The organism is Paraburkholderia megapolitana (assembly GCF_007556815.1).
GTDB lineage: Bacteria > Pseudomonadota > Gammaproteobacteria > Burkholderiales > Burkholderiaceae > Paraburkholderia > Paraburkholderia megapolitana.
The window spans coordinates 3,815,447-3,873,117 of record NZ_CP041745.1 but is presented as its reverse complement, the minus strand read 5'-3'; the positions used below and the strand labels follow the sequence as shown (position 1 = coordinate 3,873,117).

Annotated in this window: 50 protein-coding genes and 1 riboswitch (1 of these 51 cut by a window edge); of the genes, 30 read left to right on the top strand and 20 right to left on the bottom strand. The window is 63.1% G+C overall.

The genetic code is table 11. From position 1 onward, the window contains the following. Positions 1–459: 459 nt before the first annotated feature. From FNZ07_RS30600 to FNZ07_RS30515, 18 genes are all read left to right on the top strand, one after another. Positions 460–4,566 carry a DUF3683 domain-containing protein gene (locus tag FNZ07_RS30600; RefSeq protein WP_091011014.1) on the top strand — a complete coding sequence of 1,369 codons (4,107 nt, stop codon included), beginning with the start codon at positions 460–462 and terminating at the stop codon, positions 4,564–4,566. Between the two features lie 33 nt (positions 4,567–4,599). Then, a complete protein-coding gene (locus tag FNZ07_RS30595) occupies positions 4,600–5,028 on the top strand; it encodes an HIT family protein (protein ID WP_091011015.1) in 429 nt (142 codons plus the stop codon). 97 nt (positions 5,029–5,125) lie between these two features. Then, complete coding sequence (locus FNZ07_RS30590) at positions 5,126–5,539, top strand: gamma-butyrobetaine hydroxylase family protein (protein WP_091011016.1); 414 nt, start codon at positions 5,126–5,128, stop codon at positions 5,537–5,539. A gap of 68 nt (positions 5,540–5,607) precedes the next feature. Beyond that, positions 5,608–6,339 carry a bifunctional demethylmenaquinone methyltransferase/2-methoxy-6-polyprenyl-1,4-benzoquinol methylase UbiE gene (gene ubiE, locus FNZ07_RS30585; RefSeq protein ID WP_091011017.1) on the top strand — a complete coding sequence of 244 codons (732 nt, stop codon included), beginning with the start codon at positions 5,608–5,610 and terminating at the stop codon, positions 6,337–6,339. A gap of 35 nt (positions 6,340–6,374) precedes the next feature. Beyond that, positions 6,375–7,364 (top strand): Tim44 domain-containing protein, encoded by a 990-nt coding sequence (locus FNZ07_RS30580; RefSeq protein ID WP_091011018.1) that lies wholly within the window; start codon positions 6,375–6,377, stop codon positions 7,362–7,364. Positions 7,365–7,486: 122 nt separating this feature from the next. Further along, complete coding sequence (locus FNZ07_RS30575) at positions 7,487–8,131, top strand: ubiquinone biosynthesis accessory factor UbiJ (RefSeq protein WP_091011019.1); 645 nt, start codon at positions 7,487–7,489, stop codon at positions 8,129–8,131. A 14-nt stretch (positions 8,132–8,145) separates the two neighbouring features. Beyond that, on the top strand, positions 8,146–9,723 hold the full coding sequence (ubiB, locus tag FNZ07_RS30570) for a ubiquinone biosynthesis regulatory protein kinase UbiB (protein ID WP_091011020.1): 1,578 nt from the start codon (positions 8,146–8,148) through the stop codon (positions 9,721–9,723). A gap of 30 nt (positions 9,724–9,753) precedes the next feature. Continuing rightward, positions 9,754–10,395: a methyltransferase domain-containing protein gene (locus FNZ07_RS30565; RefSeq protein ID WP_091011021.1), complete on the top strand. Its 642-nt coding sequence runs from the start codon at positions 9,754–9,756 to the stop codon at positions 10,393–10,395. A gap of 154 nt (positions 10,396–10,549) precedes the next feature. Continuing rightward, positions 10,550–10,951: an FmdB family zinc ribbon protein gene (locus tag FNZ07_RS30560; protein WP_091011022.1), complete on the top strand. Its 402-nt coding sequence runs from the start codon at positions 10,550–10,552 to the stop codon at positions 10,949–10,951. A gap of 69 nt (positions 10,952–11,020) precedes the next feature. After that, entirely contained in the window at positions 11,021–11,680 is a 660-nt protein-coding gene (locus FNZ07_RS30555; protein WP_091011023.1) for a DUF502 domain-containing protein, read from the top strand. A 63-nt stretch (positions 11,681–11,743) separates the two neighbouring features. Beyond that, positions 11,744–13,546: an aspartate--tRNA ligase gene (gene aspS / locus FNZ07_RS30550; protein WP_091011024.1), complete on the top strand. Its 1,803-nt coding sequence runs from the start codon at positions 11,744–11,746 to the stop codon at positions 13,544–13,546. A gap of 124 nt (positions 13,547–13,670) precedes the next feature. Further along, a complete protein-coding gene (gene nudB, locus FNZ07_RS30545; RefSeq protein ID WP_170275863.1) occupies positions 13,671–14,195 on the top strand; it encodes a dihydroneopterin triphosphate diphosphatase in 525 nt (174 codons plus the stop codon). Further along, a complete protein-coding gene (clsB, locus tag FNZ07_RS30540) occupies positions 14,192–15,463 on the top strand; it encodes a cardiolipin synthase ClsB (RefSeq protein WP_091011026.1) in 1,272 nt (423 codons plus the stop codon). Before nudB ends, clsB begins: the two co-directional genes overlap by 4 nt. A 207-nt stretch (positions 15,464–15,670) precedes the next feature. After that, positions 15,671–16,270: a TetR/AcrR family transcriptional regulator gene (locus FNZ07_RS30535; RefSeq protein ID WP_091011027.1), complete on the top strand. Its 600-nt coding sequence runs from the start codon at positions 15,671–15,673 to the stop codon at positions 16,268–16,270. Positions 16,271–16,373: 103 nt separating this feature from the next. After that, complete coding sequence (locus FNZ07_RS30530; RefSeq protein WP_091011028.1) at positions 16,374–18,161, top strand: acyl-CoA dehydrogenase C-terminal domain-containing protein; 1,788 nt, start codon at positions 16,374–16,376, stop codon at positions 18,159–18,161. A gap of 207 nt (positions 18,162–18,368) precedes the next feature. Next, positions 18,369–20,804: a 3-hydroxyacyl-CoA dehydrogenase/enoyl-CoA hydratase family protein gene (locus FNZ07_RS30525; protein ID WP_091011029.1), complete on the top strand. Its 2,436-nt coding sequence runs from the start codon at positions 18,369–18,371 to the stop codon at positions 20,802–20,804. 89 nt (positions 20,805–20,893) lie between these two features. Beyond that, the gene (locus tag FNZ07_RS30520) at positions 20,894–22,096 is read left to right on the top strand and encodes an acetyl-CoA C-acyltransferase (protein ID WP_091011030.1); all 1,203 of its coding nucleotides are present in this window, start codon (positions 20,894–20,896) and stop codon (positions 22,094–22,096) included. A 433-nt stretch (positions 22,097–22,529) separates the two neighbouring features. After that, positions 22,530–23,261: an enoyl-CoA hydratase gene (locus FNZ07_RS30515; RefSeq protein ID WP_245811465.1), complete on the top strand. Its 732-nt coding sequence runs from the start codon at positions 22,530–22,532 to the stop codon at positions 23,259–23,261. A gap of 48 nt (positions 23,262–23,309) precedes the next feature. Here the strand turns inward: FNZ07_RS30515 and fdhD are convergent, their stop codons facing one another. Continuing rightward, positions 23,310–24,131, bottom strand: a complete 822-nt coding sequence (gene fdhD, locus FNZ07_RS30510) for a formate dehydrogenase accessory sulfurtransferase FdhD (RefSeq protein ID WP_091011032.1) — start codon at positions 24,129–24,131, stop codon at positions 23,310–23,312. 149 nt (positions 24,132–24,280) lie between these two features. On the opposite strand from fdhD, the gene FNZ07_RS30505 reads away from it, so the two are divergent. After that, positions 24,281–24,760, top strand: a complete 480-nt coding sequence (locus FNZ07_RS30505; protein ID WP_091011033.1) for a nitrate reductase associated protein — start codon at positions 24,281–24,283, stop codon at positions 24,758–24,760. Between the two features lie 25 nt (positions 24,761–24,785). Here FNZ07_RS30505 and FNZ07_RS30500 read toward each other — a convergent pair whose 3' ends face one another. Continuing rightward, positions 24,786–25,190 carry an acyl-CoA thioesterase gene (locus FNZ07_RS30500; RefSeq protein ID WP_091011034.1) on the bottom strand — a complete coding sequence of 135 codons (405 nt, stop codon included), beginning with the start codon at positions 25,188–25,190 and terminating at the stop codon, positions 24,786–24,788. A 278-nt stretch (positions 25,191–25,468) separates the two neighbouring features. Here FNZ07_RS30500 and FNZ07_RS30495 point away from each other — a divergent pair, with 278 nt between their 5' ends. After that, entirely contained in the window at positions 25,469–27,361 is a 1,893-nt protein-coding gene (locus FNZ07_RS30495; protein WP_091011035.1) for an ABCB family ABC transporter ATP-binding protein/permease, read from the top strand. Between the two features lie 49 nt (positions 27,362–27,410). Here FNZ07_RS30495 and murU read toward each other — a convergent pair whose 3' ends face one another. Both murU and FNZ07_RS30485 read right to left on the bottom strand, forming a co-directional pair. Further along, the gene (gene murU / locus FNZ07_RS30490) at positions 27,411–28,130 is read right to left on the bottom strand and encodes an N-acetylmuramate alpha-1-phosphate uridylyltransferase MurU (protein WP_091011036.1); all 720 of its coding nucleotides are present in this window, start codon (positions 28,128–28,130) and stop codon (positions 27,411–27,413) included. 15 nt (positions 28,131–28,145) lie between these two features. Next, positions 28,146–29,201 (bottom strand): aminoglycoside phosphotransferase family protein, encoded by a 1,056-nt coding sequence (locus tag FNZ07_RS30485; protein ID WP_091011037.1) that lies wholly within the window; start codon positions 29,199–29,201, stop codon positions 28,146–28,148. 219 nt (positions 29,202–29,420) lie between these two features. On the opposite strand from FNZ07_RS30485, the gene FNZ07_RS30480 reads away from it, so the two are divergent. The 4 genes from FNZ07_RS30480 to rsmA all read left to right on the top strand — a co-directional run bounded on the left by FNZ07_RS30480 (position 29,421) and on the right by rsmA (position 35,118). Continuing rightward, the gene (locus FNZ07_RS30480) at positions 29,421–31,802 is read left to right on the top strand and encodes an LPS-assembly protein LptD (protein WP_091011038.1); all 2,382 of its coding nucleotides are present in this window, start codon (positions 29,421–29,423) and stop codon (positions 31,800–31,802) included. A 67-nt stretch (positions 31,803–31,869) separates the two neighbouring features. After that, a complete protein-coding gene (locus FNZ07_RS30475; protein ID WP_091011039.1) occupies positions 31,870–33,249 on the top strand; it encodes a peptidylprolyl isomerase in 1,380 nt (459 codons plus the stop codon). A gap of 10 nt (positions 33,250–33,259) precedes the next feature. Continuing rightward, positions 33,260–34,264, top strand: coding sequence for a 4-hydroxythreonine-4-phosphate dehydrogenase PdxA (gene pdxA, locus FNZ07_RS30470; protein WP_091011040.1), 1,005 nt, complete (start codon positions 33,260–33,262; stop codon positions 34,262–34,264). A gap of 29 nt (positions 34,265–34,293) precedes the next feature. Beyond that, positions 34,294–35,118: a 16S rRNA (adenine(1518)-N(6)/adenine(1519)-N(6))-dimethyltransferase RsmA gene (rsmA, locus tag FNZ07_RS30465; protein ID WP_091011041.1), complete on the top strand. Its 825-nt coding sequence runs from the start codon at positions 34,294–34,296 to the stop codon at positions 35,116–35,118. Positions 35,119–35,121: 3 nt separating this feature from the next. Here rsmA and FNZ07_RS30460 read toward each other — a convergent pair whose 3' ends face one another. Further along, the gene (locus FNZ07_RS30460; protein WP_091011042.1) at positions 35,122–36,069 is read right to left on the bottom strand and encodes a DMT family transporter; all 948 of its coding nucleotides are present in this window, start codon (positions 36,067–36,069) and stop codon (positions 35,122–35,124) included. A gap of 323 nt (positions 36,070–36,392) precedes the next feature. On the opposite strand from FNZ07_RS30460, the gene gloA reads away from it, so the two are divergent. Next, complete coding sequence (gene gloA / locus FNZ07_RS30455) at positions 36,393–36,782, top strand: lactoylglutathione lyase (RefSeq protein ID WP_091011043.1); 390 nt, start codon at positions 36,393–36,395, stop codon at positions 36,780–36,782. Next, on the top strand, positions 36,779–37,195 hold the full coding sequence (locus FNZ07_RS30450) for a DUF4440 domain-containing protein (protein WP_091011044.1): 417 nt from the start codon (positions 36,779–36,781) through the stop codon (positions 37,193–37,195). Before gloA ends, FNZ07_RS30450 begins: the two co-directional genes overlap by 4 nt. A gap of 111 nt (positions 37,196–37,306) precedes the next feature. On the opposite strand, the gene FNZ07_RS30445 is transcribed toward FNZ07_RS30450, so the two are convergent. From FNZ07_RS30445 to FNZ07_RS30390, 12 genes are all read right to left on the bottom strand, one after another. Further along, positions 37,307–38,158, bottom strand: coding sequence for a M48 family metallopeptidase (locus FNZ07_RS30445; RefSeq protein WP_091011045.1), 852 nt, complete (start codon positions 38,156–38,158; stop codon positions 37,307–37,309). A 44-nt stretch (positions 38,159–38,202) separates the two neighbouring features. Continuing rightward, on the bottom strand, positions 38,203–38,961 hold the full coding sequence (locus tag FNZ07_RS30440) for a lysophospholipid acyltransferase family protein (RefSeq protein WP_091011046.1): 759 nt from the start codon (positions 38,959–38,961) through the stop codon (positions 38,203–38,205). A gap of 40 nt (positions 38,962–39,001) precedes the next feature. Continuing rightward, the gene (gene gmhB / locus FNZ07_RS30435) at positions 39,002–39,562 is read right to left on the bottom strand and encodes a D-glycero-beta-D-manno-heptose 1,7-bisphosphate 7-phosphatase (protein WP_091011047.1); all 561 of its coding nucleotides are present in this window, start codon (positions 39,560–39,562) and stop codon (positions 39,002–39,004) included. Between the two features lie 9 nt (positions 39,563–39,571). Next, positions 39,572–41,677, bottom strand: coding sequence for a glycine--tRNA ligase subunit beta (glyS, locus tag FNZ07_RS30430; RefSeq protein WP_091011048.1), 2,106 nt, complete (start codon positions 41,675–41,677; stop codon positions 39,572–39,574). Between the two features lie 15 nt (positions 41,678–41,692). Further along, entirely contained in the window at positions 41,693–42,700 is a 1,008-nt protein-coding gene (gene glyQ, locus FNZ07_RS30425) for a glycine--tRNA ligase subunit alpha (protein ID WP_091011049.1), read from the bottom strand. Positions 42,701–42,840: 140 nt separating this feature from the next. Next, positions 42,841–44,607, bottom strand: coding sequence for an apolipoprotein N-acyltransferase (gene lnt / locus FNZ07_RS30420; protein WP_091011050.1), 1,767 nt, complete (start codon positions 44,605–44,607; stop codon positions 42,841–42,843). A gap of 42 nt (positions 44,608–44,649) precedes the next feature. Continuing rightward, entirely contained in the window at positions 44,650–45,543 is an 894-nt protein-coding gene (locus FNZ07_RS30415; RefSeq protein WP_091011617.1) for an HlyC/CorC family transporter, read from the bottom strand. A 180-nt stretch (positions 45,544–45,723) separates the two neighbouring features. Continuing rightward, on the bottom strand, positions 45,724–46,317 hold the full coding sequence (locus FNZ07_RS30410; protein WP_091011618.1) for a gamma-glutamylcyclotransferase: 594 nt from the start codon (positions 46,315–46,317) through the stop codon (positions 45,724–45,726). 89 nt (positions 46,318–46,406) lie between these two features. Continuing rightward, entirely contained in the window at positions 46,407–46,871 is a 465-nt protein-coding gene (gene ybeY, locus FNZ07_RS30405; protein WP_091011051.1) for an rRNA maturation RNase YbeY, read from the bottom strand. 14 nt (positions 46,872–46,885) lie between these two features. Further along, the gene (locus FNZ07_RS30400; protein WP_091011052.1) at positions 46,886–47,968 is read right to left on the bottom strand and encodes a PhoH family protein; all 1,083 of its coding nucleotides are present in this window, start codon (positions 47,966–47,968) and stop codon (positions 46,886–46,888) included. Between the two features lie 36 nt (positions 47,969–48,004). After that, complete coding sequence (gene miaB, locus FNZ07_RS30395; RefSeq protein WP_091011053.1) at positions 48,005–49,378, bottom strand: tRNA (N6-isopentenyl adenosine(37)-C2)-methylthiotransferase MiaB; 1,374 nt, start codon at positions 49,376–49,378, stop codon at positions 48,005–48,007. A 151-nt stretch (positions 49,379–49,529) separates the two neighbouring features. Beyond that, the gene (locus FNZ07_RS30390) at positions 49,530–50,477 is read right to left on the bottom strand and encodes a LysR family transcriptional regulator (RefSeq protein WP_091011054.1); all 948 of its coding nucleotides are present in this window, start codon (positions 50,475–50,477) and stop codon (positions 49,530–49,532) included. Positions 50,478–50,591: 114 nt separating this feature from the next. On the opposite strand from FNZ07_RS30390, the gene FNZ07_RS30385 reads away from it, so the two are divergent. The 4 genes from FNZ07_RS30385 to ribB all read left to right on the top strand — a co-directional run bounded on the left by FNZ07_RS30385 (position 50,592) and on the right by ribB (position 54,366). Further along, the gene (locus tag FNZ07_RS30385) at positions 50,592–50,987 is read left to right on the top strand and encodes a VOC family protein (RefSeq protein ID WP_091011055.1); all 396 of its coding nucleotides are present in this window, start codon (positions 50,592–50,594) and stop codon (positions 50,985–50,987) included. Between the two features lie 17 nt (positions 50,988–51,004). Next, positions 51,005–52,168: an MFS transporter gene (locus FNZ07_RS30380; protein WP_091011056.1), complete on the top strand. Its 1,164-nt coding sequence runs from the start codon at positions 51,005–51,007 to the stop codon at positions 52,166–52,168. 198 nt (positions 52,169–52,366) lie between these two features. Beyond that, on the top strand, positions 52,367–53,104 hold the full coding sequence (locus tag FNZ07_RS30375; RefSeq protein WP_091011057.1) for a helix-turn-helix domain-containing protein: 738 nt from the start codon (positions 52,367–52,369) through the stop codon (positions 53,102–53,104). A gap of 148 nt (positions 53,105–53,252) precedes the next feature. Then, a riboswitch (FMN riboswitch) is annotated at positions 53,253–53,451 on the top strand. Positions 53,452–53,607: 156 nt separating this feature from the next. Further along, positions 53,608–54,366 carry a 3,4-dihydroxy-2-butanone-4-phosphate synthase gene (gene ribB, locus FNZ07_RS30370; protein WP_091011058.1) on the top strand — a complete coding sequence of 253 codons (759 nt, stop codon included), beginning with the start codon at positions 53,608–53,610 and terminating at the stop codon, positions 54,364–54,366. 87 nt (positions 54,367–54,453) lie between these two features. Here ribB and FNZ07_RS30365 read toward each other — a convergent pair whose 3' ends face one another. From FNZ07_RS30365 to glpK, 3 genes are all read right to left on the bottom strand, one after another. Next, positions 54,454–55,140: an HAD family hydrolase gene (locus tag FNZ07_RS30365; RefSeq protein ID WP_091011059.1), complete on the bottom strand. Its 687-nt coding sequence runs from the start codon at positions 55,138–55,140 to the stop codon at positions 54,454–54,456. Positions 55,141–55,265: 125 nt separating this feature from the next. Then, positions 55,266–56,120, bottom strand: a complete 855-nt coding sequence (locus tag FNZ07_RS30360; protein WP_091011060.1) for an MIP/aquaporin family protein — start codon at positions 56,118–56,120, stop codon at positions 55,266–55,268. Positions 56,121–56,191: 71 nt separating this feature from the next. Further along, on the bottom strand, positions 56,192–57,671 hold the 3' portion of the coding sequence (glpK, locus tag FNZ07_RS30355; protein WP_091011061.1) for a glycerol kinase GlpK. It continues 20 nt past the right edge of the window; only the last 1,480 of its 1,500 coding nucleotides appear in the window; its start codon lies off the right edge, out of view; its stop codon occupies positions 56,192–56,194.

Sequence of the window (57,671 nt, the reverse complement as noted above, 5' to 3'; positions counted from 1 at the left end):
TTGCCGCCCGGGTTGGGCGAATGCGTTTGCCTTGTGCTGGCCATTCACAGGTTCGCCGATACGTCGACCGCATAGCCGACCGACCGGTCGCCGAATCGCCCGGTCAGCGGGCTCCGGCGGTGCCTGCGAATGCCTGCTGCAGCGCGATACAGGCTCCGACGTGGGCGCCGATCATGCGGTAGAATCCGGTTTTGGAACAAGGATCGGAAGATGCACTGGCAGCCTCAGATCGCCCATTTAATGCCCGCACCGCGTGAGTCCCGTCCCGCGGCGCAGCGGCATGTGCGGCACGCACGATCGTGTAGCGGTATCTGAGCGCCGCGAAGCGGCCAGCGTGTGTCATCCGCTGGCAGGGCTTCGCACTCCAGAGAAGAAGATTTTCAAGCATTGCGCCCCACGCGCATCGTCAGCGGGCCTCTCGTCGAGAGGTACGCCGCTGACCTACCGAGTCGTCCGAACATGAACGCACCTCAAGTTTTCGATCCCAACGGGGCCGCTGCCGCGGTGGCCGCCGATCCGGAACCGCGCTTGCGCGAAATCCCCTACAACTACACGTCGTTCTCCGATCGCGAAATCGTCATCCGTTTGTTGGGCGATGAAGCGTGGAATGCCCTCGCCGAACTGCGTGCCGAACGCCGCACCGGTCGCTCGGCACGGATGCTGTACGAAGTGCTCGGCGACATCTGGGTCGTGCGTCGCAATCCGTATCTGCAGGACGATCTGCTCGACAACCCGAAGCGCCGCGCGCTGCTGATCGAAGCACTCAATCACCGTCTCAACGAAATCGAAAAACGTCGTCGTGCCGATCTGACCGCGCATGGCGACGAGGCCGGTGTGGGTCGTGCCGCTCGAGTGGAAACGCTGGTCGTCGCCGCGCGCCGTGCGATCGATGCGTTCGCCGGCGAATTCGACAAGATGGCAGAACTGCGCCGTCGCGCGACCAAAGTGCTGGGCCGCCGGACGCAGAAGGACAACATCAAGTTCGATGGCCTGTCGCGCGTCTCGCACGTCACCGATGCCACCGACTGGCGCGTCGAGTACCCGTTCGTCGTGCTGACACCGGACACAGAGGAAGAGATCGCCGGTCTCATCAAGGCCTGCTTCGAACTCGGACTCACCGTGATTCCGCGTGGCGGCGGTACCGGCTATACGGGCGGCGCGCTGCCGCTCACACCGTTCTCCGCCGTGATCAACACCGAAAAGCTCGAACAGCTCGGCGCCGTCGAACTGACGGATCTGCCCGGCGTCGCGCGCAAGGTGCCGACCATTTATTCCGGCGCGGGCGTCGTCACGCGTCGCGTGACCGAAGCCGCCGAGCAGGCGGGCTATGTGTTCGCGGTCGATCCGACATCGCTCGATGCATCGTGTATCGGCGGCAATGTCGCGATGAATGCGGGTGGCAAGAAGGCCGTGCTGTGGGGCACCGCGCTCGACAATCTCGCGTGGTGGCGGATGGTCGATCCCGAAGGCAACTGGCTCGAAATCACCCGGCTCGATCACAACCTCGGCAAGATTCACGACATCGCAGTGGCGCGCTTCGAACTGAAGTGGTTCGACGGCGAATATGCGCCGGGCGAGAAGCTGTTGCGTACCGAAGCGCTCGATATCGAAGGGCGCCGGTTCCGCAAGGAAGGGCTCGGTAAGGACGTTACCGATAAATTCCTCGCCGGTTTGCCTGGCGTGCAGAAAGAAGGCTGCGACGGGCTCATCACATCCGCGCGCTGGGTGCTGCACAAGATGCCCGCGAATATACGCACGGTCTGCCTCGAATTCTTCGGTCAGGCGCGCGAGGCGATTCCGAGCATCGTCGAGATCAAGGACTACCTGTTCGAAACCTCGAAGCAGGGCGGCGCGATACTCGCGGGTCTCGAGCATCTCGACGAGCGCTATCTGCGCGCGGTCGGCTATGCGACCAAGTCGAAGCGCAATGCGTTTCCGAAGATGGTGCTGATCGGCGATATCGTCGGTGACGATGCGGATGCGGTGGCTGCCGCGACCTCGGAAGTCGTGCGCATGGCCAACGGCAAGAGCGGCGAAGGGTTCGTCGCGGTGAACGCGGAAGCGCGCAAGCGCTTCTGGCTCGACCGCAGCCGCACGGCCGCGATCGCGAAGCATACCAACGCGTTCAAGATCAACGAAGACGTCGTGATCCCGCTGAACCGGATGGGCGAATACACCGACGGTATCGAGCGGATCAACATCGAGCTGTCGATCAAGAACAAGCTACAACTGCTCGACGCGCTCGAGGTGTTCTTTAAGTCGGGCAAGCTGCCGCTCGGCAAGAGCGACGACGCGAACGAGATTCCGAGCGCCGAACTGCTTGAAGACCGTGTGCAGCAGGCGCTCGATCTGCTCAAAGCCGTGCGGGCGCGTTGGGAGTTTCTGCGCGACCGGCTCGATATGTCGTTGCGCGAGGCGCAGCACTACATGGTGCAACTCGGCTATGCGGGGCTCGCGGAGAAATTCGCCGATCGCGTCGACGAGCAACCGGGCGTGACGGTGTTTGACATCACCCAGGACCGCACGGTACGTGTGTCGTGGAAGCAGGAGATTCGCGCGGAACTGCGGCAGATTTTCAACGGCGGCGAGTTCAAGCCGATCCTCGAAGAAGCTCAGGCGATCCACAAGCAGGTGCTGCGCGGCCGTGTGTTCGTCGCGCTGCACATGCACGCCGGCGACGGCAACGTGCACACCAACCTGCCGGTCAACTCCGACAACTACGAGATGCTGCAGGACGCCCACACGGCAGTCGCACGCATCATGAAGCTTGCGCGTTCGCTGGATGGGGTGATTTCCGGCGAGCACGGCATCGGTATTACGAAGCTGGAGTTCCTGACCGAAGAAGAGATCAGCGAATTCCGCGCGTACAAGCAGCGCGTCGATCCGCACGGGCGCTTCAATGCGGGCAAGCTGCTCGCCGGCGCGGATCTGCGCAACGCCTACACGCCGAGCTTCGGGCTGATGGGCTATGAATCGCTAATCATGCAGCAGTCCGACATCGGCGCGATCGCCGATTCGGTGAAGAACTGCCTGCGCTGCGGCAAGTGCAAGCCGGTGTGCGCGACCCACGTGCCGCGCGCGAACCTGCTGTATAGCCCGCGCAACAAGATTCTCGCTACCTCGCTGCTGATCGAGGCGTTCCTGTATGAAGAGCAGACGCGCCGCGGCGTGTCGATCAAGCACTGGGACGAGTTCAACGATGTCGCCGATCACTGCACCGTCTGCCACAAGTGCGTGACGCCGTGCCCGGTGAAGATCGACTTCGGCGACGTGACGATGAACATGCGCAACCTGCTGCGCAAGATGGGCAAGAAGAAGTTCAACGCGGGCAATGCGGCCGGCATGTTCTTCCTGAACGCGACGAATCCGCAGACCATCAATCTCGCGCGCACTGCGATGATGGGCATCGGTTACAAGGCGCAGCGCCTGGGCAACGACGTGCTGAAGAAGTTCACGAAGAAGCAGACCGCGCATCCTCCCGCGACGGTCGGCAAACCCGCGGTCACGCAGCAGGTGATCCATTTCATGAACAAGAAGATGCCGGGCAACCTGCCGAAGAAGACGGCGCGGGCGCTGCTCGACATCGAAGACAACAAGGTTGTGCCGATCATCCGCAATCCAGGAACGACTACCGTTGACTCCGAAGCGGTGTTCTACTTCCCTGGTTGCGGATCGGAGCGGCTCTTCTCGCAGGTTGGTCTCGCGACCCAGGCGATGCTCTGGGAAGCGGGCGTGCAGACCGTGCTGCCGCCAGGCTATCTGTGCTGCGGTTATCCGCAGCGCGGTTCGGGCCAGTTCGACAAGGCCGAGAAGATCGTCACCGATAACCGCGTGCTGTTTCATCGCGTCGCGAATACGCTGAACTATCTCGACATCAAGACGGTGGTGGTGTCGTGCGGGACCTGCTACGACCAGCTCGCCGGTTACGAATTCGAGAAGATCTTCCCGGGCTGCCGGATCATCGATATTCACGAGTTCCTGCTCGAGAAGGGCATCAAGCTCGATGGCGTGTCGGGTACGCGCTACATGTATCACGACCCGTGCCACACGCCGATCAAGACGATGGACCCGATCAAGCTTGTGAACGAGCTGATGGGCTCCGCCAACGACGGCTACACGATCGAGAAGAACGATCGCTGCTGTGGTGAGTCGGGCACGCTCGCGGTCACGCGGCCGGACGTTTCGACGCAGGTGCGGTTCCGCAAGGAAGAGGAAATCCGCAAGGGCGCGGCGAAACTGCGGGATATTCCGGTGCTGTCGGCGGCTGGCGGAAACGGCGCGAATGGTGTGGGCAGCGCGGGTGCTGTGCCGCAGACGGTGGATGCGGTTCAGCAGAACGGCGCGAATGGTACGAACGGTGCGAGCGGCGCCAAGGGCCAGCCCGACGTAAAAATCCTCACGAGCTGCCCGTCCTGCCTGCAAGGGTTATCGCGCTACAACGAGGACGCGAACATCGAAGCCGATTACATCGTCGTCGAAATTGCGCGTCACGTGCTGGGCGAAAACTGGATGGCGGACTACGTGCAACGGGCGAACAATGGCGGAATCGAGCGCGTGCTGGTCTAATTGCACGCATTACGTATCCGTCCGAGGACGACCATGGACTGTATATTCTGCCGCGAAGATGGCGGCGATGTGCTGTGGAAGGACGACACGCTGCGTGTCGTCCTGGCCGACGAGCAGGACTATCCGGGCTTTTGCCGGGTGATCTGGGGTGCGCACGTCGCCGAGTTTTCCGATCTTTCCGCCGCCGAGCGCGACCGTGTGATGCGCGCGGTCTATGCGGTCGAACGGGCGATGCGGCGTGTGCTGCAACCGGTCAAGGTGAATCTCGCGAGCCTCGGCAACCAGGTACCGCACGTGCACTGGCATGTCATTCCGCGCTTTTCCAACGACGCCCACTTCCCGCTGCCGATCTGGGCGCCGCGCCAGCGCACGGTGTCGGAGGCGCTGCTGGCGTCGCGCCGCGCGCAGGCCACACTGCTGCGCGACGCGGTACGCAGCGAAATCGAACTTGCTCTAGCGTGAGCGGATTGAGCGCTCCCCAAACCTGTCGCTTCGCGCCAGCCCCCCGAGGGAGTGAGAAAACCCCGGGGCGGCCCGGCGTTTTTCTTACGAGGCCAATATGAGTGGATTGACTCCCGACACGCCGGTGCCAACCGGCGTCGTCGTGCATGCGGTATCGCGCGTGCTCGAATTGCAGTACGCGGACGGCGCGAGCTACCGGGTCCCGTTCGAACTGTTGCGCGTGTATTCTCCGTCCGCCGAGGTACGCGGCCACGGTCCCGGCCAGGAAACACTGCAGACGGGCAAGCGCGACGTCACGATCACCTCGCTCGAGGGCGTCGGCAACTACGCTTTGCAACCGACTTTCTCCGACGGGCATTCGACGGGGCTTTATTCGTGGGATCTGCTGTACGACCTTGCAGTTCGTCAGGATGAACTCTGGGCCGAATACATCGCCAAACTGGCAGCGGCCGGTGTCGACCGCGACGCACCGATGGCCGCGCCGGCCGCAGCGCACGGCCACCGTCACTGATACGATCCAGCCTGACTGCCGCAACGATGCGGCGCAACAATCGAGAATACGCGAAAGGAACGAGCGCGATGAGCAAAACCCACTTCGGCTTCCAGACAGTCGACGAACAGGACAAGGCGAAGAAGGTGGCGGGCGTGTTCCACTCCGTTGCCTCCAACTACGACCTGATGAACGACCTGATGTCGGGCGGACTGCACCGGGCGTGGAAGGCTTTCACGATCTCGCAGGCGGCGGTACGGCCGGGTTTCCGGGTACTCGACATTGCCGGCGGTACGGGCGATCTGTCGAAGGCGTTCGCAAAACAGGCCGGCCCGACCGGCGAGGTCTGGCTCACCGATATCAATGAGTCGATGCTGCGCGTTGGCCGCGACCGGTTGCTCGACAAGGGCGTGATCACACCGGCGCTGTTGTGCGACGCGGAAAAAATTCCGTTCCCGGACAACTACTTCGACGTGGTCACCGTGGCGTTCGGGTTGCGCAACATGACGCATAAAGACGGCGCGCTCGCGGAAATGCAGCGCGTGCTGAAGCCGGCTGGCCGCCTGCTGGTGCTGGAATTCTCGAAAGTGTGGGACCCGCTCAAGAAGGCTTACGACGTCTATTCGTTCAAGGTGCTGCCGTGGCTCGGCGAGCGCTTCGCGAAGGACGCCGAGAGCTACCGCTATCTGGCGGAATCGATCCGGATGCACCCGGACCAGGAAACTTTGAAGACGATGATGGAACAAGCTGGCCTCGATGGCGTCAAATATTACAATTTGTCAGCTGGCGTGGTAGCCTTACACGTGGGGACAAAGTATTAGCACCCATATCCCATTGTCTTAAAAGGATTTTTATCATGTCTGACGCGCGTTCGTTACCTTCCAAAAAGCTTTCATCATCTTGGGCGAAGCGAATTGGCACGTTCGCGATGGTCGGTCTGATCGTCGCTGGAACGTTTGCTTCGCTCGATGCCGAGGCACGTCGCATGGGCGGCAGCCGTAGCATCGGCCGCCAGTCGTCGACGGTTACGCAGCGTCAGGCGACACCGCCCGCGCAGCCCGGCCAGCCGATGCAGCAGTCGGGGCAAGCCGCCCAGGCACAGCGCGGTGCCCAACCCACACCGGCCGCAGCGCCTAACCGTTCGCGCTGGCTCGGACCGATCGCCGGTCTCGCCGCAGGTCTCGGGATTGCCGCGTTGCTGTCCCATTTCGGTCTGGGCGAAGCATTCGCCGGCGCCATGGCGAATTTCCTCGTAATCGCCGCCATCGCGATGCTCGCTATCTGGCTGATCCGCCGCTTCATGAACCGCAAGCGCGACACCGCAACGCCGGCCTACGCAGGCGGCGCGCCGTCGTTGAATGCGGGCGGTACCGGCTATACGCAGGAACCGCGCTATAACGCGCCGGTGCAACAGATCGGCTCGTTCGGGACGCAGTCCGCCCCCAGCATTGCAACGACCGCGGCCGTGCCGGTGGATTTCGATTCCGAGACGTTCCTGCGCAATGCCAAGGTCTACTTCGTGCGGCTGCAGGCCGCATGGGATAGCGGCAACATGGCCGACATCCGCGAATTCACCACGCCCGAAATGTTCGCCGAAGTGAAGGTGGACCTGGATTCGCGCGGCTCGCAGGCAAACCAGACCGATGTGGTCCAGTTGAACGCCGATCTGCTCGGCGTCGAAGAGCGCAGCGACGAATATTTCGCCAGCGTGCGTTTCTCGGGGCTGATTCGCGAGACGGCGGGTGCCGCCGCCGAACCGTTCGTCGAAGTGTGGAACCTGTCGAAGTCGACGCGTTCCGGCGAAGGCTGGCTGCTCGCGGGTATCCAGCAAGTCGCCGAGCATTGATGCAGGCCCGCTGAAGCGGGCCTCGTCCGGCCGTTCGGCATAGCAAGGCTGAAAGCGAACGGACGTTACAATAGGAACCCGCGCTGGCACATCGCTGGCGCGGGTTTTTCTTTCCACTGCCGATGACCCTCGCCGCCAAGCCCTTCGCTGCTGCCGTCAACCATCTGCTCGCCCGTGAATCGTGGGCTCGCGAGCGCCTCGCTCCTTACGCCGGCAAGACTGCCCGGCTGTCCTGTCCGCCCGTCTCGATGATCCTGCTGGTGCAGCCGGACGGATATCTCGTCGCGGTCGACGAGAGCGAAGCGCAACAGTTCGACGTCTCGGTGACGGTAGCCGGCGATGCATTGCCGGCGTTTGTCCAGGGCGGTCAGGCCGCGGTGATGAAGCACGTGAAGATCGAGGGCGACGCGGAGTTTGCTACGGCGATCGCGAAGCTGGCCGAGCATCTGCGCTGGGAGCCGGAAGAGGATCTGGCGCGGTTGATCGGCGATGGCCCGGCGTGGCGTGTGGCGACGCTTGCGCGCTCGGTTGGCGATCATGCGCTGCGTACGGGGCGCAACCTCGTCGATTCGGTGGCGGAGTATCTGCTCGATGAGCAGCCGCAACTGGTCCGGCGCGCGGCGCTCGACGATTTCAACGCCGAACTCGCGCGCACCCGCGACACGCTGGCAAGAGCCGAGAAGCGTGTCGAGCGTCTGGAACAGCAGGTCGAAGCCCACGGCGCGTCTGCGCCGGGCGGCGCCGCCAAGTCGCGCGGCACGCGCTAGTCATCGGGCTCACCATGCGTTTTCTGCGTTTCCTCAAGATATTTTTTACGGTCATCCGCTTCGGTCTCGACGAGATGATGCTGAGCCGCGTCAACGACCGCCGCGTGCGGTTGCTGCTGCGGGTGACGACGATCGGCCGGCATTTCGACGAGCCACGCGGTGTGCGGCTGCGTCTGGCGCTTGAAAGTCTCGGGCCGATTTTCGTGAAGTTCGGGCAGGTGCTGTCGACACGGCGCGACCTGCTGCCCGTCGATGTCGCCAACGAACTCGCCAAGCTGCAGGACCAGGTACCGCCGTTCGATTCCGATGTGGCGATCGGTCTGGTCGAGAAATCGCTGGGCGCACCGGTCAGCGTGCTATTCGACGAATTCGAGCGGACGCCGGTGGCGAGCGCGTCGATCGCGCAGGTCCATTTCGCAAAGGTCAAAGCGGGCCAGCACGCGGGCAAACCGGTCGCGGTGAAAGTGCTGCGCCCGAACATGCTTCCGGTGATCGATTCCGACCTCGCGCTGCTGCGTGACATCGCGATCTGGGCCGAGCGTCTGTGGGCCGACGGCAAGCGGCTCAAGCCGCGCGAAGTCGTCGCGGAGTTCGACAAGTACCTGCACGACGAACTCGACCTGATGCGTGAGGCGGCCAACGGCAGCCAGTTGCGGCGCAACTTCGCGGGGCTCGATCTGCTGCTCGTGCCTGAGATGTACTGGGAGTTCTGCACGCCCACCGTGCTCGTGATGGAGCGCATGGTCGGTGTGCCGATCAGCCAGGTCGAGACGCTGCGTGCGGCGGGTGTCGACATTCCGAAGCTCGCGCGCGAAGGCGTCGAGATCTTCTTCACGCAGGTGTTCCGCGACGGTTTTTTCCATGCGGATATGCACCCCGGCAACATCCAGGTCAGTCTCGACCCTGCGCATTTCGGGCGTTATATCGCGCTTGATTTCGGCATCATCGGTGCGCTGTCGGACTTCGACAAGAACTACCTCGCGCAGAACTTCCTCGCGTTCTTCAAGCGCGACTATCACCGGGTTGCCACGCTGCATCTGGAATCCGGCTGGGTGCCGCCTACCACACGCGTCGAAGAGCTGGAAAGCGCGATCCGCGCCGTTTGCGAGCCGTACTTCGACCGTGCGTTGAAGGACATCTCGCTGGGACAGGTGCTGATGCGGCTCTTCTCGACGTCGCGCCGCTTCAACGTCGAGATCCAGCCGCAACTCGTGCTGCTGCAGAAGACCATGCTCAACGTCGAAGGACTCGGCCGCTCGCTCGACCCCGAGCTCGACTTGTGGAAGACCGCGAAGCCGTATCTCGAACGCTGGATGAACGAGCAGATCGGTCTGCGAGGCTGGTACGAACGTCTGAAGATCGAAGCGCCGCAATGGAGCAAGACGCTGCCGCAGTTGCCGCGCCTGATCCACCACATGCTGGCCGAACGCCACGAAGCCCAGCGCGGCCCGAACGACGACATGGTCCGGCAGATCCTGCTCGAGCAGAAGCGCACGAACCGGTTGCTGCAAGGCCTGCTGATCTTCGGTATTGCGGTGGGTGTCGGCGCGGTGCTCGCGCGCACCTGGATTGCATTGGCCTACGGCGGTTGATGTGATCGCCGGATTCGACGGAGTTTCTTCATGACCGAACCATCTCGCCCCGACGTGCCAGCCGTGCCCACCTTTGCGACCCGCGATCCCAATTCGCCCGATTTCTGGGACGAACGCTTCGAGCACGGCTTCACGCCCTGGGACCAGGCGGGGGTGCCGGCCGCATTTCAGTCGTTTGCCACCCGGCACACCGACACGGCGGTGCTGATTCCCGGCTGCGGCAGTGCCTGGGAAGCGCTATGGCTCGCGAACCGCGGCCAACAGGTACGCGCCATCGATTTCGCGCCGGCCGCCGTCGATACGGCGCGCGCGCAGCTTGGCTTACACGGCAACGTCGTCGAACAGGCCGATTTCTTCGCTTACCAGCCGCCGTTTACGCCCGGCTGGATTTACGAGCGCGCATTTCTATGCGCCTTACCGGTCGCGCGCCGCGCCGACTATGCGCAACAGATGGCCCGTCTGCTCCCACCGGGCGGCTTTCTGGCAGGGTTCTTTTTCTTCGGTATGGAGCCTAAAGGGCCGCCGTTCGGCATTGACCGGGCCGAACTAGACGCATTGCTCGCGCAGCACTTCGAGCTGATCGAAGACGAACCGGTTGCCGATTCGATCCCCTTCTTCGCGGGCCGTGAGCGCTGGCTGACGTGGCGTCGCCGCGATTCTCGCCAGGTTTGATTGAATTTCCCTGTCGTCGCCCGCACTTGAGGCGGCAAGCGCCGCGCTGGCCGCGTATTGACCGACCGTTCCCGAAAACCGGAGGCGGGAAACCTTTTGCGGCTATAATTCAAGGCTTTGCAAGCGTTTTCAAGAATTCCGCAGGGAAAGAAACATGCCGATCTACGCTTATCGTTGCGAGTCATGCGGCTTCGCGAAGGATGTCCTTCAGAAGATGAGCGACGCGCCGCTGACTGACTGTCCCGAGTGCGGGAAATCCACCTTCCGCAAGCAGGTGACTGCCGCCGGCTTCCAGCTGAAAGGCTCGGGCTGGTACGTCACGGATTTCCGTGGCGGTAACACGGCGAAGACAAACGGAACGGCCACCGGTGCGAATGCCGCATCGGACGGCGATGCAGCCGCCGCGAAAGGCACCAGCGACAAGGCCGATACGGGCACTTCATCGGGTGCTTCCGAGACATCGGGCGCATCCGCGAATACGGCAGCGGCGCCTGCTGCAGCACCGGCCGCCGCTGCAGCAAGCAGTGCGGGCAGCAAGGGCAGTGGCAGTACATAAGGCTTGCCGCCTGCGCGGCGGCATACATGCCGAACCCGGCCTCGCCGGGCAGGCTCTCTGGCGGTACACATGACGACGAAGAAAACGACGCTCAAATCGGTGTTCCTGACCGGCCTGCTGGTGCTGGTACCTCTCGCCATCACGCTGTGGGTGCTCGGCCTCATCATCGGTACGATGGACCAGACGCTGTTGCTGCTGCCCGAAGCGTGGCAGCCGGAGCGCGCGCTCGGCTTCCGTCTGCCCGGTCTCGGCGCGTTGCTGACGCTGGCGTTCATCTTCATCGTCGGGCTGTTCACGCAGAACTTCATCGGCCAGAAGCTCGTGAAGTGGTGGGAACTGCTGGTGCGCCACATTCCGGTGGTCGGGCCGATCTACACGAGCGTCAAGCAGGTATCGGACACGCTGCTGTCGAGCAACGGCAATGCATTCCGCAAGGCGCTGCTGATCGAATATCCGCGCAAAGGCTCGTACACGATCGCGTTTCTGACCGGTATCCCGGGCGGCGACGTCGTCAATCACCTGAAGGAAGATCACGTCAGCGTGTATGTGCCGACTACGCCGAATCCGACGTCTGGTTTCTTCCTGATGTTGCCGAAGAGCGAAGTCGTCGAACTCGATATGACGGTCGACGCGGCATTGAAGTACATCGTTTCGATGGGCGTGGTCGCGCCGTCCGCGCCGCAGCCGGCGCAGCCGCGTCGCAGCAGCGTCATCGAGCCTCCGCTGTAATGCCGGCGCGCGCCGTTCGCGGATGCGCGCCGTTCAACTAATGCAAAACGAAAGACGAACATCATGTCGATGAGATCTGAATACTGCGGTCTGGTGACCGAACACCTGCTGGGCCAAACCGTGTCGCTGTGCGGCTGGGTGCAACGCCGGCGCGATCATGGCGGCGTCATCTTCATCGATCTGCGCGATCGCGAAGGTCTCGTCCAGGTCGTGTGCGATCCGGATCGTGCCGACATGTTCAAGACCGCCGAAGGCGTGCGCAACGAATTCTGCGTGCAAGTGAAGGGTCTGGTGCGCAACCGCCCGGAAGGCACCGCTAACGCGGGTCTCACGAGCGGCAAGATCGAAGTGCTGTGTCACGAGCTGACCGTGCTGAACGCATCGGTTACGCCGCCGTTCCAGCTCGACGACGATAACCTGTCGGAAACCACGCGTCTTACGCACCGCGTGCTCGATCTGCGCCGTCCGCAGATGCAGCACAACCTGCGTCTGCGCTATCGCGTCGCGATGGAAGTGCGCAAGTATCTCGACGCACGCGGTTTCATCGATATCGAAACACCGATGCTCACGAAGAGCACGCCGGAAGGCGCACGCGATTACCTCGTGCCGTCGCGTACCAACCCGGGTCAGTTCTTCGCATTGCCGCAGTCGCCGCAGCTCTTCAAGCAGCTGCTGATGGTCGCGAACTTCGATCGCTACTACCAGATCGTCAAGTGCTTCCGCGACGAAGACCTGCGCGCCGACCGTCAGCCGGAATTCACGCAGATCGATTGCGAAACGTCGTTCCTCGGCGAGCAGGAGATTCGCGACCTGTTCGAGGACATGACACGCCACGTGTTCAAGGAAACGATCGGTGTCGAACTCGCGTCGACGTTCCCGGTGATGAAGTACTCGGAAGCGATGCAACGCTTCGGTTCGGACAAGCCGGACCTGCGCGTGAAGCTCGAATTCACCGAACTGACCGACGTCATGAAAGACGTCGACTTCAAGGTGTTCAGCACGCCGGCCAACACGAAGGACGGTCGCGTCGCGGCGCTGCGCGTGCCGAAGGGCAGCGAGCTTTCGCGCGGCGACATCGACAGCTACACGGAATTCGTGCGCATCTACGGTGCGAAGGGTCTCGCGTGGATCAAGGTCAACGAAGTCGCGAAGGGCCGTGATGGCCTGCAAAGCCCGATCGTGAAGAACCTGCACGACGCATCGATCGCTGCGATTCTCGAGCGTACCGGTGCAGAAGACGGCGACATCGTGTTCTTCGCCGCTGACCGCGCGAAGGTCGTCAACGACAGCCTCGGCGCACTGCGCCTGAAGATCGGTCATTCGGAATTCGGCAAGGCGAACGGTCTCGTCGAAAGCGGCTGGCAGCCGCTGTGGGTGATCGACTTCCCGATGTTCGAATACGACGAAGAGGACAACCGCTACGTCGCCGCGCACCATCCGTTCACGTCGCCGAAGGACGAGCACCTCGAGTATCTCGAGACCGACCCGGCGCGTTGCCTCGCGAAGGCTTACGACATCGTGCTGAACGGCTGGGAAATCGGCGGCGGCTCGGTACGGATTCACCGCGAGGAAGTGCAGAGCAAGGTGTTCCGTGCGTTGAAGATCGGTCCGGATGAAGCGCGTGCGAAGTTCGGCTTCCTGCTCGACGCGTTGCAATACGGCGCGCCGCCGCACGGTGGGATCGCATTCGGCCTCGACCGCATCGTCACGATGATGGCCGGCGCCGATTCGATTCGCGACGTAATCGCCTTCCCGAAGACGCAACGTGCGCAGGACCTGCTCACGCAGGCGCCGAGCGAAGTCGACGAGCGCCAGCTGCGCGAGTTGCACATCCGTCTGCGTCAGCCGGAGCAAAAGGCGCAATAGGTGCAGTAGGCTTGGCGGCCGCGATCGAATACGGCCAGCACTGCTTGCTCGATGGAATGAAAAGGCGCGTCACGCGCCTTTTCTGCTTTTTGCGTTACAGTCGCCGTAGCGTCCGCTGCCCGACATGCATCGTGCGTCCCACGTGTCCCGTCCGATCACCATGCCGAAACCGCCGAAGATTCCAGAATCCGTTCTTGTCGTCATCTACACGCCCGAGCTCGATGTGCTGATCATCGAACGGGCGGACCATGGGGCCTTCTGGCAATCGGTGACCGGTTCCAAAGACAGCCAGGATGAACCGCTCGCGCAGACGGCCGTGCGCGAAGTCGCAGAAGAGACCGGCATCGTGATCGGTAGCGACGAGGTGCCGCGCGGCGCGCTGCTCGACTGGCAGCATCAGATCGAATACGACATCTATCCGGTGTGGCGTCATCGCTATGCGGAGGGTGTCACGCGTAACACCGAGCACTGGTTCAGCCTGCGGGTGCCGTATTGCATGGACGTCAAGCTCGCACCTCGCGAACACACGGCCTACGAGTGGCTGCCGTATCAGGAAGCAGCAGCGCGCTGCTTCTCGCCATCGAACCGTGAAGCGATCCTGCAACTGCCCTGGCGGCTCTACGCGCGCCGCGACGAGCGTCAGCGATGAGCGCAGGCGGCGTACGGCGTTTCGCGCGGCTTCGGCAGAGCCTGTTCAAGCGGCGCTACTGGTCGAAATACCGCTTTACCGCCGGCAACGATGTGCGGCTGTTCTGCTCCGGGGACGACTTCTTCGGTGCGTTGATCGCCCGTATCGACGCGGCAACTCACGACGTCGCGCTCGAAACCTACATCTTCAGCGACGACGAAGCCGGTCTTGCCGTCGCGGATGCATTAAAGCGCGCTGCTTCGCGTGGCGTGCGGGTACGTGTCATTACCGACGGCATCGGTACTGCGCGCCTGCCAATGTTCAACGACTGGCCGCAAGCCGGCATCGAACACCGGATCTACAATCCGCATCTGTTCGGCCGCTTCGGTTTTTCGCGCACGCATCGCAAGCTGGCGGCCGTCGACGATACCTACGCGTTCTGCGGTGGCATCAACATCGTCGACGACTTCGACCAGAACGGCACGCGTCTGCCGTATTCGCGCTGGGACTTCGCGGTCGAACTGCATGGGCCGGTGGTCGCCGATGTGCGCGACGCATTCGAACAGCAGTGGCAGCGGATTCGCAGCGGACATCGCACCGCGGAATCGCTGCGTCCCGACCTCACGCCTTCACCCGACGATCACCGCAGCCTGCGCCGCGCGCGCCTGCGCACCAGTAGTCATGCGCGGCGTCCGGATCTGCGCAGCGCGGCTGAACCCTACGTGGCATTCATCGCACGCGATAACCTGATCAATCGTCGGGCGATCGAAAAGGCCTACCTCACCGCAATCGGCCAGGCACGCACCGAAGTGCTGCTCGCCAATCCGTACTTCATGCCCGGTCGCAAGCTGCGTCGTGCGTTAGTGTTTGCGGCGCGGCGCGGTATCGATGTGCGGCTCGTAATCGGTCGCAAGGAATTCGCTGCACTCGATTACGCGGTGCCCTTCCTGTATCGCTCGCTGCTGAAAGCCGGCGTGAAGATCGCCGAATATGAAAAGACCATGCTGCACGGCAAGGTCGCGGTGGTCGATTCGAACTGGGCGACGGTCGGGTCGTCGAATCTCGACGCATTGAGTCTCGTGCTCAACAACGAAGCGAATGTGATGCTGGTGCAACATAGGGAAATCGACGAATTGCGCAATGCAATTCTTTTAGCCTTCCGCGACGCGCGCCGTATCGACCTTGCGCGCTACGAGGCCCGTCCGGCGGGCGAGCGGCTCATCAACTGGCTCGCTTACACAGCGTATCGGGCAGTCATGAAACTGCTTACCGTAGGTGGTTACGATTAGCGCTGCGCACTGCTACATCGGCACAGGGCCAGCAAAGAAGGCAAACGGCTCTAAAAAATCGCTCAGTCCCCAGTGGGCGTATGCCGCAGAATTGGAGTCCGGTTAGAAACCGGTTTCTAATAAAGTCCTTGTTTCGCGGGCGGTCGCACCCAATAATAGTACGGCCGTTCGATTTTATTTTGGTCATACCGGAACGGTAAAAGAGCTATGCGAAAAGGCGAACAAACGCGAGTAGCGATTCTCGATGCAGCACTCGATCTGGCAAGCCGCGACGGACTAGAAGGTCTGACGATTGGGTTGCTGGCCGAGCGCATGCAGATGAGCAAGAGCGGCGTGTTCGCGCATTTCGGGTCGCGTGAGGATCTGCAGGTTGAGGTCGTGCGCGAATATCACCGTCGTTTCGAAGACGAGGTGTTTTTCCCGAGTCTGCGCGAGCCGCGCGGGCTGCCGCGTCTACGCGCGATGCTGTCGCGCTGGATCGAAAAACGCATTCAGGAAGTCACGACTGGCTGCATCTATATCAGCGGTGCAGTCGAGTACGACGACCGCGCGGACAGCCAGGTGCGCGAGCAACTGGTGTTGAGCGTCACGATGTGGCGTGCCGCGATGATGCGGGCCATTTCGCAATCGATGGAAGAAGGACATCTGCGCGCGGATACCGATCCGCAACTGATGCTCTTCGAACTGTACAGCTTCTCGCTCGGTCTACATCACGACGCGCGTTTCCTGCATCTGCCGGATGCGGTGCGTCTCACGTGGGCCGCGCTGGAAAAACTGATTGTTTCGTATCAAAGCGAAAGTCGTTAGCGTAGCCGGCCCGGTCCATCGGGTTCGACGACGCCGGCAACCCCACACCCGGGGCTGCGCTGACAGCCGAGCTTAAGTCAACACCTTTGGATTGGAGAGAGTCATGGGACAGTACGCCGCGCCGCTGCGCGACATGCAATTCGTGTTGCACGAGCTGCTCAACGTCGAAGCCGAGATCAAGCAGATGCCGAAGCACGCGGATCTCGACGCGGACACGATCAACCAGGTACTCGAAGAGGCTGGCAAGTTCTGCTCCGAGGTGCTGTTCCCGCTCAACCAGAGCGGCGATCGCGAAGGCTGCACCTACCTGGGCGACGGCGTCGTCACCACGCCGAAGGGCTTCAAGGAAGCGTATCAGCAGTACGTCGAGGCCGGCTGGCCTGCGCTCGGTTGCGATCCGGAATACGGCGGCCAGGGGCTGCCCGCGTTCGTCAACAACGCGCTGTATGAAATGCTGAACTCGGCGAATCAGGCGTGGACGATGTACCCCGGCCTCTCGCATGGCGCGTACGAATGTCTGCACGAGCACGGCACGCCCGACCAGCAGAAGGTCTATCTGCCGAAGCTCGTATCGGGTGTCTGGACCGGCACGATGTGCCTGACCGAACCGCATTGCGGCACCGATCTCGGCATCCTGCGTACCAAGGCCGAACCGAACGGCGACGGCTCGTACGCGATCAGCGGCACGAAAATCTTTATCTCGAGCGGCGAACACGATCTCGCGGAGAACATCGTTCACCTCGTGCTCGCGCGACTGCCGGATGCACCGCAAGGCACGAAGGGCATCTCGCTCTTCATCGTGCCGAAGTTCGTTCCGGATGCAAGCGGCGAACCGGGCGAGCGTAACGGTGTGAAGTGCGGTTCGATCGAACACAAGATGGGCATTCACGCCAACGCAACCTGCGTGATCAATCTCGACAATGCGAAGGGCTGGCTCGTCGGTGAGCCGAACAAAGGCCTGAACGCGATGTTCGTGATGATGAATGCCGCGCGTCTGGGTGTCGGCATGCAAAGTCTCGGCCTCACCGAGATCGCGTATCAGAACTCGCTCGTGTACGCGAAGGAACGTCTGCAGATGCGTTCGCTGACCGGCCCGAAAGCGCCCGAAAAGGCAGCGGATCCGATCATCGTGCATCCGGACGTGCGTCGTATGCTGCTCACGCAAAAGGCCTACGCAGAAGGCGCACGCGCATTCTCGTACTGGTCCGCGCTGCACATCGACAAAGAGTTCTCGCATAGCGACGAAGCGGTCCGCAAGGAAGCCGCCGATCTCGTCGCGCTGCTCACGCCGATCCTGAAAGCGTTCCTGTCGGACAACGCGTTCGAAGGCACGAATCACGCGATGCAGATCTACGGCGGTCACGGCTTCATCACCGAATGGGGCATGGAGCAATACGTGCGCGACGCGCGGATCAACATGATCTACGAAGGCACGAACTCGATTCAATCGCTCGACCTGCTGGGCCGCAAGGTGCTCGGCGACATGGGCGCGAAGCTGAAGCGCTTCGGCAAGCTCGTCACCGATTTCGTCGAAGCCGAAGGCGTGAATCCGGCGATGCAGGAATTCATCAATCCGCTCGCGGATATCGGCGACAAGGTGCAGAAGCTGACGATGGAAATCGGCATGAAGGCGATGCAGAACCAGGATGAAGTCGGCGCTGCCGCTGTGCCGTATCTGCGCACCGTTGGCCACCTGGTGTTCTCGTACTTCTGGGCACGCATGGCGCGCATCGCGCTCGACAAGCAGGCATCTGGCGATCCGTTCTACAAGGCGAAGCTTGCTACGGCGCGCTTCTATTTCGCCCGGTTGTTGCCTGAAACGGCATCGACGATCCGTGCGGCGCGCGCGGGTTCGAAGACGCTGATGGAAGTCGACGAAGCGCTGTTTTAAGCGAGCAGTGCGGGTGCCGTGCGTAGGCCGCGCGGCGCCCGCTACAACTGCTAACGGTACTCGCTCGCGGCGCAACGCCGCGACGGCATCGCGAAACAACGACACATCGTAACGAACCACAGATAGTCCGCTTCGACGCTCATCCGTAGCAGCAGCCGACCCGACCACCCAATCCGCTCCATTTGCAAATTCCGCTGGAGGAACGACGTGAGCAATCTGATCATTCGCAAGGTAGCCGTGCTCGGCGCCGGCGTGATGGGCGCGCAGATCGCTGCGCACCTGATCAACGCCAAGGTGCCGGTGCTCCTTTTCGATCTGCCGGCCAAAGAAGGCCCGAAGAACGCGATCGCGCTGAAGGCGATCGAGAATCTGAAGAAGCTGTCGCCGGCGCCGTTCGGCGTCAAGGACGACGCGCAGTACATCCAGCCCGCGAACTACGACGACGACATCGAGAAGCTCGCGGAATGCGACGTCGTGATCGAAGCGATCGCCGAACGGATGGACTGGAAGCACGACCTGTACAAGAAAGTGTCGCCGCATCTCGCGCCGAACGCGATCTTCGCGAGCAACACGTCGGGTCTGTCGATCACCGAACTGTCGCAAGGCTTTTCGGACGAACTGAAAGCGCGTTTTTGCGGCGTGCACTTCTTCAATCCGCCGCGCTACATGCATCTGGTCGAACTGATCCCGACCACCCACACACGGCCCGAGATTCTCGATCAGCTCGAAACCTTCCTGACGAGCGTCGTCGGCAAGGGCGTCGTGCGAGCGAAAGACACGCCGAACTTCATCGCTAACCGCGTCGGTATCTTCTCGATCCTCGCGGTGATCACCGAGGCCGCGAAGTTCGGTCTGCGCTTCGACGAAGTCGACGATCTGACGGGCAGCCGTCTCGGTCGCGCGAAATCGGCAACGTTCCGCACCGCCGATGTGGTCGGTCTCGACACGATGGCTCACGTCATCAAGACGATGCAGGACAACCTCACCGACGATCCGTTCTTCCCGGTCTACGAGACGCCTGCCGTACTCGCCGAACTCGTGAAGAAGGGCGCGCTTGGTCAGAAGACCGGCGGCGGCTTCTACAAGAAGGAAGGCAAAGCCATCAAGGTGCTCGATCCGAAGACCGGCACCTATGTCGACGGCGGCGCGAAGGCGGATGAGCTGGTCGGCCGGATTCTCAAGCGTCCGGCGGCCGAGCGGCTGAAGCTGCTGCGCGAGTCGGAGCATCCGCAGGCGCAGTTCCTGTGGTCGATCTTCCGCGACGTGTATCACTACATCGCCGTGCATCTCGAGTCGATCGCCGACAACGCACGTGATGTCGATCTCGCTATCCGCTGGGGCTTCGGCTGGAACGAAGGTCCGTTCGAAGGCTGGCAGACCGCCGGCTGGAAGCAGGTTGCCGAGTGGGTGCAGGAAGACATCTCGGCGGGTAAGGCGCTCGCAAATGTGCCGCTGCCTGCGTGGGTGCTCGAAGGCGCGGTTGCGGAGAAGGGCGGCGTGCATACCGCCGAAGGTTCGTGGTCGCCGGCTGCGAAGTCGTTCGTGCCGCGTTCGTCGCTGTCGATCTACGACCGCCAGGTGTTCCGCGCGCCGCTCGTCGGCGAGACGGGTGCCGATCCGAAGACCTACGGCAAGACTCAGTTCGAAACCGATCATGTGCGTGCATGGGTCGATGATCGTGCTGGCGAAGACGATGTGCTGATCGTCTCGTTCAAGAGCAAGATGAACACGATTGGCCCGGGTGTGATCGATGGCCTCACGCAGGCGATCGAACTCGCGGAGAAGGAGTTCAAGGGTCTTGTTGTGTGGCAACCGACTTCGCTGAAGCTCGGCACGCCGGGCGGTCCGTTCTCGGCCGGTGCGAACCTCGAAGAAGCGATGCCCGCGTTCATGATGGGCGGCGCGAAAGGCATCGACCCGTTCGTGAAGAAATTCCAGCACGGCATGCTGCGCGTGAAATACGCGAATGTGCCGGTTATTGCCGCGGTGTCAGGCATTGCGCTCGGCGGTGGTTGCGAACTGGCGCTGCATAGCGCGAAGCGTGTTGCGCACATCGAGAGTTATTTCGGCCTCGTCGAAGTCGGTGTCGGTCTCGTGCCGGCCGGCGGCGGTCTGAAGGAAGCAGCGCTGCGTGCAGCCGAGGCGGCGAGCGCGGCCGGTGCGACGAACGATCTGCTGAAGTTCGTACAGAAGTCGTTTGAAAACGCGGCGATGGCGAAGGTTTCGTCGTCGGCACTCGATGCGCGTGCGATGGGTTATCTGAAGCCCACCGACACGATCGTCTTCAACGTGTTCGAACTGCTCGACATCGCGAAGAAGGAAGCGCGTGCGTTGTCCGCCGCGGGTTACCGTGCGCCGCTGCGTGTCACGCAGGTGCCGGTGGCCGGACGCTCGGCGATCTCGACGATCAAGGCATCGCTCGTCAACATGCGCGACGGCCGCTTCATCAGCGATCACGATTTCCTGATCGCGAGCCGCATCGCGGAAGCGGTGTGCGGCGGCGATGTCGAAGCGGGCAGCCTCGTCGACGAAGAGTGGTTGCTGACTCTTGAGCGCCGCGCCTTCGTGGATCTGCTCGGTACGCAGAAGACACAGGAACGGATCATGGGCATGCTGCAGACCGGTAAGCCGGTTCGCAACTGACCTGACTGAGCGAGCGAACAAAGCAACCCTACGCATGAGGTAGGAGTAAGTGCCAAGGCGCGAACTCCTGCTGACAAGGAGCTGATGACATGAGTAACAAACAAGTGCAGGACGCGTACATCGTCGCCGCCAGTCGCACGCCGATCGGCAAGGCGCCGCGCGGCATCTTCAAGAACACGCGCCCGGACGAACTGCTGGTGCACGCGATCCGCTCGGCGGTCGCGCAGGTGCCGGGTCTCGATACGAAGCTGATCGAAGACGCGATCATCGGTTGCGCGATTCCCGAAGCCGAGCAGGGGCTGAACGTCGCACGGATCGGTGCGCTGCTGGCCGGCCTGCCGAACTCGGTGGGTGGCGTGACAGTGAACCGCTTCTGCGCGTCGGGTGTAACGGCGCTTGCGATGGCGGCGGACCGTATCCGCGTCGGCGAATCGGATGTGATGATCGCGGGCGGTTGCGAATCGATGAGCATGGTGCCGATGATGGGCAACAAGCCGTCGCTGTCGCCGCATATCTTCGAGCGCGATGAGAACGTCGGTATTGCCTACGGCATGGGTTTGACCGCCGAGCGCGTGGCCGAGCGCTGGAAAGTAAGCCGTGAGGCGCAGGACCAGTTCGCCGTCGAGTCGCATCGCAAGGCGCTGGCTGCGCAGCAGTCCGGTGAATTCAACGACGAGATCGCTGCGTTCACGCTGACCGAACGTTTCCCGGATCTCGCCAGCGGCGAAGTGAAGGTGAAGACGCGTGAGATCGGACTCGATGAAGGTCCGCGTCAGGATACGTCGCTCGAAGGTCTGGCGAAGCTGCGGCCGGTGTTTGCGAACAAGGGCTCGGTGACGGCGGGTAACAGCTCGCAGACGTCGGACGGTGCTGGTGCGTTGATCGTCGTGTCCGAGAAGATTCTCAAGCAATTCAATTTGACGCCGCTTGCCCGGTTTGTGAGTTTTGCTGTGCGCGGTGTGCCTCCTGAAATTATGGGGATTGGGCCTAAAGAGGCTATTCCTGCGGCGCTGAAGGCGGCTGGGTTGAAGCAGGATGATATCGACTGGTTCGAGCTTAATGAGGCGTTTGCTGCGCAGGCGTTGGCCGTGATTCAGGATCTGGGGCTTGATGTTTCCAAGGTTAATCCGCTTGGTGGGGCGATTGCTTTGGGGCATCCGCTGGGGGCTACTGGGGCGATTCGGGCTTCTACTGTTGTGCATGGCTTGCGGCGGCGCAATTTGAAGTATGGGATGGTGACGATGTGTGTTGGGACTGGGATGGGGGCTGCGGGGATTATCGAGAGGATGTAGGTTTTTGCCTTGGGCAGCGGCCTTCCTTTGCCTCGGCCGGCGGCTCTTTGTTAGCGCCTCGCGGCGCAGGCGTTGCCCCTGTGCGGGGCGGCACTTACTTTCTTTGCCGCGGCAAAGAAAGTAAGCAAAGAAAGCCGCTCGAAACGTTACCTAGTCCTTTCCGTGTGTAGCCTTCGTGGTCCGCACCTAAGTGTCGCCATCGCACTGACGCGGTAGTGGTTCGAGACGAGATCGTCCCTCGCATCTTCAGCGCTAGTGACAAGGCCGTCATTCATTCCGCTCGCACTACGTGCTCGCGGTTGGGTGACCACTTCGGAAGGCCGCGGGCGGGTCGAGATCCAATAACTAGTCTGCTGCTGCGAAATGAATCAGCAAGTGCGAAGCGAATAGGAGATGCAACGTGGAAATCAAGACTGAACGCACGAACGGTGTGATGACTATCACGCTCAACCGCCCGGAAAAGAAAAACGCAATCACGGCGGCGATGTACCAGACCATGGCCGATGCTCTCGTCGACGCGCAAGCCGATACATCGGTGCGAGCCATCCTGTTTCGCGGTAGCCCCGGCATCTTCAGCGCCGGCAACGATCTCGAAGATTTCATGAAGGCGCCGCCAGTCGGTGAAGAAGCGCCTGTGTTCCAGTTCCTGCGCGCAATCAGCTCGGCGGAAAAGCCGATCGTCGCATCTGTTGCCGGCACCGCAGTCGGGATCGGTACGACGCTGCTGCTCCATTGCGATCTCGTCTATGCGGCCGACTCCGCAAATTTCTCGCTGCCGTTCGCGCAACTCGGTCTGTGTCCGGAAGCTGCGTCGACGTTGCTCCTGCAACGCGTCGCCGGTTATCAGGGTGCAGCCGAAAAGCTGCTGCTCGGTGAGCCCTTTGATGCGCACGAAGCGCAACGTATGGGCTTTGTCAACCGGCTGTTGCCCGCCGCCGAAGTCGATGCGTTTGCTTTCGCTCAAGCGGAAAAGCTGGCAGCACTACCGGCATCATCGCTGCGTGTGACGAAGTCGCTGATGAAGCGCGCGAGTCAACACGAACTGCGCACGCAGATGTCCGAAGAAGGCATGCACTTCAGCAAGATGTTGCTCGCTCCCGAAGCGCGCGAAGCGTTCAAGGCGTTCTTCGAAAAGCGTAAACCGGATTTTCGTCAGTTCGATTGACGGATGCAGCGGGTGGGCACGATTGATGTACCCACCCGACGAAATTCATCAAACCGTCCCGTAGTCGACGTAACTCGTCTCGCGACAAAAACTCACCAGCCGCACCCCGGCCCGCTGCGCAATCGTGATCGCCAGCGAAGACGGTGCCGAAATCGTTGCCACCATCGGTATGCCGACACGCGCCGCCTTGCGCACCAGTTCGTAACTCGCCCGGCTCGACAGAAAAACGAAACCGTCCTGTGTGTCGGCGCGGTCCAGGACGAGCTGACCGATCAGCTTATCGAGCGCATTGTGGCGGCCGACATCTTCGAAGGCATAGCGGATCGCACCTGATGCGTCGCACCACGCGGCCGCGTGCAGGCCACCCGTCAAACGTGTCAGCGCCTGGTGCGCAGGCAGATCGCGTGCGGCACGGGCGATCGCGTCCGGTGCAAGTCGTTGCAGGAAGCCTGTGTCGGGCACGCGTTCGGGTTGTAGATCGAGCAGGTCGATGCTCTCGACCCCGCACACGCCGCAGCCCGTGCGTCCCGCGAGCGCGCGCCGTCGTTCCTTCAGTGCGGCGAACGCCTGCTGCACGACAGTCAGCTGGATCTCGGCATGCGGCAGATCGCCATCATGCAATTCCACCTCGATGTCCTGAATGTCGCTGCTGCGCGCGACGATCCCTTCCGAAATCGAAAAGCCGACCGCGAACGCTTCGAGGTCGCGCGGCGTGCACATCATCACCGCATGCGAAATGCCGTTGAACACCAGCGCGACCGGCCATTCCTGACCGACCTGATCGGTCAGCGCTTCGCTCGTGTCGCCTCGCTGCCGGCGCACCTGCTGCGCGACGGCGCCCGGTTGTTCGGCGCCTTCCAGTGGGTTCAAGCGTGTTCTCCTTACGTCCTTGATTCGACGCCCTGACGCGCGCCACCGTGTTGCGGCGCGGTCGTGTTGCATGAATCAGGATCAAAATAAGGTTCTAAAATACCTCAAGCGGGCATCGCGCGTCGTCCGCCGCCAACGAGGGTACTGCCATGGGACTCAACGAAGCACCTCTTCTGTTCGACTTCGAAACGCAATCGTCGGAGAACCTCACCTTCATTCCAATGGTCGTGCGCTTCAATCTCGACCGCTTCGGGCTGCGTATCTCGCTCGCTCAATGGCAGATGCTGCCGCACGAGGACCGTAAGCTGCTGGCGCGTTTTCCGGTCAACGACGACACCTCGATCGAGCCGAATTTCGATCATGCGCTGTTCGAAATGCTGCGCACGCACGCGAATGTCGAGCCCGAGTGGTTCACACCTGAAGATGCGCCCGGCTGGACCCGCACGGACGCCGTGCCGGACGGCGTCGCAAGGCAGGCAGGTCTCGCCGGGCTACCCGCGCCGACGCCTGAGCAGTGGGCACAACTCGATCCGTTCAGACGTTATGTGCTTGCCAAGCTGTCGCGCAAGCCGGAGAGCAATCACGATTTCGTGCCCGCGATGAGGGAGTTCGGTCTTGCGGGTCGATAGCGCTGGTTTCTAGCGTTTGTCTGGGTCACTCAAGCGCAGGCAAAAGACGCGGGCGCCGGTCGCTGCCGGTGGCGACATACGTCAGCGTCGCTTCGGTCACCTTGACGACTTCCTGCGCGAGGCTCAAACGCTGTGCGTACACTTCGACTTCGACGGTGATCGAGGTCTTGCCGGTCTTCACGATGTCGGCGTAAAAACTCAGCAGATCGCCGACGAACACCGGTTGCTTGAACACAAACGAATTCACCGCGATCGTTGCGACACGGCCGTTCGCGCGGCGGCTGGAGGGAATCGATCCGGCGATGTCGACCTGCGCCATGATCCAGCCGCCGAACACGTCGCCATGGACGTTCGCATCCGACGGTTGAGGAACGACGCGCAGCGCGCAGGATTTTTGCGGGAGTTGCATCGGATTGGCGGGAGTGGTCATCGGGCACCCTTGTCAGATGGTTTAAGCAGGGCCGGTCAGGCGCGGCCGACAGGCGGCGATTCCACGACAACGGCAGATAACGCTAAGCCCCGGCGTCCGGCCGGCTCGTGAAAAGCGGCGCCAGCCGGCTTCTGCGACAATAACAGCGATCAGGAATTGTACGGGAAAGCGGCGGGCCGGGCAGACCGGCCAAAAACCCCCGGCCACACGCCGGCACCGCATTTTCCGAGCCGAATCCGCCCAAACCCACATACACCCGTCCGCCCCAAGCCCATCTCATGCGCCGTTCCGCCGCTCCTTCCGATCCTGTGCCGATCTCGTCCTCGTCACGCAACGACTGGCAGACGATCCTCTCGCTGATGCCGTATCTCGCGACCTACAAGTGGCGCGTGATCGTCGCGCTCAGTTGCCTGATCGGCGCGAAGGTGGCGAATCTCGGTGTGCCGATCGTGATGAAGCGGATCGTCGACGGTCTTGCATCGGTGCAGCATCTCACTGCACTCGGTCGCGCACAGCACGCGCCGGGCATCGTGCTGTTGAGCGGAGTCGGACTGCTGGTGGTCGCCTATGCGATCGTGCGGCTGTCCACGTCGCTCTTCACCGAGCTGCGCGAAATCCTCTTTTCGAAAGTCACCGAAAGCGCCGTGCGGCAACTGGCGCTGAAAGTGTTCAGGCATCTGCATGCGCTGTCGCTGCGGTTCCATCTCGACCGGCAGACCGGCGGTATGTCGCGCGATATCGAACGCGGTACGCGCGGCATCACGCAACTCATTTCCTATTCGCTATACAGCATCCTGCCGACGCTCGTCGAAGTCAGCCTCGTACTCGGTTTTTTCGTCGTCAAGTACGAGGCGTACTACGCGATCGTGACGTTCATCGCGCTTGCCGTGTACATCGTGTTCACGGTCAAGGTGACCGAGTGGCGCACGCATTTCCGTCGCACGATGAACGAACTCGATTCGCGCGCTAACTCGCGGGCGATCGACTCGCTGCTCAACTACGAAACGGTCAAGTACTTCGGCAACGAAGAGTGGGAAGCGCAGCGCTACGACGAGAACCTCAAGCGCTATCGCACGGCGGCGATCCGCTCGCAGAACTCGCTCTCTGCCTTGAACTTCGGTCAACAGGCGATCATCGGCACCGGGCTCGTGTTCATCCTGTGGCGCGCGACCGAGGGCGTGATGGCAGGGCGCCTCACGCTCGGCGATCTCGTGCTGATCAATACCTTCATGCTGCAGCTGTACATCCCGCTGAATTTTCTCGGCGTGATCTATCGCGAGCTGAAGCAGAGTCTGACCGATATGGACCGCATGTTCTCGCTGCTCGGTGCGGCACGCGAAGTCCCCGACGCACCCGATGCGCCGGCGCTCGCCGTGCGCGGCGCGCAGGTGCGTTTCGAGCATGTCAATTTCGCTTACGAGCCGGCCCGGCAGATCCTGCACGACGTGAGCTTCACGATTCCGGCGGGCACGACGACGGCGGTCGTCGGTCATAGCGGCTCCGGCAAGTCGACGCTCGCGCGGCTGATGTTCCGCTTCTACGATCTGGACCGCTCGACGGGCGGTGCGATTACGATCGACGGTCAGGATATCCGCGACGTCACGCAGGATTCGCTGCGCGCATCGATCGGCATCGTGCCGCAGGACACGGTCCTGTTCAACGACACGATCTACTACAACATCGCCTACGGTCGGCCCGAGGCGACGCGCGACGAAGTGATCGCGGCAGCGCGTGCCGCGCATATTCACGACTTCATCGAGACGCTGCCGGCCGGTTACGACACGCCGGTCGGCGAGCGTGGTTTGAAACTCTCCGGTGGCGAGAAACAGCGTGTGGCGATTGCGCGTACGGTGTTGAAGAACCCACCGATCCTGCTGTTCGACGAAGCGACCTCGGCGCTCGATTCGCGTTCGGAACGCGCAATCCAGCATGAACTCGATCAGATCGCGCGTGAGCGCACGACGCTGATCATCGCGCACCGGCTATCGACGGTGGTGCATGCCGAGCAGATCATCGTGATGGATCGCGGGCGGATCGTCGAGCGCGGCACGCACGCGGAATTGTTGCGGGCGGATGGGCTGTTCGCGCAGATGTGGGCGTTGCAGCAGCAACGCGCGGCGCTGCCGGATGAGGCGGCCGAGGCAGCGGCTGTGAATGGTGGGGAAGCGTGACGTGAGTGAGGTGTGTGGCGGCGAGCGTTGTGAATGAGCCCGGCAACCGCTAACGTCGCCCACGCAAATGCCGATCAAGCACATCCAGCTGCGCCGGCGTGCCGACGTTCTCCCACAATCCTTCATACAGTTCGCCGCTCGCCCGCTGCTGCGAGATCGTCTCGTGGTAGTACGGCGTGAGCGCGCGCCGGGTACCAGGCGCTAGATCGCGAAACATGCGCGTGTCGTACAAACCGATGCTGCCGAACGTATAACGCGGTATCCCGTCGAGCGACAGCACACCGTCGTCGGCAAGCCCAAAGTCTCCGGCAGGATGAAACGGCGGGTTCGGCACCATCACGAGATGCATGCCTGGCTCCGGCAATGCCGCGAGCTGCGGCGCATGTGCACGCAGCGACGCGTAATCGAAATCCGCATAGACGTCACCGGCGATCGCAACAAACACGCGCTCTTCCCCATCCTCCACGAGCAGCGGCAGCGCCTGCGCGATACCACCGGCAGTTTCGAGCGCAGTCGACTCAGCGGAATAACGCAACTCGATCCCCCAACGCGAACCGTCACCGAGTACCGCTCCGATCTGCTCACCGAGCCACGCATGATTGATCACGACGGTCTTAAAGCCGGCGCCCGCAAGCCGCTCGATCTGCCACACAATCAACGGCTTGCCACCAGCTTCGAGCAGCGGTTTCGGGCGGCTATCGGTAAGTGGGCGCATCCGGTCGCCGCGCCCGGCGGCGAAAATCATCGCGGTAGTCAGAGCAGAGGTCATCGACGGGGCAGCCGGTCAGAACGTATAGCCGACTTCGTCGGCACGGCCTTCGAGTTCATCGAGCAGCTTCGCGAACGGCCCGAGCGGCCGATAGCGTTCGGCGACCTTGCGCGCATAGCCGATGAAGCGCGGCAGGTCCGGCAGGTAGTGCGACTTGCCGTCGCGGTAATAGATCCGGCAGAACAGGCCCAGTATCTTGATGTGCCGCTGCAAACCCATCCACTCGAGCTGCCGGTAGAACTCGCCGAAATCGGCATCGACGGGCAGGCCCGCTTTCTTCGCGCGTTCCCAGTAATACGCGAAGCAGTCGAGCTCGAAGGCTTCGTCCCAGCTCAGAAACGCATCGCGCAGCAACGACGCGACGTCGTACGTGATCGGGCCGTACACCGCGTCCTGGAAGTCGATGACGCCAGGGTTCGGCTGCGCGACCATCAGGTTGCGCGGCATGAAATCGCGCAGCATGAACACCTGCGGCTGCGCCCGCGCGCTTGCAACCAGCAGCGCGAACGTACGGTCGAGCACACCGCGCATCGCGTCGTCGACTTCGCGGCCCAGATGCCGGCCGACGAACCACTCCGGCATCAACTCCATCTCGCGGCGCAGGAATGCTTCATCGAACGGCGGCAGCACGTCTTCACGCGACGCAAGCTGCCAGCGGATCAAGGTGTCGAGCGCATCGCGCATCAACGGACGGGCATTGCCGTCGTTGAAGGCGCGCAGGTAGGGCTCGGTACCGAGGTCGGTGACGAGCATGAAACCCGCCTCGAAGTCGCTTTCGAGCACGCGCGGTACATGGACGCCCGCCGTCTCCAGCAAACCTGCGACCTGCACGAACTCGCGGCATTTTTCCGGCGGCGGGGCATCGACGGCGATCAGCGTGGTGGCCGCTGTGCCTTCGCCAGTCGTGCCGGTCAACCGGAAATAGCGGCGAAAACTCGCATCGGCGGAGGCGGGAACCAGCGTGGCAAGATCGAGGCCGTAGCGCTCGCCGTGGCTGCGCAACCACTTGCGTAGTTGCTCGAGGCGGGTGTCGGGGGCGTCGGAAGAGGAGGGAGCAGCGTTCTGCGTCATGAAAACCGGGGGGAAATCGGGGTGGCAACCGTCTTGCCATATAATACCCCACGACTTTTTTGACGCGGCTCGCGTCGGCTTTGCCTGGACGTTCGACTGCCCGCCCATCATCCGACTGGTGGTAATAATCTGTGTGCTTTCCGACTGTTACGGTTCGATTGCGCCGGCGGCCAATCGTGACGCGGAAGCTGACGGCTGGACCGATTCGCCAAACCATACATGCCGCCTAGACAGCTTTTCCCAAGCACTCCCAGAGCTGACGCCCTGCCGCGCAGACGGCGACTCGTCGCGGCGTTGATCGCCGTGCCGGGCCTCATGCCCGCGCTTGCGCACGCCCAGCTGGCGGGCGAAGCTGCCCAGGCGCAGCCGCTCGATGCGCCGTGGGGTCTGCGACTCGCCCCGCAACTCGAAGAGCATCAGCTGGAAAGCGGGCAGAAGCCCGCCACCTTCGTGCTTGGCGACACCACGACCGGTACCTCCGACCAGGACATGGCCGCCAAGGGCGCCGCCGAGATCCGCCGCAACACCGCGGTGATCAAGGCCGACGCGCTGCATTACGACGAAGACACCGACATGGCCGATGCCTACGGCAAGGTGCATGTCGTGAGCAACGGCGTATCGTTCGTCGGGCCGGAAGCGCACATGAGGGTCGAGTCGAACGAGGGCTACATGCCCGTGCCGAAGTACCACTTCAATGCGACGGGCGGCTCGGGCAGTGCGCAACGGGTCGACATGCTCGACAGCGAACGCTCGGTATTCAAGAGCGGCACGTACACCGCGTGCCAGTGCGAAACGAACCCCGCGTGGTACATCAAGGGCACCGAGTTCGATTTCGACACCGGCGCCGATGAAGGCGTCGCGCACAACGGCGTGCTGTTCTTCCAGGGCGTGCCGGTGTTCGGCAGCCCGTGGCTGTCGTTCCCGCTTTCGGGCGCACGCCGCAGCGGTTTTCTGCCGCCCACGTACTCGTTTGGCGGGACCAACGGGTTCGAGCTGTCGGTGCCGTATTACTTCAACATCGCACCGAACCGCGACCTGACGCTGACGCCGGACATCATCTCGCGGCGCGGGCTGATGACGGACGCATCGTTCCGCTATCTGTCGCCGACCTATTCCGGCTCGATCACGGGGCAGTTCCTGCCGCACGATGCGATTACCAAGACCGATCGCTACTCGCTGTCCATCCAGCACAACCAGAACTTCGGTAACGGGTTCGGTGGCTACATCCACTACGACAAGGTCTCGGACAACAGCTTCCCGGAAGATCTCGGCTCGGTCACGTCGCAGATTCTCAACGGTACGCAGCTGCTGTATCAGCAGGAAGCCGGGCTGACTTATACCAATGGCCCGTGGTCGGTGCTCGCGCGCGAGCAGCACTGGCAGACGCTGACGCCGTCGGTGGCGCCGTACGGGCGCGAGCCGCAGTTGAACGTGAAGTACACGAAGTACAACGCCGGCGGTTTCGACTTCGGCGCCGAGGCGGACTACTCGCGCTTCCGCATCACGACGGCGGATACGACCCAGGGCGACCGGTTGATGTTCAACCCGTACCTGTCGTACTCGATCGTCGGGCCGGGCTACTTCGTTACACCGAAGATCCAGTATCACTTCGCGTCGTACGACCTGAGCAACATCGGTAACTCGATTGCGGGCCAGGCGCCGATACCGGGACAGCCGAAGAACTTCACCGAGTCGATCCCGACGCTTTCGTTCGACACGGGCCTGATTTTCGACCGCTCGGTGCGCCTGTTCGGCCACGACTACATCCAGACGCTCGAGCCGCGTCTGTATTACGTCTACACGCCGTACCGCAACCAGAACTTTGCGCCGTTGTTCGATACCGCGGATGCCGATTTCGGACTCGCGGAAATCTTCACGCCGAACACGTTCGTCGGCAACGACCGCATTGCCGACGCGAATCGTCTGACGGCCGCGATCACGACGCGCTTTATCGATTCGGCAACCGGCGACGAACGCGCGCGTTTCGTGCTGGCCCAGCAATACTATTTCCAGGATCAGCGCGTCACGCTGCTGCCGACGCAGACGCCTGCGCAGGCCACGCACTCGGACCTGATCGCCGGGGCGGCGTTGAAACTCGGCGCCGGTTTTCAGTCGGAAACCGCCGTCCAATATAATGCGGACAACAATCAGCTCGTGCAGGCCAGCGCCGGGTTTGGTTTCAGTCCGGACGCGGGCAAGGTAATCAACCTTTCGTATCGTTACACGCGTGCCGAAACCACGCTGAACAACGTGCCGATCCGGCAGATCACCGTGTCCGCGCAGTGGCCGCTGACGCACCATGTGTATGGTGTGGCGCGGATCAACTACGATCTGGCCGGACACGCGCTGGTGGACAGCCTGCTCGGCATGCAATACGACGCGGACTGCTGGACGCTTGGCCTCGGCATCCAGCGCTATGCGGATGCGGTGAACTCGGCGGGGCAGCCGACCCAGGGTACGCGGTTTCTTGCGCAGATTACGTTCAAAGGCCTGAGCAGCATCGACAACGGACTGATCACCTCGTTCCGCGCTGGCGTACCGGGGTACACACCGCTGCCACCGCCGCCGCCGCCCGAAGCGCGTTTCACGAATTACGATTGACGGTCGCCCGATCATCGACAAACGAGCAAAGACGGGCGAGGGCGCGCCCGGCATCATTGGAGTATCTGTGGGAATCATGAAAAAGCTTCGCTTGGCATCGCTCGCGGCCGGACTGGTTGCCGCCGCGTCTTTCCTGTCGGCCGTGCCGGCGCAGGCGCAAGCCTTGCGCCCGGTAGACAACGGTCAGACCGTCGACATGATCGCCGCCGTCGTCAACGACGGTGTCATCACCCAGCGCGAGCTCGATCAGCGCATGGGCCTGATCACACGCCGCCTGAACCAGCAGGGCGCGCCGGTTCCGCCGATCGACCAGCTGCGTCAGCAGGTGCTGAACCAGATGGTGCTCGAGCGCATCCAGTTGCAGAAGGCCCGCGAAGACGGCATCGCCGTCGACGACACGGCCGTGCAGCGCACGCTGGAGCGGCTCGCGCAGGCGAACAACCTGACGCTCGATGTCTACCGCTCGAAGATCGAGGCTCAGGGCGTGCCCTGGTCGACCTTCACCAGCGACGCCCGCACCGAACTGATCCTCTCGCGCCTGCGCGAGAAGGAAGTGGACAGCAAGGTCGTCGTGTCGGATGCGGAAGTCGCGAACTACATCGCGAGCCAGCGCGGACCGAACGCCGGGCTGACGAGCGACCTGCGCTTCGAGCACATCCTGCTGAAGGCGCCGCTCAACGCGTCGCAAACCGACATCGAAGCGGCGCAGCAGAAAGCGCAGGCGCTGCTGAAAGAAGCGACTGCCCCCGGCAGCAACTTCGAGAAGCTCGCCAAGGCCAATTCGCAGGCTGCCGATGCGTCGAAGGGTGGCGACACAGGCTACCAGCCGCCGTCCAAGCTGCCCGCCGACTTCGTCAAGGCGGCTTCGTCGCTGCGTCCGGGGCAGGTCAATCCGGACGTGATCCGCACCGGCGACGGCTTTGAAATCGTCCGTCTCGTCGACCGTCGGACGGGCCAGGGTACGTCCTCGGCCGATGCACCGAAGCTCGTGCAGACGCACGTGCGGCATATTCTGCTGCGCGTCGGCGACGGCATGTCGGAGCCGGCGGCGCGCCAGCGGCTGCTCGACATCAAGCAGCAGATCGCCCAGGGCGGCGACTTCGCAAAGTTCGCGCGGACCTACTCGCAGGACGGCTCGGCGTCGCAAGGCGGCGATCTCGGCTGGATCAGCCCGGGCGAAACCGTACCTGAGTTCGAGCGCGCGATGAACAGCCTGCAGGACAACCAGGTCAGCGACCCGGTGCGCAGCGAATACGGCTACCACCTGATCCAGGTGCTCGGCCGCCGCGACGCGGAAGGCTCGGTCTCGCAGCAGATGGACCTCGCCCGTCAGGCGATCGGTCAGCGCAAGGCCGAACAGGCGTATGCGGACTGGCTGCGTCAGCTGCGCGACACCGCGTACGTCGACTACAAGGTTGGTACGGCGCCCGGTACGCCGCCGCAATAACCCAATAGCCATGACGAACGCTGCTCCGACATCGCACGCACCGCTGCACATCGCGATCACGACCGGCGAGCCTGCCGGCGTGGGTCCGGAGCTGACCGTTCTGGCGATGGCGGCTGCAGCCGCGCATTGGCCCGATGCGCGCTTCACCGTGCTCGGCGATGTCGGGCTGCTCGAAGAGCGCGCGAAGGCCGTAGGGGTCGATTGGGCGGCATTGCCGGCCGATCGCGTGACTGCCGAACATCGTCCGCTCGGCGTGCCTTCGCAGGCCGGCAAGCTCGACGTGGCGAATGGCCGCTACGTGCTTGGTTTGCTCGATGCGGCGATCGACGGCGCACTTGCCGGCACGTACGACGCGATCGTCACCGCGCCGCTGCAGAAAAGCACGATCAACGATGCCGGTGTGCCGTTCACCGGCCACACCGAATATCTGGCGGAGCGCACCCATACGCCTCAGGTCGTGATGATGCTGGCCGGTACCGGCGAGCGGCCGCTGCGCGTTGCGCTCGCTACCACTCATCTCGCGCTCAAGGATGTGCCCGCGGCATTGACGATCGATGGCCTGCTCGGCACGCTGCGCATCGTCCATCGTGATCTGCGCCGGCATCTCGGGCTGCCCGCGCCGCGCATCCTCGTGACCGGGCTCAATCCACATGCAGGCGAGAACGGCTATCTGGGCCGTGAAGAAATCGATGTGATCGCGCCGGCGTTAAAGCGCGCGAACGACGAAGGCATCGACGCACGCGGCCCGTATCCCGCCGACACGCTGTTCCAGCCACGCTATCTGAGCGACGCCGATTGCGTGCTCGCGATGTTCCACGACCAGGGGCTGCCGGTACTCAAGTACGCGACCTTCGGCGAAGGCATCAACGTGACGCTGGGGCTGCCCATCATCCGCACGTCGGTCGACCACGGCACCGCACTCGATCTGGCCGGCACCGGCCGCGCCGATGGCGGCAGCCTGATCGCTGCGATCGACGCCGCCGTTTCGATGGCGCGCCATCGTCGCGCCATCTGATCTCTTTTTAATCTTTTCTTCGATCTTCGATGTCCACCAGCCGACAGCATCAAGGCCATTTCGCGCGCAAACGCTTCGGGCAGAATTTTCTGGTCGACATGGGCGTGATCGATTCGATCGTCGACCTGATTCGCCCAAAGCGCGGCGAACGCATGGTCGAAATCGGACCGGGGCTCGGCGCGCTGACCGGGCCGCTGATCGAGCGCCTCGCTACACCCGAAGCACCGTTACATGCGGTCGAACTCGATCGCGATCTGATCGGGCGGCTGCAAAAGAAATTCGGCGAGCTGCTCGAACTGCATGCGGGCGATGCGCTCGCGTTCGACTTCGGTGCGCTTGCCGGTGCCGGCGAAGAGCCGGTGCTGCGGATCGTCGGAAATCTGCCGTACAACATTTCGAGTCCGCTGCTGTTCCATCTCACCGAGTTTGCACCACGCGTCATCGATCAGCATTTCATGCTGCAGAACGAAGTGGTCGAGCGGATGGTCGCGGAACCGGGTAGCAAGGCGTTCAGCCGGTTGTCCGTGATGCTGCAGTACCGCTATGTGATCGACAAGCTGCTCGACGTGCCGCCCGAATCGTTCCAGCCGCCGCCGAAGGTCGACTCGGCGATCGTCCGGATGATTCCGTACGCGCCGCACGAACTGGCCGCCGTCGACACGCACGTGCTCGGCGAAGTGGTCACCGCGGCGTTCTCGCAGCGCCGCAAGATGCTGCGCAACACGCTCGCGGCATTTCGCAACACGGTGGATTTCGACGCGCTCGCGTTCGATCTGCAACGCCGGGCGGAAGACGTACCTGTCGACGAATACGTGCGCCTCGCGCAGGCCGTGGCCGCCTCGGCCAGGACGTAAGACTCAAGCGCCGCGCCGCTCGCCCGATGGCGTCGGCGCGTTGACCAGCACGATACCGCCCAGCACCAGCAAAGCCGCTACCAGAAAGCGCGCGCTGAACGACTCGCCGAGCAGTAGCACGCCGAAGGTCACGCCGAATAGCGGCGTGAGAAACGAAAACACCGACAACCTCGACGCCGTATAGCGTGTCAGCAGCCAGAACCACACCAGGTAGCTGACGAACGCGACGATCACGGCCTGATACGCGAGGCTGATCGTGGCCAGCGGCGTGATCGTGTCGATGTGGGCTTCGCCAAGTGCGAACGCAAGGGCGAGCAATATAACCGCCGATACCGCCAGCTGATAGAACAGCGTCTTGCTCGCACTCGATTGCGCGAGGCGCGTCGCGCGCACGACCACCGTCGTCGCGGCCCACGCGATGCCCGCGAGCACACCGAGCGCATCGCCGATCACCCCCGTCACCGCCGACCCGCTGTGCCCCGGAACCGCGCGTGTGAAACCATCGGCGAATGCAAGGGCCATCCCTGCAAACGCCACCGCGATACCGATCCACTGGATCCGTCGCATCCGCTCGCCCGCAACGAACGCGTGCAGGCCGAGCGCGGTGAAGCAGGGCGCGGTGTAGAGAAACACGGCCATGCGCGACGCGCTTGTCAGCGTGAGACCGAGGAAGATGCAAACGAACTCGGCAGCGAACAGCAGGCCTGCGAGCAGCCCTGCGCCGAGCGTGCCGTCCGCGCGAAAAAGCGGCGTGCCACGGGCGCGTGCCCAGCCCCACACGAGCAGCGTTGCGATCGCCGAGCGCAGACCGGCCTGGAATAACGGCGCGAGCGCCGTATTCGTACTCTTGATCGCCACTTGCTGCAGACCCCAGATCGCGCACAGCACGACCATCAGGATCACGGCGAAGCTGTCGGGCGCGCGGCGTGTGGATATCGTTGCGGTGCTCATCGCATTGCCGCCATGGGAAGGGAAGGACAGGTCATCGGGTGGTAAGCCGCGCGCAGGGAGTGACGACCGATAGCATGGGTCGGGTGCCGGGTCCTGTACGCGTTTGTCTCCGTTGTGCCCCAGCTTCCTCGTACGATATCAAACCGGACCGCTGGGCGCTGCGATGACCTCGTCGCGTACGTGTGCATCCACTGCTTTGCGAGCCGCCGCCAACCGCGACGCGAAGCCCGGAAGCCGCCTCCGCGGAACAGCCCGCCCGCGAGCAACGGTGCGCGTTTCCGGGTACATTTACGTCCTCGATATCCAGCAACAGGGAGTGCATCATGCGCCTGCTACACACCATGCTCCGGGTCGGCAACCTCGACCGTTCGATCAAGTTCTACACCGAGTTGCTCGGCATGAAGCTGCTGCGCCGTCAGGATTACCCGGAAGGCAAGTTCACGCTCGCTTTTGTCGGCTATACCGACGAGCGCGACGGTACGGTGCTCGAACTCACGCACAACTGGGACACGGAATCCTACGATCTGGGTAGCGGCTTCGGGCATCTCGCGGTCGAGGTCGAAGACGCGTACGCGGCATGCGACCGCATCAAGGCGCAGGGCGGCACGGTGGTACGCGAAGCGGGACCGATGAAGCTCGGCACGACCGTGATCGCGTTCGTTACGGACCCGGACGGCTACAAGATCGAGTTCATCCAGAAGAAGACGCAATGACGGCGGCTGAAACGTATGCCGACGCGGCACCCTGCATCGAAGAGCTTCAATCGATCCATGTGCAGATCGCCGCGTGGTTCGACGGCACGATAGCTGCCGATACACTCGACGAAATCATGGCGCACTTCGCCGCCGATTTCACGCTGGTAACAACCGCAGGCGCGGCGCTTGATCGTGCTGGTCTCGCGCAGTTGTTCGGCGGCGCGCACGGTGCGCGGCCCGGTTGCACGATCGCCATCGACGATATCGCCGTCATCGCATCCTGGCCGACTGGCGCGGTGCTCGGTTACACCGAACATCAGACGAGCAGCGCCGGCAGCAACGTGCGCCGCTCCACAGCGGTATTCGAGGTCGATGCACAGCGCCACGTGCGCTGGCGCCGTCTGCACGAAACATTCACGACGGCGGCATAACGACGTAACGACGTAACGGCATAGCGATGTAAAGGCATCGCTGCGTGGCACATGCGCCGCAGCCGCAGCCGCAGCCGCAGCCGCAGCCGCAGCCGCAGCCGCAACGCGATGCTAGAGCGTCGGCAACAGCTCCGGTGGATGATGCTTCAACGTCTGCCGCGCTTCGCGGAACTCCGGAAAAATCGATTCGACGGTCTGCCAGAAACGCGGACTGTGATTCATCTCGCGCAGATGCGCGAGTTCGTGCGCGACGACGTAGTCGATGATCGATAGCGGAAAGTGAATGAGCCGCCAGTTCAGGCGAATCTTGCCGTCGCTCGAACAGCTACCCCAGCGCGTCGCAGCCGACGACAACGCATACGCGCGATAGTCGACGCCGAGTTTCTGCGCGTACACGTCGAGTCGTTCACCGAAGATGCGCTTCGCTTCGCCCTGCAACCAGCCCTGCACCCGGTCCTTGATCTGCTGCTGCTCCGCATGCGGCGACAACGGCAAACCCAGCGTCGCGGACTGCGCATCGAACGCGAGATTCGGCGCACCGAGTGCGACGCGCACCGGCTGCCCAAGGTAGGGCAATTCGGCCCCCTCTTTCCAGTCGATACGCGGCAACGCGCGCTGTTCGACACGCGTCTGCCATTCAGTGAGCTTCGCGAAAATCCAGCGCTGCTTTTCGGCAATTGCCGTTTCGATATCGGCGATCGTCACCCAGCGCGGCGCGGTGATCGTGAGACCCGTGCCGTCGATAGCAAAACCGATCGAGCGACGTGCCGAACGTTTGAGCAGGTAGTGGAGCGTCTGCGCACCGAGTGTCAGGCTGCGCAGTTTCGTGCCGTCCGGTGCGCGTAGCACCGTGGGCTTCTGTGGCGCGGACGGCGGCGCGATGCCGGGCTCGTTGAAGAGCGGCAGATCGAGTTGCCGGCTATCGAGCGCCGCAGCGGGCTGCGGTGGTGAGGACTTCTGCATCGGATCCGGTTTCGCGCAAAAAACGCCCGTCAGGCGTGGGCGCGTCAGATTTGGGCGGCGGCGGGCGTGCTGTCCGCAGCGCGGTACGCTTCGGGATCGATACGGCGCATTTCAGCTTCGATCCACGTTTCGACGCGCGTGTTCACTTCGTCGGGCGTGAGCCCCGTTGTGTCCATCGGCTTGCCGATCGACACCGTGACTATACCCGGATATTTTAAAAACGAGTTGCGGGGCCACACACGTCCCGCGTTGTGGGCGATCGGCACAACCGGTGCGCCGGTCGCGATCGCGAAGCGCGCGCCGCCAGTCTTGTACTTGCCCTGCTTGCCGGTCGGCGTGCGCGTGCCTTCGGGAAACATGATGACCCATGCACCTTCTTCCATGCGTGCCTTGCCTTGCCGCGTCACCGAATCGAAAGCATTCTTGCCTTCCTTGCGATCGATGTGGACCATCTTCAGCATGCCGAGCGTCCAGCCGAAGAACGGCACATACAGCAGTTCGCGCTTGAACACGTAGCAGAGCGGACGCGGCATCAGGGCGGGGAACGCAAGCGTCTCCCAGGCGGACTGGTGCTTCGACAGCAGCACGGCGGGCCCGGCGGGCAAATTCTCGAAGCCCTCAATGCGGTAACGGATGCCGACCAGCCAGCGCGCGACGAACACCGTCGATCTGCACCAGCCCGTCACCATCCAGTAGCGCCTGTCGGCGCGCAGGAACGGAAACGCGATGAAGCAGGAGATCGCGTACGGCGGCGTGTAGACGATCAGGTAGACCAGCAGCAGCAGTGAACGGAGAAAGCGCATCGGCGTGATCGGTCAGTAGGAGTGACGTGCGGCGTGCCGCTCACTCGTGTTCTTCGGAGAGAAAGTCGAGCGCGAATGCGCGCAGGTCTTCGTGTACGGTCGTGCCGTCGGGCAGGCCGCCCGCGGCGAGCGTCTTGCGGCCCTTGCCCGTCAGCACCAGATGCAGCTTCATGCCGAGTGCGGCGCCGGCTTGCAGGTCGCGCAGCGCATCGCCGACTACCGGCGTTTGCGTTGCGTCGACATCGAAACGTTCGACAGCCATCTTCAGCATGCCGGGCTTCGGCTTGCGGCACTCGCAGTGGTCCTGCGCCGTATGCGGGCAGAAGAACACGGCGTCGATGCGTCCGCCGACGGCTGCGGCCGCCCGGTGCATCTTCACGTGCATCGCGTTGAGCGCGTTCATGTCGAACAGACCCCGGCCGATACCCGACTGGTTCGTCGCCACGGCGACGCGATAGCCGGCCTGATTGAGCCGGGCGATCGCTTCGAATGCGCCGGGCAGCGCGATCCATTCATCGGGCGACTTGATGAACGCATCCGAGTCGACGTTGATCACACCGTCCCGGTCGAGTACCACGAGTTTTCTGGTGGAAGTCCCCATGGTGCCCGCTCAGGCGGCAAGCCGCGAAATGTCGGCGACGCAGTTCATCTGCTGATGCAGCGCGCCGAGCAGGGCCAGACGGTTTGCGCGCAACGCCGGATCTTCCGCGTTGACCATCACGTCGTTGAAGAACGTATCGACCGGTTCGCGCAACGCGGCCAGCGCGGATAGCGCGCCGGTGTAGTCGCGTTGTGCAAGCTGCGACTGCACGCGCGGTGCAACCTGTTCGAGCTGGGCGTACAGCGCTTTTTCGGCGGTTTCGGTGAGCAGTGAGGTTTGCACGCCACCCGAGGTCGACGCGTCGGACTTCTTCAGGATGTTCGAGATGCGCTTGTTCGCGGCGGCCAGCGATCCGGCTTCGGCAAGCAACGCAAACTCGCGTACGGCCTCGAGGCGCGCGACGAGGTCGTCGAAACGGGTCGGATTCAGCGCGAGCACCGCGTCGATTTCGGCGGCTGCGAAGCCGCGTTCGCGCAGCAGGCCACGCAGACGATCGAGACAGAACTCATAGATCGCGGTCGTCGCATCGGCGACGTTCGGCACCGCGGCGAACTGCGCATGTGCGGCACGCAGCAGTTCGACGAGGTCGACCGGCAACTGCTTCTCGACGAGGATACGCAGCACACCAAGTGCGTGACGACGCAACGCGAACGGATCTTTTTCGCCGGTCGGTTGCAGGCCGATGCCCCAGATGCCGACCAGCGTTTCGAGTTTGTCCGCGAGCGCGACGACCGTGCCCGTTGCCGTGGCCGGCAGCGCATCGCCGGAAAAACGCGGCTGATAGTGTTCCGAGCAGGCCAGTGCGACCTCTTCGGGCTCGCCGTCGTGGCGTGCGTAGTACGTACCCATCGTGCCTTGCAGCTCGGGGAACTCGCCGACCATGTCGGTGATCAGGTCTGCCTTTGCGAGGTATGCAGCACGTTTGGCCAGTGTCACGTTGGCGCCAGCCAGCGCAGCGATCTCGCCGGCCAGCGCCTCGACGCGCTCAACCCGTTGCAGCGTCGAGCCAAGCTTGTTGTGATAGACGACGTTGGCGAGTTGCGGCACGCGCTCGGCGAGCGGCTTCTTCTTGTCCTGCTCGAAGAAGAATTTCGCGTCGGCAAGACGCGGACGCACGACGCGCTCATTCCCTTCGATGATCTCGCCAGGCGTCTTCGTCTCGATGTTCGACACGATCAGGAAGCGCGGACGCAGCTTGCTTGCTGCATCGGTGAGCGCGAAGTACTTCTGGTTCGTCTGCATCGTGAGGATCAGACATTCCTGCGGTACCTGCAGATATTCTTCTTCGAACGTGCACGCATACACGGCCGGCCATTCGACCAGCGACGTCACTTCATCGAGCAGCGCCTCGGGCATCACGACCTGATCGCCGTCGGCCTGCGCAAGCAACTGTGTGCGAATCGTTTCCTTGCGCTCGACGAAGCTCGCGACGACATGGCCTTTTTCGCGCAGCGTCTGTGCGTAGCTATCGGCGTGCTGGATCGCGATGAAGCCTTCGGACAGGAAGCGGTGGCCGAGCGTCGTGTCGTCGGCATCGATGCCGAATGCGCTGACCGGCACGACACGCTCGCCGTGCAGGACGGTGAGCCGTTGTACGGGGCGCACGAACTGGATGTTGGTGCCGTCCGGGCGCTGGTACGTCATGACCTTCGGGATCGGCAGTTTTGACGGTGCCAGCAGATCGTCGAGCGCGGCTTGCAGACCTTCAGCGAGCGTCGCGCCGGGCGCGGCGTAGCGCAGGAAGAACGCATCGGCCTTACCGTCCGAAGCACGTTCGAGATCGCTCACCGAGAAATCTGGAAAACCGAGTGCGGCGAGCTTCTTTGCGAGCGGCGCGGTGGGCTTGCCTTCGGCGTCGAGCGCAACCGATACCGGCAGCACTTTTTCGCGCACGTGCTTTTCAGGCGCGACGGCGCGCACGTTGCGGATCATCACGGCGAGCCGGCGCGGCGTCGCATAGCGTTCGAACGACGGCTCGCCTTCGATCAGGTCGCGCGCCGCGAGGCGCTGCGCAATGCCTTCGGCGAATGCATCGCCGAGGCGCGCGAGCGCCTTCGGCGGCAGTTCTTCCGTGAGCAGTTCGACGAGCAGGGTGGCTTGGTGGGCTTGAGTCATTTCTTCGAGGTCTCGTCAGTCCGGATCGATCTTGCGTTCGACTTTGAGCGGCGGCGCCCAGGCGGGCATCGCGGCGTCCTGTTCGTCGGTGGTGAGGCCGGGTACGGCGTGCACCGGATTGCCGAGCATCGGGAAGCCGAGCTTTTCGCGCGAGTCGTAATACGCCTGCGCGACGAGCCGCGACAGCGCGCGGATGCGGCCGATATACGCGGCGCGCTCGGTCACGGAAATCGCACCGCGCGCATCGAGCAGGTTGAACGTGTGGCCGGCCTTCAGCACGAGTTCATACGCCGGCAGCGCGATCTGCGCCTCGATCATGCGCTTCGCTTCCGCTTCGTAGCTGTTGAAGAACGTGAACAGCAGATCGACGTTCGCGTGCTCGAAGTTGTACGTGGACTGCTCGACTTCGTTCTGGTGATACACATCGCGGTAAGTGAGGCGGCGCAGCTCGGGGCCGTTCGGGCCTTGCTCTTCCCACTCGGTCCACGTCAGGTCATAGATGTTGTCGACCTTCTGCAGATACATCGCGAGACGCTCGAGCCCGTACGTGATTTCGCCGAGCACCGGTTTGCAGTCGAGCCCGCCCACTTGCTGGAAGTACGTGAACTGCGTCACTTCCATACCGTTCAGCCACACTTCCCAGCCGAGACCCCATGCGCCGAGCGTCGGATTTTCCCAGTCGTCCTCGACGAAGCGCACGTCGTTCTGCTGAAGGTCGAGACCGAGCGCTTCCAGCGAGCCGAGATACAGGTCGAGAATGTTTTCCGGCGCGGGCTTGAGCACGGCCTGGTACTGGTAGTAGTGCTGCAGACGATTCGGGTTCTCGCCATAGCGGCCGTCCTTCGGACGACGCGACGGCTGCACATAGGCGGCTCGCCACGGCTCCGGGCCGATTGCACGCAGGAACGTATGAACGTGGGACGTGCCCGCGCCGACTTCCATGTCGATCGGCTGGAGCAGCGCGCAGCCCTGCTTGTCCCAGTAGGATTGCAGCGTCAGGATGATTTGCTGAAACGTGAGCATGAAGTGCCTTTCAGGCAGACCGCGCCCACGGCGCGATTGCTGCGCGGCGCGAGCCGGCGGCAACCGGCCGGTGGCGCGGCCCAGGTGCTAAAACGTTGAATTTTACCGGATTGACGGTGCGTTGAGACTTTCTGCGGAGCTCAGGTGTTGCGGCTGTCGTCGGGGGCGGTGGATGTCGCGGTTTTTTCGCTCTTAAGCGCGTTGCCGCGGCGCCCCGGCCGCCCTGGTCCAAAGGCGAAGCCGAATGCGAGCAAGATCAGCGAAACGGCGAGCACCGTGTTGTTGCCGCTCGTCACGTAGGGTGTATTGCCGGTCATGCCTTGCACGGTCGTGTCGAGCGCGCCGATCGTGAACGGCCGCAACCGTCCGGTCACGTTGCCGTGTGCATCGATGGCCGCGGTGGTGCCGGTGTTGGTGGCACGCAGCATCGGCCGGCCGGTTTCCAGCGAACGCATCCGCGCAATCTGCAGATGCTGGTCGAGTGCGATCGTGTTGCCGAACCAGCCGAGATTCGTCGAATTGATCAGTACGCTCACCGGCGCCGCGTTTTCGCGCACCGTGCGCGCGATTTCCTCGCCGAACAGATCCTCGTAGCAGATATCGACGGAGATCGCTTCGTTGTGGACCATGAACGGCTTTTGCACCGGTGCGCCGCGGTTGAAATCGCCGAGTGGGATGTTCATCATCTGGACGAACCAGTGGAAGCCCCAGGGCACGAACTCGCCGAACGGCACCAGGTGATGCTTGTCGTAACGGTAGAGGTCACGCGTTCCCGGCGTCATACCGAACAGGCTGTTCGTGTAGTCGACGATCCGGCGGTCCGGCGTGACCTTGCCGCCGATCGCGCCGAACACGATCGACGTACCGGTCGAATCCGCGAAATTGCGCACGGCGACGCCGAAATCTTCGGGCACATCCTGGACGAGTACGGGGATCGCGGTTTCCGGCGTGACGACGAGGTCGGCGGGCTTCGCGGTGATCATCCGCTGGAACTCGCGGATCGCACCGACCACACCGGCTTCGTCGAATTTCATGTCCTGCGGCACGTTGCCTTGCAGGAGCCGCACGTTCAGCGGCGCATTCGTCGGTGTGGTCCACGCGACGAGATGCAGCAGCGGTCCCGCTGCGATCAGTGCGAGCGCAACGATTGCCGGCGTGGCGATACGCGCGGTGTGCGAGCTGCCGGTGTTGCTGTTGTTACCGCTACTGCGGCTGCCGCCGCGCGGTTCACGAGTCCGCGCCCAGGCCTGCACGAGCAGCGCGGCAATCAGCGCAAGCACCCAGCCGACGCCATAGACGCCCATCACCGGCGCAAACCCGGCAAGCGGTCCATCGACCTGCGGATAACCGCTCGCGAGCCACGGAAAACCCGTGAAGATCGTGCCACGCAGCCATTCGCCGATCGCCCACGCGCTCGCGAACGCAAACGCGCCGTGCCACGTCGGCGCGAACGGCCGGTCGTCGGGTGAGGCGAGTGCGCCGTTGCGCGCGTGCCCCGCGCAGAACGACCAGATACCGGCAGCCAGCGCCGGATACAACGCGAGGTACAGCGAGAACAGCGCAACCGCGGCGCCCGCGAGCACCGCGGACATGCCGCCGTACACGTGCATGCTCACGTACAGCCACCACACGCCCGTGACGAAATTGCCGAAGCCGAATGCACCGCCCGTGAGCGCAGCGCTCTTCCAGCCGGTCGTCCGCGTGAGCCACGCGAAGAAGAACACGAACAGCACGATTTCGAGCCAGCCGCCGTGCGGCGTCGGCGCGAACGACAGCGTGTTCGCCGCGCCGGCGAAGAAGGCCAGCAGATAGTGCGAGCGGGGCAGCGTGCGGCCGTTGCCGACCGGAACAGTGGCTGCGGCAGGCGTTACGCCGGGCTGCAGTCGGGAGGAGATCGGGTCGGCCATCGTTACGCGGTCGGCGGGAAAGGTGAAGGGAGAACGGCGGGCTCAGGTCTGGACGTGCTGCGCGTCGCGCTCGCGCTGACCGGCCATCGGATCGCGACGCACGAGCAGCATGTGTATCTGACGCGCATCGCCGCGCAGGATCTCGAAGATCAGGTCGTCGAGGCGAACCTTCTCGCCACGATGCGGCACGCGGCCGAAATGATGCGTGACGAGTCCGCCGATCGTGTCGACTTCATCGTCGGAATAGTGCGTACCGAATGCCTCGTTGAACTGCTCGATCTCGGTGAGCGCACGCACGCGGAACCGGCCGTCCGGCGACGCAATGATGTTGCCGCTTTCCTCGTCGAAGTCGTATTCGTCCTCGATGTCGCCGACGATCTGCTCGAGCACGTCCTCGATCGTGATGAGGCCGGCAACGCCGCCGTACTCGTCGACGACGATCGCAATGTGATTGCGGTTCACGCGGAAGTCGTGCAGCAGCACGTTCAGGCGCTTCGACTCGGGGATGAACACCGCGGGGCGCAACATGCCGCGCACATCGAATTCTTCTTCGGCGTAGTAGCGCAGCAGGTCTTTCGCGAGCAGCACGCCGATCACGTTGTCGCGATTGCCTTCGTAGACCGGGTAGCGCGAGTGCGCCTTGTCGAGCACGTACGGCATGAATTCGTCCGGGGTCTCGGCGATGTTGATCGCATCCATTTGCGCGCGCGGAATCATGATGTCGCGTGCGCAGAGTTCGGAGACCTGGAAGACACCCTCGATCATCGACAGCGAGTCCGCGTCGATCAGATTGCGTTCATGCGCATCCTGGAGGATTTCGAGGAGTTCGCCGCGAGAATCGGGTTCGGGCGAGATGAAGTCGGTCAGTCGCTCGAGTAGCGAGCGCTTTTCCTGGGGTTTGCCTGTAGAGCGTCGACTGGGATAGGTGTCGTTCATGGTGATGCGCCCGGCCAGACTGGGCGCGCTGTTGCAGAGCACTTAGGATACACCACGCACATGGCGCGACCGTGTCTCGGGGACACTGGCGGACCACTGTGCGAGGCGGGTTAGGGCCATCCTAACCGATCGAAACGAAAAACGCGTGTTCGGGAAAAATCGCGGCGGATCGGTGACACATCAACGGCAGCGCGCGAGCAGCGCTTCGAGTGCGCGATCCGGCATACCGCTTTCGCGCAGCGCGGCGACGGTCCGGCTCACGTAGTCGAGCGTCGTGCCATAGCGGCCGTTTGCGCAACCGAACACCGTTTTCACAACCTCGTCGGGTAGCTTGCCGGTGTAGGTCACTACATCGCGGCGCATCACGAACGCGAGCGCGGCGATGCGTCGGCCGTCGGCGAGTACGCACGGCAGCCACGCGGGCCGGTACGAACCCATCGCCATTTCGCGGCGCCACAGCGCTTCGAGATGCGGCATTGCGCCTTCGGCGGCGAGCCGGAACGCGATGCCACTGCACGAGCCGCCGCGATCGAGTGCGAGTACGAGCCCCGGTTGCTCCGGCGTGCCGCGATTCACCCGCGACCACAGGTACAACCCGCGATGGTAGCCGTGCACGCGCGAGCGCATCGATTCAACGGTGGGCAGGCCAGGATTCCAGATCAGCGAGCCATAGCCGAACAGCCACAGGTCGCTCGTGCGGTCCCAGCTGGCCAGCGTGGCGTCCAGCGACGCGCGCAGTTCGCTTTCCGTCAGCAGCCGCGATTCACCGAGCATCGGCGGATAGCCGGGGTTCGGCAGCGCGGTGCTGCTTTCGTTGTTGACGCTACCGTTGGAGGAAGCGGCAGGAGCGGGGTTGCGGGCGTTCACGGCCGGTAAGGATCTGGAAAGCCCAGTTCCGCGAGGATTTCGGTTTCGATTGCTTCCATCTCTTCGGCTTCTTCCGCGATCTCGTGATCGTAGCCCTGCGCATGCAGCGCGCCATGCACCAGCAGATGCGCGTAGTGCGCGGCGAGCGGCTTGTTCTGCTCGGTGGCTTCTTTTTCGACCACCGGGCAGCACAGGATCAGATCGCCGGTAACCGGATCGTCCTCGGATTCCGCATACGCAAACGTCAGCACATTCGTCGCGTAATCCTTGCCGCGGTAAGTGCGGTTCAGCGTACGGCCCTCTTCGGCATCGACGAAGCGCACTGTCAGTTCCGCGTCCGCGAACAGCGCGGGCTTCAGCCATGCCGCGACAGTTGCGCGCGGCAGCAACTGCTTGTGCTCCGGCCACGCTTTCGCGGCGGGGAACTGCAGGTTCAGCGTCAGTTTCGGAGCGCGGCTCATGGTCCTCGGCGTCCTCAGCGCGCGTTACCGGCGTCGTCTTTCTTCGAATGCGCGTCGTACGCTTCGACGATGCGCGCAACGAGCGGATGCCGGACCACGTCCGCACTCGTGAAGCGCGTGATCGCGATGCCGCGTACCTCCGACAGCACCTGCTGCGCTTCGATCAACCCGCTCTTGTGGCCGCGCGGCAGATCGACCTGGGTCGTGTCGCCGGTCACGACCGCCTTCGAGCCGAAGCCGATCCGCGTGAGGAACATCTTCATTTGTTCCGGCGTCGTGTTCTGCGCTTCGTCGAGGATGATGAACGCATGGTTCAGCGTGCGACCGCGCATGTACGCGAGCGGCGCGATCTCGATCATCTGGCGCTCGAACATCTTCGCGGTCTTGTCGAAACCGAGCAGGTCGTACAGCGCGTCGTAAAGCGGCCGCAGATACGGATCGACCTTCTGCGCGAGATCGCCGGGCAGGAAGCCGAGACGCTCGCCGGCTTCGACGGCCGGGCGGGTCAGCACGATGCGCTTGACCTGGTCGCGTTCGAGCGCATCGACTGCACACGCTACCGCGAGATAGGTCTTGCCGGTACCGGCCGGCCCGATGCCGAAGGTCACGTCGTGCGACACGATCTGCTTCAGGTATTCGCGCTGCACCGGCGTGCGGCCACGCAGGTCGGCGCGCCGCGTATAGAGCTTCGGACCGAGATCGTCGCCATCCTCGTCGTCGCCGCTGCGCGGTGCTTCGTCGAACGGATGATCGGGGTCGCCGGGAAAGCGTGCGTCGGCATCGGTGCCGTTGTGCGCGGACCCCTGGCGATGCGCCGGCGCACGGCTGGCCGGATGGCGCGCTTCAACCAGCGCGAGCTGGATGTCGTCGATGGATAGCGGCTTGTGCGCGTTGCTGTAGAAGTCTTCGAGTGCCGTCAGCGCGACTTTCGCACCGCGACCGCGGATAGTCATGCGATGGCCGCGACGCTGAATCGTCACATCGAGCGCCTGCTCGATCTGCCGCAGGTTCTCGTCGACTGGTCCGCAGAGATTGGCGAGCCGCGCGTTGTCGTCGCGCGGTGCGGTGAATTCCAGATGCTGCTGAGAGGTCTTCAAGGCGGTGAGTCGCTCCTGTGCGCGCTTAAGGGGTGCCTAGTGAGTGCTGGCCGGCACGGCGTCGTGCAACAGCACGAGTTCGCCGCGCAGCGAGTGCGGATACGCGAGGTTGATCTTCACGTCGACCATCTGGCCGATCAGCCGCGCATGCGAGGCAACCGGCGCCGGGAAGTTCACGACGCGGTTGTTCTCGGTGCGGCCCGCGAGTTCGGTCGGGTCTTTGCGCGACGGTCCTTCGACCAGAATCCGCTCGACCCTGCCGACCATCGCCTGGCTGATACGCACGACGTTCTCTTCGATTGTCGCCTGCAAATGTTGCAGCCGTTTGAGCTTCACTTCGCGCGGCGTGTCGTCGTGCAGATTCGCGGCCGGCGTACCGGGCCGCGGGCTGTAGATAAACGAGAAGCTCGTGTCGTAGCTCATCTCGTGAATCAGCGCCATCATCTTGTCGAAATCTTCTTCGGTCTCACCGGGGAAGCCGACGATCATGTCGGTGGACAGCGACAGGTACGGGCGGATTGCGCGCAGCCGGCGAATCACCGATTTGTATTCGAGCACCGTGTAGCCGCGTTTCATCGCCATCAGGATGCGATCGGAGCCGTGCTGTACCGGCAGATGCAGGTGATTCACGAGCTTCGGCACCTTCGCGTAGGTGTCGATCAGCCGTTGCGTGAATTCCTTCGGATGCGACGTCGTATAGCGAATGCGCTCGATACCGGGGATATCGGCGACGTATTCGACCAGCGTCGCGAAGTCGGCGATATCGGGCGAGTGTTGCGTCAACGCGCCGCGATAAGCGTTCACGTTCTGGCCGAGCAGCGTAACTTCGCGCACGCCCTGATCGGCAAGCCCGGCAATTTCGGTGAGCACGTCGTCGAGCGGACGCGAGACTTCTTCGCCGCGCGTGTACGGCACGACGCAGTAGCTGCAGTACTTGCTGCAGCCTTCCATGATCGAGACGAACGCGCTCGGACCATCGACGCGCGCCGGCGGCAGATGGTCGAACTTTTCGATTTCCGGGAACGAGATGTCGACTTGCGGACGGCCGCTTGTGCGGCGCTGGTCGATCATCTGCGGCAGACGGTGCAGCGTTTGCGGGCCGAACACGAGATCGACATACGGTGCACGCGCAACGATCGCCGCACCTTCCTGGCTCGCGACACAACCGCCCACACCGATGATCAGGTTCGGATTCGCTTCCTTCAGCTCACGCACGCGGCCGAGATCGGAGAAAACTTTCTCCTGGGCCTTTTCGCGCACCGAGCAGGTATTGAAGAGAATGACGTCCGCGTCTTCCGGGGAGTCGGTCTTGATGAGCCCTTCGGCTGCGCCGAGTACGTCGACCATCTTGTCGGAGTCGTACTCGTTCATCTGGCAGCCAAAGGTCTTTACATAAACTTTCTTGGTCATTGAGATTCGCCGTTCGCAGTGGTTAACCTGGGGGCGTCTTCAAGTAAAACAGGTGAAAAGAGGGCGAAAAACGTGCGCGGCCCCGGCCAGCGGGACGACGCAGTGGTGTTCGCAACGGAATCCCGCATTATAGCCGCTCAAAACGGCGCTTTCATCGTGCCGGCTTCGATGCGGGCACCCCGAGCAGTGCTTCCAGTTCGGTCGTGACTTGCGCGAAACGCTCGCTCAGGAAGTCGAGCAGCACCCGCACCCGCGGCGCCATGAAGCGGTTGCGGTGATAGAGCGCATGCAGCGGCGCGTCCGGGTAGTGCCATTCGGGCAGCAGCACGCGCAGCCCGTCGGCGCGCAGGTCGGCTTCGACATCCCACATCGACTTGATCACGATGCCGTAGCCGCGCAGCGCCCATTCGCGGGCGATGGCGCCGTCGTTGGTTTCGCGCGAGGTGTCGAGCGGCACGGTGTAGTGCTGGACTTCGTCGCCGCGTGTGAAGCGCCATTCGTTGACGGGCCCCGACGCGGTGACGAGCACGATGCAGTCAAAACGCGCGAGATCGAGCGGGTCCTTCGGTTCGCCATGCCGCGCGACGTATTCCGGCGATGCGCACAGCACCCGCGGGTTCGGCGCGAGCGGGCGCGCCACCAGCGAGCTGTCGCGCGGCACGCCGAAGCGGATCGCGAGATCGATGTCTTCCTGCACGAGGTTCGACAGCGAATCCGACAGCGTGAGCGCGAACGTCACCTCGGGGTAAAGCTCGTTGAACTCGTCGAGCCAGTGCATCAGCAGGTTGCGGCCGAAATCGGAAGTGGCCGAGATCCGTACCTTGCCGCGTACGACGTTCTGGCCCGCCTGCAGCGCGGCTTCGGCGTCGTCTAGCGCCTGCAGTGCCTGCTGGCAGCAGCTCAGATACAGACGGCCTTCGTCGGTGAGGCGCAACTGGCGAGTCGTGCGCTCGAAGAGCCGCGCTTTCAGTTGCGCTTCCAGCTTGGCGAGCCGCGCGCTGGCGGCCGCCGGCGTGAGACCGAGCTTGCGGCCCGCCGCGGACAGGCCGCCCAGCTGCGCGGCCTCGACGAACAGGCGGATATCGCCGAGATTGTCCATCGATTATTCCAAATAATTTGAAAATGATTCAAATGCTACGCCAATTATCAAATTGACGCGCAACGCGGACAATCCGCACTTCTGAATGGCTTTTTGCCGGAGCGGTGTCGTCTCATGCATCTCGATCACGCAACGATCGTTACTCCCGATCTCGAAGGCGCGCGGCGGTTTTTCGTCGACGTGGTCGGGCTCGTGCGCGGCGCGCGGCCGCCGTTCGGGATCGACGGCGACTGGCTGTATGCGGATGGCCGTCCAGCGATCCATCTGGTCGCGGCGACGGTGCCTGGTTCGACCGCTCGTGCGACGCCGCGTATCGACCATGTCGCGTTTCGACTCGATACCGCCGCCGAGTGGGACGCGCTGCTTGCGCGGCTCGCTGCTGCCAAGGTCGATTCCCAGCGCGCCGAGGTTCCGCTCGCCGGTGAATTGCAATTGTTCGTTGCGCTGGCGCCGGGCGTCGTCATCGAGTTTGTGACGGCCCTGCACAACGTGCATCCTGCGCGCCCCTGAAATCTGGAGAAACTTCGATGCCTATCCCGCTCCTTGCGCTCGCCATCAGTGCGTTCGCTATCGGTACCACCGAGTTCGTGATCATGGGCCTGCTGCCCGAGGTTGCGCACGATCTCGCTGTTTCGCTGCCGTCCGCCGGTTTGCTTGTGAGCGGCTATGCGCTCGGCGTCGCGGTCGGTGCGCCGCTGCTCGCCGCTATCACTAGCAAGATGCCGCGCAAGCTCGCGTTACAGCTGTTGATGGGCGTGTTTATCGTCGGCAACGTGCTGTGCGCGGTGGCGTCCGGCTATACGGTGCTGATGATCGCGCGCGTCGTTACGTCGTTTGCGCACGGCTCGTTCTTCGGTATCGGTGCGGTGGTTGCCGCGTCGCTCGTGCCGCAGGAAAAGCGCGCCAGTGCGATTGCATTGATGTTCACCGGGCTCACGCTCGCGAACGTGCTCGGTGTGCCGTTTGGCACGTTTATCGGGCAGTTGTTCGGCTGGCGCATGGCGTTCTGGATCGTCTCGCTGCTCGGCGTGATTTCGCTTGCCGGTGTGGCCGCGCTCGTGCCGAACCGGCATGACACGGGGCCGGCCGGTCTCGGTCACGAAGTGCGGGTGCTGAAAGACCCGCAGGTCTGGATCGCGCTGCTGATGACGGTGCTCGGGTTCGGTGGTGTGTTCGTCGTGTTCACCTACATCGCGCCGATCCTCGAACAGGTGAGCGGTTTCTCGCCGCACGGCGTGACGCTGATTCTCGTGCTGTTCGGTATCGGTCTGACGATCGGCAATACGCTTGGCGGCAAGCTGGCGGACCGCGCGTTGATGCCTTCGCTGATGGGCATCCTGGTCACGCTCGCCGTCGTGATGGTGGTCTTTGCACACACGAGCCATTCGCAGGTTGCGGCCGCGGTGACCGTGTTTATCTGGGGCATCGCGGCGTTTGCGACCGTGCCGCCGCTACAGATGCGCGTTGTCGAGAAGGCGACGGCGGCACCGAATCTGGCGTCGACGTTGAATATCGGCGCGTTCAATGTCGGCAATGCGGGCGGTGCGTGGCTCGGTGGTCTCGCGATCGGTCATGGCTACGGGCTCGACATGCTGCCGTGGGTCGCGGCTGCGGTGACTGTTGCCGCGTTGCTGTTGACGTGGATTGCAGCGCGGATGGATGCGCCTTCGGCGGTAGTGCAGCAGGCGTAACTGTGACGCTTTATGCCGCCGGCATGATGTTTCATCCAGCGCGCGCCTTATAAGAAATTCGCACAAGCATTCTCAGAATCGTCCTCCGCGATGCTGATAACAGTGTGAAGATAACTTCGTTGGGCGCGGCGAAACGCGATGCTAGTCTAGCCTCCACTAACGCTCGTCCGCCTTCCGGCGGCGCTCCTGGAGGCAATCATGCATTCCCCGCTTGCGCTGGTTCGCGATCCCGCGGCTGAGGCCGCAGCCCTGTCCGCTCATCAGGGTACGCATTTCGTTCATGACGGTTCGCGCAGCAACGAATCGTTCGATACGCTCGAGCATCTCGTCGGTGTGAATCTCGCGCGATTGCGCGCAGAACGGCAACTGTCGCTCGATGCGCTGGCGCGTGCATCCGGTGTGTCCCGCGCGATGCTCGCGCAGATCGAATCGGCGCGCAGCGTGCCGTCGATCAAGGTGCTCTGCAAGGTCGCAGCTGCACTGAAGGTGTCGGTGTCCGCGTTTCTGCGACGGCACGCGCTGAACGGTTTCGAACATCTTCCCGCCGATCGCGCGGCTCGCGTCGTCAGTGCGGATGGCCGCTATTCGGCGCGCTCGCTGTACCCCGATGCAGAGCCCGCCGCCGCCGAGTTTCACGAATTGCGTATTGCACCGCTGCACACGGAACCCGGCACGCGCCGCGCGCCAGGTACGACGGTCAACCTCGTAGTCAGCGAAGGCACGCTCGAAGTGAGCGTGCACGAGCAGCGACAGTTGCTCGCCACTGGCGACGCAATCGTCTTCGATGCGGACCAGCCGTACAGCCTGCGCAATCCCGGCGACACCGAAGCACGCGCGTTTCGCGTGACGCTCAATGCGGAAACGCCGCCGCGCTGGGACGTGCCGCCCGAAACGCTGCGGCATGCGGCGGAACGTGTGGCCGACGCGGGCCGGTGATATTTGCGAATCCCTGTGGCCCGCAGATGTGCCCCGATTCGGGCACATGCCTGGGTGCAGATTCAAGCCTCTAATCTGCTCTTGCCGCGCAGCATGACGTGCGTGGCTGTTGTATCCTTTGCCGGCCGGACATTCGGTCCGGCAATCAGTGCGTCTTCAGGGCGGGGTGAAATTCCCCACCGGCGGTATGCCGGCAGCGCAGTCATCACTGCGCGAGCCGACGAGCCCGCGAGCGCCCGTGTTGTTCTGTCTTGCGAAGCCTCACGGCATCGTTAGACGAAACGGGGTCAGCAGATCTGGTGCGATGCCAGAGCCGACGGTCATAGTCCGGATGGAAGAAGATGTGCAGATAGTCATGTGCGTTCCGTTGCACTGTCGGCCTGGTTTGGCGGCGAGTGGCGGTTTGCGGTCGTGCCGTTCGCGGTGCGGCTCGCGGGATACGTTCTGCCTGTTTGCAATGCCCTGAAACGTTTTTCGCCCAACTCTCGCGAGGAGCGTTTCACATGTCTCTTGCTACTGCTGTTTCCGCTGTTTCCGCGGTTTCTTCCATTGCTGCCTTTCCAGCACCCACGACGATCGCCCCCGATGCGTTCGCCGATCTTCCTCAACTCGTTTTAGAACCTGTGCCCCCACGTATCGCCGCCGCATTGCAGGCGATGCGCGACGGTCGCGCGGTCGTGTTGCAGGACGATCACGATCGCGAGAACGAAGCCGATCTGATCGTGTCCGCCGAACGCCTGAGCGTCGAAACCATGGCACTGCTGATCCGCGAATGCAGCGGCATCGTGTGCCTGTGTCTGCCCGACGAGAAAATCCGCGCGCTCGAATTGCCGCCGATGTCGATCAACAACGAGAGTCGTCACGGCACGGCGTTCACGGTATCGATCGAAGCACGCGATGGCGTGACGACCGGCGTATCGGCTGTCGATCGCGTGACGACGATACGCGCCGCAATCGCCAGGCACGCACAACCCGCCGACATCGTTCGACCGGGGCACGTGTTTCCGTTGCGTGCAATGCCGGGCGGCGTGCTGGCGCGGCGCGGCCATACCGAAGGGACCGTCGATCTCGCGATCCTTGCGGGCCTGCAACCGGCCGGCGTGCTATGCGAACTGATGAACGAGGATGGCACGATGACGCGCGGCGCGGAGGTCGAACGCTTCGCGGCGAAACACAATCTGCCGATCCTGACGATCGCCGAGCTGGTTGAATTCCGCACGGCGCTGGCAGCCGCACGCGAGTATTGCGAAGACTGCGCCTGATCGGAAGCCGCGCTCAGGTAGCAAAACGAAAGCCCGGTAGCACTATCGTGCCATCGGGCTTTCTCGCGCTTATCGAACGGACCGCGCTTAAGACTGCGCGCTGCCGAACTCGCCGCGCACGCCCGCTTCGACGAGCGGGGGCAACTCGTCCATGCGCTCGATGATGCGCGTGATACCGATCTTGCGCAGCACGTCGGCGTATCCCGACGGAATATGACTCGCACCGACGAACGCAATCGTTTTCATCCCCGCCGCGCTCGCCGCATTCAATCCGGCGATGCTGTCCTCGACGACCACGCAGCGATCGGGAGCAACGCCGAGCTGTTGCGCAGCGAACAGATAAACGTCGGGGTAGGGCTTCGGTCGCGCGACCTGTTCGGCGCTGAAGATGCGTTCCGCAAACACATCGCTGAGCCCCGCCCGTCGCACGGATGCGGTCACGCGTGCGAGGTGACTGTTCGATACGACGGCAGCCGGCAGCGTTATCCGGTGCAGCGCCTCGCGCACACCGTTGATCGGACTGAGTGACCTGGCGAGTTCGACTTCGGTGTTGCGCTCGACGGTTTCGAGGAAATCAGCGGGCAGTTTGATATTCAACGATGCTTCGACGCCCGCGAGAAAGCGCGAGGTCTGCTGGCCGAAGGCGGTCTTGACGACCGGCTTGAAATCGAGCGCGGGAAAGAGCGCGGTCAGCGTGTCGAACATCACGCGGTCGGCAATGATTTCGCTGTCGACGAGTACGCCGTCGCAGTCACAGATGAGATGGTCGATCATGCGGCAAAAGAAGAGGCGGGCGGAACATCCGCCACGCGTAAAAGCGTCATGATACGTGCTTTACGCGTGCCGTCGTTCCGTGCCGCCTGATGCGCCGCTCCATTCACCTCGACGAGGCTGACGGGTTAGATCTGCTCCGCACGCGCTTCGATCGTCTTTTCACCCTGAAGCGCCCGCACACGCGCCGGCAGGAACGGGTGGATCAGCAACTGATAAGCCCCGCCGCCAATCACACCGCCGATCAACGGCGCAACGATCGGAATCCACCAGAAGTTATCGGGCGACGGCAGCGCGGACGAACCCCAACCGGCAAAGTAAGCGAACAGACGCGGTCCGAAATCGCGAGCGGGGTTCATCGCCCACGCTTCGAGATATCCCATCGACGCACCGAGTGTTGCCACGAGAAAGCCGATCATCAACGCGCCGACATTCGCCTTGGGCGCCATTTCGTTGAACTGCTCGGTGATCGCAAAGATGCCGAACAGCAGCAGCGCAGTCAGGATCACTTCGTCGGAGAACGCGTGCATCGGTGTGATGGCGAGGCCCGGGTGCGTGAAGAACACGCCGGCTGCGCCGCCGTCCGCGCGCGTCAGATGATGCAGCGTGTTGAAGTGGTCGATTACCGGCGCATACAGCGTGTAGACGAGGACTGCGCCCAGCACACCGCCGATCACCTGCGCGACCCAGTACGGCAACACCTTGCGCCATGAGAAGCCGCGGAACAGCGCCAGTGCCAGTGTGACCGCGGGATTCGCATGCGTACCTGAAATCGAGCCTGTGACGTAGATCGCAATCGTCACCGCCAGCCCCCATGCCATACAGACGCCCCAATAGGCGTTCACATAGGGACTCGGATCGTAAAGCACGTACATGCACGCGACCGAATCGCCGAAAGCGATGATGATCAGGACCGCAATGGCCTCAGAGATCAGTTCTCCTATGAACTGACGCCTCGCTAATTGTTGAGTGATGGTTGACATCGAAAATGCTCCTGAATTGGATGAACGAATCTGATCGGCAGACGAGGGCGCGAACGCCCTGCGCGTCAGCGTCAATCAGCGTCGGCCCACGCTTTTGCAGCGTTCACCGCGCGCTGCCAGCCGTGCACGTGGCGCTTCACATCGTCCGCGGCGAGCGATGCCTTGAAGCGATGATCGAGCTTCCACTGATCCTTCAGTTCGTTCACATCCTTCCAGTAACCCACGGCGAGACCGGCCAGATAGGCGGCGCCGAGCGCGGTGGTTTCGCTGATCTGCGGACGCACGACATCGACGCCGAGCACGTCTGCCTGGAACTGCATCAGCAGGTTATTGGCGCAGGCGCCGCCGTCTACGCGCAGTTCCGCGATGCGGATGCCCGAATCGGCTTCCATGGCTTTCAGCACATCGAGCGACTGATAGGCGATCGAATCGAGCGCCGCGCGTGCGATATGTGCCGAGTCCGTTCCGCGTGTCACGCCGAATAGCGTGCCGCGTGCACGGGCGTTCCAGTGCGGTGCACCGAGGCCCGCGAACGCCGGCACCAGGTAGACGCCGTCCGAATGCGCGACGCTGCCTGCCAGCTTTTCGATATCCGCTGCGCTCTTGATGATCCCGAGCCCGTCGCGCAGCCACTGCACCACCGCGCCGGCGATAAAGATGCTGCCTTCAAGCGCGTAGTTGATCTGGTCGCCGATCTGCCACGCGATGGTCGTGACCAGGTTGTTCTTCGATTCGATCGGTTTGTCGCCGGTGTTCATGACGAGGAAGCAGCCGGTGCCGTAGGTGTTCTTCACCATGCCCGACTGCGTGCACATCTGGCCGAACAGCGCCGCATGCTGATCGCCGGCGATACCCGCCAGCGGAATCTTCGATGCGAACACGGTGGTCACCGTCTGCCCGTAAACCTCCGACGACGGACGCACTTCGGGCAGCATGCTGCGCGGAATGTCGAGCGCTTCGAGCAGTTCTTCGTCCCACTTCAGCGTGTGAATGTTGAAGAGCATCGTGCGCGACGCGTTGGTGACGTCGGTGACGTGGAGCCCCTGCTTCGTGAAGTTCCACACGAGCCAGGTATCCACCGTGCCGAACGCGAGCTTGCCTTGCTTCGCTTTTTCGCGGGCACCTTCGACGTTGTCGAGAATCCAGCGAATCTTGGTCCCGGAGAAATACGAGTCGATCGGCAGGCCGGTTTTGGCGCGTACCTTCTCTTCGAGTCCTTTCGCTTTCAACTGGTCGCAAAAGTCTGCGGTACGGCGGTCCTGCCAGACGATCGCGTTGTAGATCGGTTGTCCGGTTTCGCGATCCCAGACGATGGTCGTTTCGCGCTGGTTCGTGATGCCGATTGCGGCAATCGAGGTGCCGTTCAAACCGGCGCGCGTAACGGCTTCGGCGGCGACGCCTGCCTGGGTCGACCAGATTTCCTGCGGGTCGTGCTCGACCCAGCCCGGACGCGGATAGATCTGCTGGAATTCCTTCTGGGCGACCGACACGATATTGCCTTGCCGGTCGAACAGCATTGCGCGTGAGCTCGTAGTGCCCTGATCTAGCGCG

What these genes read in the sequence shown, in the direction of transcription:
- FNZ07_RS30385 (WP_091011055.1), top strand. Translation starts at nt 50,592, where the DNA reads ATGCATCTCGATCACGCAACGATCGTTACTCCCGATCTCGAAGGCGCG.
- gmhB (WP_091011047.1), bottom strand. Translation starts at nt 39,562, where the DNA reads ATGGGGACTTCCACCAGAAAACTCGTGGTACTCGACCGGGACGGTGTG.
- nudB (WP_170275863.1), top strand. Translation starts at nt 13,671, where the DNA reads ATGCATCGTGCGTCCCACGTGTCCCGTCCGATCACCATGCCGAAACCG.
- murU (WP_091011036.1), bottom strand. Translation starts at nt 28,130, where the DNA reads ATGACCTCTGCTCTGACTACCGCGATGATTTTCGCCGCCGGGCGCGGC.
- FNZ07_RS30515 (WP_245811465.1), top strand. Translation starts at nt 22,530, where the DNA reads ATGACTATCACGCTCAACCGCCCGGAAAAGAAAAACGCAATCACGGCG.
- FNZ07_RS30560 (WP_091011022.1), top strand. Translation starts at nt 10,550, where the DNA reads ATGCCGATCTACGCTTATCGTTGCGAGTCATGCGGCTTCGCGAAGGAT.
- FNZ07_RS30520 (WP_091011030.1), top strand. Translation starts at nt 20,894, where the DNA reads ATGAGTAACAAACAAGTGCAGGACGCGTACATCGTCGCCGCCAGTCGC.
- miaB (WP_091011053.1), bottom strand. Translation starts at nt 49,378, where the DNA reads ATGACCAAGAAAGTTTATGTAAAGACCTTTGGCTGCCAGATGAACGAG.
- ubiB (WP_091011020.1), top strand. Translation starts at nt 8,146, where the DNA reads ATGCGTTTTCTGCGTTTCCTCAAGATATTTTTTACGGTCATCCGCTTC.
- FNZ07_RS30595 (WP_091011015.1), top strand. Translation starts at nt 4,600, where the DNA reads ATGGACTGTATATTCTGCCGCGAAGATGGCGGCGATGTGCTGTGGAAG.
- FNZ07_RS30410 (WP_091011618.1), bottom strand. Translation starts at nt 46,317, where the DNA reads ATGCTCGGTGAATCGCGGCTGCTGACGGAAAGCGAACTGCGCGCGTCG.
- lnt (WP_091011050.1), bottom strand. Translation starts at nt 44,607, where the DNA reads ATGGCCGACCCGATCTCCTCCCGACTGCAGCCCGGCGTAACGCCTGCC.
- FNZ07_RS30450 (WP_091011044.1), top strand. Translation starts at nt 36,779, where the DNA reads ATGACGGCGGCTGAAACGTATGCCGACGCGGCACCCTGCATCGAAGAG.
- ybeY (WP_091011051.1), bottom strand. Translation starts at nt 46,871, where the DNA reads ATGAGCCGCGCTCCGAAACTGACGCTGAACCTGCAGTTCCCCGCCGCG.
- FNZ07_RS30495 (WP_091011035.1), top strand. Translation starts at nt 25,469, where the DNA reads ATGCGCCGTTCCGCCGCTCCTTCCGATCCTGTGCCGATCTCGTCCTCG.
- FNZ07_RS30500 (WP_091011034.1), bottom strand. Translation starts at nt 25,190, where the DNA reads ATGACCACTCCCGCCAATCCGATGCAACTCCCGCAAAAATCCTGCGCG.
- FNZ07_RS30600 (WP_091011014.1), top strand. Translation starts at nt 460, where the DNA reads ATGAACGCACCTCAAGTTTTCGATCCCAACGGGGCCGCTGCCGCGGTG.
- FNZ07_RS30445 (WP_091011045.1), bottom strand. Translation starts at nt 38,158, where the DNA reads ATGCAGAAGTCCTCACCACCGCAGCCCGCTGCGGCGCTCGATAGCCGG.
- aspS (WP_091011024.1), top strand. Translation starts at nt 11,744, where the DNA reads ATGTCGATGAGATCTGAATACTGCGGTCTGGTGACCGAACACCTGCTG.
- FNZ07_RS30380 (WP_091011056.1), top strand. Translation starts at nt 51,005, where the DNA reads ATGCCTATCCCGCTCCTTGCGCTCGCCATCAGTGCGTTCGCTATCGGT.
- FNZ07_RS30530 (WP_091011028.1), top strand. Translation starts at nt 16,374, where the DNA reads ATGGGACAGTACGCCGCGCCGCTGCGCGACATGCAATTCGTGTTGCAC.
- FNZ07_RS30575 (WP_091011019.1), top strand. Translation starts at nt 7,487, where the DNA reads ATGACCCTCGCCGCCAAGCCCTTCGCTGCTGCCGTCAACCATCTGCTC.
- FNZ07_RS30365 (WP_091011059.1), bottom strand. Translation starts at nt 55,140, where the DNA reads ATGATCGACCATCTCATCTGTGACTGCGACGGCGTACTCGTCGACAGC.
- FNZ07_RS30485 (WP_091011037.1), bottom strand. Translation starts at nt 29,201, where the DNA reads ATGACGCAGAACGCTGCTCCCTCCTCTTCCGACGCCCCCGACACCCGC.
- glyQ (WP_091011049.1), bottom strand. Translation starts at nt 42,700, where the DNA reads ATGCTCACGTTTCAGCAAATCATCCTGACGCTGCAATCCTACTGGGAC.
- FNZ07_RS30460 (WP_091011042.1), bottom strand. Translation starts at nt 36,069, where the DNA reads ATGAGCACCGCAACGATATCCACACGCCGCGCGCCCGACAGCTTCGCC.
- FNZ07_RS30440 (WP_091011046.1), bottom strand. Translation starts at nt 38,961, where the DNA reads ATGCGCTTTCTCCGTTCACTGCTGCTGCTGGTCTACCTGATCGTCTAC.
- clsB (WP_091011026.1), top strand. Translation starts at nt 14,192, where the DNA reads ATGAGCGCAGGCGGCGTACGGCGTTTCGCGCGGCTTCGGCAGAGCCTG.
- FNZ07_RS30535 (WP_091011027.1), top strand. Translation starts at nt 15,671, where the DNA reads ATGCGAAAAGGCGAACAAACGCGAGTAGCGATTCTCGATGCAGCACTC.
- FNZ07_RS30480 (WP_091011038.1), top strand. Translation starts at nt 29,421, where the DNA reads ATGCCGCCTAGACAGCTTTTCCCAAGCACTCCCAGAGCTGACGCCCTG.
- pdxA (WP_091011040.1), top strand. Translation starts at nt 33,260, where the DNA reads ATGACGAACGCTGCTCCGACATCGCACGCACCGCTGCACATCGCGATC.
- FNZ07_RS30360 (WP_091011060.1), bottom strand. Translation starts at nt 56,120, where the DNA reads ATGTCAACCATCACTCAACAATTAGCGAGGCGTCAGTTCATAGGAGAA.
- ubiE (WP_091011017.1), top strand. Translation starts at nt 5,608, where the DNA reads ATGAGCAAAACCCACTTCGGCTTCCAGACAGTCGACGAACAGGACAAG.
- FNZ07_RS30580 (WP_091011018.1), top strand. Translation starts at nt 6,375, where the DNA reads ATGTCTGACGCGCGTTCGTTACCTTCCAAAAAGCTTTCATCATCTTGG.
- gloA (WP_091011043.1), top strand. Translation starts at nt 36,393, where the DNA reads ATGCGCCTGCTACACACCATGCTCCGGGTCGGCAACCTCGACCGTTCG.
- FNZ07_RS30505 (WP_091011033.1), top strand. Translation starts at nt 24,281, where the DNA reads ATGGGACTCAACGAAGCACCTCTTCTGTTCGACTTCGAAACGCAATCG.
- FNZ07_RS30565 (WP_091011021.1), top strand. Translation starts at nt 9,754, where the DNA reads ATGACCGAACCATCTCGCCCCGACGTGCCAGCCGTGCCCACCTTTGCG.
- ribB (WP_091011058.1), top strand. Translation starts at nt 53,608, where the DNA reads ATGTCTCTTGCTACTGCTGTTTCCGCTGTTTCCGCGGTTTCTTCCATT.
- FNZ07_RS30590 (WP_091011016.1), top strand. Translation starts at nt 5,126, where the DNA reads ATGAGTGGATTGACTCCCGACACGCCGGTGCCAACCGGCGTCGTCGTG.
- rsmA (WP_091011041.1), top strand. Translation starts at nt 34,294, where the DNA reads ATGTCCACCAGCCGACAGCATCAAGGCCATTTCGCGCGCAAACGCTTC.
- glyS (WP_091011048.1), bottom strand. Translation starts at nt 41,677, where the DNA reads ATGACTCAAGCCCACCAAGCCACCCTGCTCGTCGAACTGCTCACGGAA.
- FNZ07_RS30375 (WP_091011057.1), top strand. Translation starts at nt 52,367, where the DNA reads ATGCATTCCCCGCTTGCGCTGGTTCGCGATCCCGCGGCTGAGGCCGCA.
- FNZ07_RS30415 (WP_091011617.1), bottom strand. Translation starts at nt 45,543, where the DNA reads ATGAACGACACCTATCCCAGTCGACGCTCTACAGGCAAACCCCAGGAA.
- FNZ07_RS30555 (WP_091011023.1), top strand. Translation starts at nt 11,021, where the DNA reads ATGACGACGAAGAAAACGACGCTCAAATCGGTGTTCCTGACCGGCCTG.
- FNZ07_RS30390 (WP_091011054.1), bottom strand. Translation starts at nt 50,477, where the DNA reads ATGGACAATCTCGGCGATATCCGCCTGTTCGTCGAGGCCGCGCAGCTG.